This is a genomic window from Brumimicrobium sp. (assembly GCF_048268645.1).
Lineage (GTDB): Bacteria > Bacteroidota > Bacteroidia > Flavobacteriales_D > Crocinitomicaceae > Brumimicrobium > Brumimicrobium ulvae.
Genome location: NZ_JBLWVE010000001.1, coordinates 692,058 through 745,312 on the forward strand (window position 1 = coordinate 692,058; position 53,255 = coordinate 745,312).

Here is a 53,255-nt window from a genome sequence, read left to right on the forward strand (position 1 = left end):
CCACTGAAACAGCAATTTGAGGATCTTCTTCCTTGATATCATTACAAAATCTGTCTAATAAATCTTGGGCTTTTGGTTCGTAATTATCAATGACACGTAAAAGATTTCCTCCAAATTCTGGATAATTTTTGTTAAACCGTTCTTCTATGAATACAGCATGATTATGATTTTTAGCAAATATGATTGTTTTTCCAATTTTATCACCTCCTTCTACTTTAATGCCGTTAGACATCAAATGATCTAGCACTTTGTCAACCGTATTGGTGTTGAATAGCCATTTATATAGGGCGTCACTCCCTATTTCATCGATTTGACTGTCTGTAGGGTCTCCAAACTTCTCTTCGTATTCCTTTTGCTCAGCAGGTGTTAAATCTTTATATTTAATTCCTTCACGCATAAACTTCAACGGCACAGATGCTGCTTTTGGTGGCACCAGATATTTATCATTAACCGCTTGATTCAATTCATAAGCGAAAGTTGGATTATCGTCTTCAATGTCAAATAATTCATACGTATTATGATCAACATCTTTTTTCGGTGTAGCCGTTAAACCCACAACCATGGCATCGAAATAATCGAAAATAGCTTTGTATTTTTGATAAACGGAACGGTGAGCCTCATCGATAAAAATCACGTCAAAATGACCAACTCCGTAAAATCGTTCATCATCCGATTTTACGCTATCAATTTTGTTCATTATGGTCGGATAAGTAGAAAACACCATACGTGTTCCGTTGTCTTCTTTTTCCTTGGTGAGATCAATGCTTGATAAATGCGGTAAATTGGTACTGATCGATTTCTTTGCTTGGGTAACCAATGCATTTCGGTCGGCTAAAAACAAAATACGCTTGGCCCAATTGCATTTGGTTAACATATCTATGATTGAAGCCGCAGTTCTTGTTTTTCCCGAACCTGTGGCCATAACCAACAATCCTCTTCTGTAACGGCCTTTTATTGTTCCGTTTACTTCTCCACAAAAACGCTCTGCAATTCTCTGAACGGCTTCAATTTGATAAGGTCTTCCGGCAATATCTGGATCAATTTGAAACTGACGCAAATCTTTTCGTGAAGAACGGCGGTCTATCATCAATTGTAATTCGTCTTTGGTGTAAAAACCATCAATTGAGCGTGGTGTCCAAAAAGCATCGTCCCATAAATAGGATTCAAAACCATTGGTGTAAAATATTACCGGTCGTTGTCCATGCATTTGTTCCAAACAATCAGCATATAAAACCGCCTGTTGACGACCTTTATCTGCTCCAATCATGGTTTTCTTCGCTTCAACAACAGCAAGAGGCAAACCGTCATCGCCCCACAAGACATAATCTACGTAGCCTAAACCACTTCGATTAATGTTCTTGGGCATGCCTGTTACTTCGTATTCTAGTTCGTAACCTTCACGCAAATTATCCCAACCCGCTTCTTTGAGCAGTATATCGATATACACTTTGCGTGTAACACTTTCTGGAATGTTCGCTGGAATCGCTTTGTTGAGTTCTAAATTCTTCTGACGTTCCTCACGGCGTTGTGTTGGTTTTTGCTGTGCTGCTTTTAGCTTTTCCTTTTCCTCCTCAGAATCATTGATTTTCTCTTTCAATGCACGCTGTTCCTTGCGGAAGGCGTCTTCTTGGGCTTCTAGTTGTTTTTGTAAAAGCTCTAATTGTTGTTTAAGTAACTTTTCTTCGCTTTCCTGTTTGAGTAGAGACTCATCAAATAAATCAATGGTATGGATTTCTTCTCCATAATATTGAGAAAGATAAGCAGCGAAAGAATGCAAGGCTTTTATGGCAATTGTTGCGCTATAAGGACTTACTTTTTTACCATGTGCGCCCGAGTTTCCAATCTTGCGAATAAGATTAATTTGACGAAATAAGGCATCTCCTATATTTGCCGAAAACTCATATTCATGAATTAGCGAACTGAGCTTTGTATCATAAGGTAATTCAAGATTACTATCGTTTTCATAAATCCAATGCACCATCTTCTCCAACGCACTACGACAAAGGATTGCCGAGAAACGTGGTTGCTTATACACATGCGCTTCCGCATTTGTGCATTCCTGTTGTATCTCAGGCCATTCTTGGAGAAAGTGGAAATTGGTCATTCACGTAGTTGTAAAAAACAAGGCTTTCCCTGAGCGCGCTGTTCTGTGGGAAGCGGGGAAAGCATATTGATACAAATATAGTAAAATTATAATTATGATTGGAGAGGATGGGTTGAGGATATCGTCAAATTGTGGGATCATTTACACCCTCTAAATTTTTGATGCTTGATAATGCTCTCCGCGATTAGTTTTTAAATAGATTCTATTGATGTGGGATTTATCCCACATTCAATGGAATCAAATCCTGGAAGATTAGCCGTTTCAACGGCTTTATAGTTAGGTAGTAATTTTAAATTCTAATAAAAGGTTAATATATTAAAGTGGATGAAACCACTTTTGGAGAATTGACAGATCTAATTAGTGATGAATGACCTCCTCTTCAATTGGAGGAAGGCCTTTTTTCCGGTAGGTGATAATTCTTTCGGCTACATCTATAGAAATGGAATCAAAAGGACTATTCAAAAGCTTCTTTTCCATAAATGTACTTTCTAAACAAAGTTTTAAAGACCTCACCATTCACTTCTACATCAATGGTAACTGGTGAAGAGTATTGAACTAAGTTATTGTTGTATCTGCTCAGATACGAAATGTAGGATTCAGAAACAGCAGATAGCTTTTCTTGTTTTTCATTGGAAAAATCACCCTCTTCTTGAGGTCTGCGATTAATCTGCTCTGCCATTCCTTGTATAGCAGATAAAGCTAACTTTTTTCCATTCTTGGAAAGTAACTTCGCAATAATGTTAAACTTCACTTCAGAAAAATGAAAGAAAGTATTCTCTGGAGTAACGCAAAGCAATCCAATGTTGGATTTTTCATTCAATATTGAATTTGTTGCAATGGACACTATGGAATAATACGTTTTCATTTTAGACTTGATTTTATATGCGATAGAAAATGTGATTTCTAAATCAGTCAAATAATAATTCCTAAAGTTGAATTTTTCCTTCAGTGAATAGTTTTGCTGGACTAATTACAGGAAGTAAAATACCTCGAATTGTACTTTGTTCTGTTGTATTGAGTATTATACCTCTAGCTGTTGAATAGGCTATGCCAGCTAAAGTTAATGATAGTTCTCCTGAAACTGTGATTGCCCCATCATCCTCTACTTTAGCTAATTCATCTAGGTTTTTTACTTCAAATAAAAACTGCAGCACAAATTCAGCTTGTGCTTTTGCGTCTTTAATTGAATTAGGGAACTCAATTAAAACTTTAAGTGTAAAAGCTACTTTTTTTTCATCGAGATTTAAACCAGATTCTTGGCCAAGTGATAGATGATATTCTTGACCTTCTTTTTTAATAAAATTAGAACCTACCTCAATGTTCGACTTTAGAGTCTTTACAAAGAGTAAATTTATTTTCTTAGCATCAACTTTTGCTTTCATCAAGCTATTTTTTGTTTAAAATTATTCATCTTCTCCATTTGAAAATGATTATTAGTAGCAGGAATTTCATTATTTGAAACCGTCTGAACTTGTTTAAAACAAATCATGTAATTTGTTTTCTCAAATTTTTCTTTTGCCTTAGATGCCGTCATAATGATATCTGTTCCCAGCGCAACTTCCAAATTCGTAATCGAACGCAAGGTCATATTTTGAACACCTGTTAAAAGTTTACTCACTTCTGACTCTTTTTTCCCTAGCAATTTAGCCAGTTCTTTTTGAGAGTTGACTCCATGTTGTTCCATTAAGGCATAAATCTCCTCTACTATATCTGTGTTTTTCTCTATAAACTTTTCGTTTCTAGGATCAATCTCATTAAATGCATTTGTGATTAAATCGCTCATTCTTCAAAGTATTAATTCGTAATCTTCTTCTATTTCTATTTTTTTTCCATGAAAGCTTAGTTCTTTGTCTTTCATCGCTTCCTCAATGCATGAAGCAAGTTTGTTTGCCATTCTAAAGTATTGACGAACTACCTTACATTCTTCTGCTGTGATTCTACCTGATGTTTTTACCCCACCATTAAACAAAAACACAACTTCATCGCTTATGCGCATACAATACAAACGAAGGTTGTGATGATATTTGACATGTAGTTTTCTTTCATGTGATTTTAGTTTATTCCATTCTGGAGGAAGTGCTTCTGCTTTTCGTTCTTTTCTTGAAAAATAACGCTCAAGTGCTCCAATTTCATTTCCTAATCTTTTAATTAGTGACATTAAATCATTGTACTCATTGTGAACTTCTTTTAAACTCTTATGCTTAATAATAAACTTCTCAAATTCAGAATAATCCTCGTTTTCGAATTTTACCGTATAATAAGTTACCTTATTAAACGATTTAGCGGTTATGATGGTTGCAAATGTATTCACTTTTAAGTTAATTCCAAGAAAATTCACTTATAAGTTAATCTTCTTTGTGTTTATTTAACGATTGTACTTATATAAATATAACGAAAAAACTTAACATAAATTTGACTAACAATATTTTATCTCTATTAGTTACTCCCCTCCATCACCAAAATACTCAATTTCCCTATTTACAATAAAGTACTCACCTTTGTAAGTATGCACTATCTTTTTAATCCAGTTGTTCTGTGCATCAAATTCATAATCGTATTTCCAAGTAATCTGAGTTTGGTCTTCCATATCATATTCATTAATCTCAACTTCAACACCATTCTTATATTCATAGGTTATTTTGCCTTCTAATTCTCCTTCAAAATAGTTTTCCCAAAGTGTAAACACAAGTTCATTATCGGAATATTGATGAATTTCATTTTCAATTAATCCATCCACATTGTCCATCCATTTTTTATTGATGATCCTACCATTTGTGTCATATTCATACCAATACCATTCTTTATAATCATCTATTGTTGTTTCCTCTTTTTGGAGAAGGCCTTTTTTATTGTAAGTATAACTTGTTTTCGAACTATGTCCATCCTTCATGTTGTTCGCAATGCGATACTTTAAATTTCCATGCTCATCATATTCATACTTCACTAAAATCTTTTCTTTCTTGGCTAATTCATTAATATTCGTTGATTTTATCTCTTCTGGTGCTCTATCAAATATCTTAGCCTTGATCACCCTGTCTAAACTATCATAAACATAGGTTGATTTATGGTATTTTGTGGCCGATTGAATCAGATTACTGTCTTTGTAAATGTATTCATGTTCTCTTTCTAATTTTGCAGCTTTATCGTAGAATGAAATCTTAATGATCTTCCCATTTTTATTGAATTCAATAAATTTGTCCGCTTTCTCTACATCTTCCCAACCTTTTTCAATGATTTCATACCCTTCTGTTGTTTTCTCAGCCAAATACGAATCATACCGAACGGACTTTACATTTCCATTCAATTTATAGATTTCCTCAATTGTGTTTTCTTGACTGAAAATTAAGGTGATGTTGAGAATGAATAAGAGGGAGGTTTTGAGGTGTGTTTTCATGGTGTTTTTAGTTGTGTGGTATGCTAACTCAAAGTTTTAGAGCAATATCAAGTAAATAATTTTCCGTTGCTCTTGGTTTTACTAGTTTCGAGACATGGTATCTTGGTAATTTAAATTCACCAATTGCTTTTCCGTTTAAAGCGAAAATCTCTTTTCCAATTTTAATCAAACAATATCTCCCGTTCTTGTAATTCATTACTTTCACATTATCTACCAAGAAAGGCCAAGATTCATGTTCTGAAGAATTTATAATTTTTGATTTAGCGAGAAGTTTAATCTTGAAATATTTCATTTCGTTACTTCGCCAAGGCGTATATTCTTTTTGAGGGTTTATTTTAGGGATTAGATATTTTTTTACACCCAAATCTTCATCTTTTAACAATATAAATTTTGCGAAATCTCCAAAGTGTCTCTGACCTTCTTGTCCAAGACCGTGTGTAAAAAAGCGCGAAATAGCTCTAACGCCTTTTTCAATAGTTATTATTGTAGAATTAATTACAAACCTATCTTCTTCGTCATATGTTAATTTTGAGACATCAATATCATCAGAATAGGAAAAGATTAAAGATTTGAATTTTTCAAAAGAGTTATTTTCTTGTTTCTCTTTTTTTACAATTGTATCGATATAGTAATAGCGCTGAAATTTTGAGAAATCAGTAATTACTTCAAGAAATGTATTAAAACGGGTATCATTTTTTAGATAATCTAAATCTTCAAGTACCATTGGTGTTTTATTCATTACCTCAACTCCTTCTGAATAAGAAACAAGATTTTCTACCATTTTCTTAATCCCATGACCATTATCAAATTGACCGAAATAATTCTTTTTTCCTTCTGTTTGTGGAAACTCCCCTGTAAGATGTTTCTCTTTGAGTAGAAGTAATATTTTGACTAATCTTTCGAAGCCAGAAGACAACAATTGTAAAGAGACATGGTTACTTGAAGTAGGAGAAGTTTGATTGTCAAGTGTCTTTATACCTTCTTTAATAAATTTAAAGGAAGCTTCTATCTCCTCTCCAATAGCTGCAATTTTTTCTATTTCTAGGATGTCTTTAGACTTCATATTAATCAATATTTACTAAACTTTCAACTCCCCTTTAAATGCCCTTCCCAACAAACTATTAAACAATTCCTCCGCTTTTTCTAAACTCTCTTGGGCTTGTGCTTTTTGTTTAATTATTACTTTTAAACTGACCTCAAATTTGTTTTGTAACTCTATAGGTGGAAGAATTATATTGAAACTTTTCATAATCGAAGAATTTAAATTAGGCTGAGTTCCATCTGGAGCTGTTTCTCTAAAATATCTCGTAATTGAGTTTAGTGCCTTTAATAAAAAAAGCTCATTTAATACAGTGTCATCTAATTCAGAAAATGCTAACCAACCATCATGGATGCATCCTTCAAATTGTATAATTCTAGCAAATCCTAAACTTACACCACAATTTGCAAAAATTAAACTTCCTTTAGGTAACAAGCGAGTCTTTTTTAAGCCTTCTTCAATTATATGCTGTTTAGTTTTCTCTAAATATATGTCATCACCTTTAGTCGCATCACCAATTTTAATCCATGGATATTTACCTCCTAAGAATTTGTCAATAGGTCTTGGTGAGCCACCACGAACAATTTTCATCAATTCTCCCATCGGCTTCTTCTCCCATCCCTTCTCATTCACCACAGGATCCCCAAACATATCCAAAAACAAACTTTGCGTTAATTCATCGTATTTCTCAATGAGTGCCTTTGTTTTTTGACGGTAAGCATCTGCGGCATCAAGTATTGCGGCAATCTTTTTTTGTGTGGGGAGAGGAGGGAGAGGGATTTTTAATTCAGAAAGTTTTCCTTTGCTTATTATGGGTAATGTAGTTGAATGACTTTTACTTATTAAGGTTTCTTTAAGAGTTGTACAGTAATAATATCCATATTCTGGATCCACTTTATTCTTATCAAAAACTATACTATTGATTTGCTGATTTGTAGTTAGATCAGTCCCTGCAATTCCTACCTTGCCAATTGTTGCACCGATACAGCAGAGTAATGTCGCATTTTTAGGTATCACCCTTGATACTTCAAAACCAGATTGAGACAAATGTTTTTTGCTTTTATTAATCCACTTATTAGAGCCAAGATCTGCTGGTGAAACAAAAAGGTACATACCGTCATAGAAGTTTGAATTTTTCGTAGAGGGTGTTGAACCAGTTATTATCTCTGCTATTTCTTTAAATTTCACAACTTCCATCATCCCAACAAATTTTCTAATTCTTTCAATGCCTCAGTTCTTTCCTTATCCAATTGCTTGATGTCTGCAATGATTTCTGCAGGTGGTGCGTATTCAATTTCTTCGTACACAATTTCCTTGTAACGGTTGATGGATAAATCCCAATCGTTGGCCTTTATTTCGTCGAAAGGAACGAGGAAGGATTTGTCGGTGCGGCTACGCTTTTGTTCAGTTCCTCCCCCTTTATCCCCCTCCGAAGGGGGAAGTGCTCTGAAACGAGCTATAATGTCAGGAATATCGTTGTTCTTTATTTCTGCTCTTTTATCGTCTAAACTGTAGCCATCGGCTTCCATGTCGTAAAACCAAACATTGTCTGTTCCTCCAGAATTGGTTTTGGTAAAGAAAAGTACTGCGGTGCTTACTCCTGCATACGGTTTAAATACTCCACTAGGCATGGAAATTACTGCGTCTAATTTGTGTTGTTCAATTATTTCCTGACGAATGGCTTTGTGGGCCTTTGAACTTCCAAATAACACTCCATCTGGAACGATAACCGCTGCTCTTCCACCTGTTTTCAGCATTCTTAGCATTAAACTCAAAAAGAGCAATTCTGTCTTTTTGGTTTTGGCTACGCTCAATAATGAAGGTTCTACACCGTCGTAGTCTAAACTGCCTTTAAAAGGAGGATTGGCTAGAATCAAAGAATACTTTTCGGTGATTTTATTGGCTTCGCTGAGTGCATCAACGCCAATCAATTCAGGATTTTCAATTCCGTGCAATTGTAAGTTCATCGCACCAATTCGCAACATGGTATTGTCGAATTCTAATCCGTTAAACATTTTATTATTGAAATGGTCACGAAAATTTTGGTCCATAAACCAATCATCATGATTTTCATACAAATATTCTCCCGTAGAAACCAAGAATCCAGCAGTTCCACAAGAAGGATCACAAATTACATCGTCTTTTTTGGGTTGTACCATATCTACCATCATACGAATGACATGACGAGGTGTACGAAATTGTCCGTTTGTTCCTGCAGAAGCAATTTTAGAAAGTAAATATTCGTATAAATCTCCTTTGGTATCGCGGTCATCCATTTTGATTTTATCAATCATTTGCACCACTTGGTCCAACAGTTTTGGTGTTGGAATCATAAAAGTTGCCCCTTTCATGTACTGCGCAAACACACCTGCTTTTGCACCGAGTTCTTTCATGTGATCAAAAACGGTAAGCGGTCTATCTTCTGTCGTTTTAGTGAAAAGATTGAACATGGTTTCAGATTCCAAATTCTTGAAATAATTCCAACGCAGTTCACGCTGTTCTTTCGTAAAAAAAGCGTTTTTAACTTCACCGCCAATCATGTTGGCTTTCTTTTCCTCTAGCAATTGTCTTTCATCCAATCGACGAATAAAGAGCAAGTAAGTAAACTGCTCAATAACAGTCATCGGATTGGAAACTCCTCCAGTCCAGAAAGCTTCCCATATTTTATCAACTTGTGATTTTAATTCTCCTGTGATCATAATTTATGCTAATGTATTATTGAGGTAAAGTGGGTTTGTTTCATCAAAATGTAGGTAGTTGTGAAAGTTAGCTCTCAAATATAAGGATTTATCTCGATAAAAGTAATGGCCTAAAACATTATTGTAGTTGAACCAAATTATTAACTTCGTTGAGCTCGCAAGCTCGGTTCCCGTAATTTTACAAACTAATTATGCGTTTACTTCAATATCTAATATACAGCAACATTTTAATCAGTATTTCAGCTGGATCTTTGGCCTATGCTTGCGCTGTAAAATTGGGAAATCCGCATGATGTTGGAATTGGCTTTACCGTGTTTTTTGCTACCCTTTTCATTTATAACATTCAACGCATTCTTCGTTTGGGAGAAATAAAAATTAAATCTTCTGAACGGCATGTTTGGTTAGAAAATCACACTTTTTTGATTAAAATGCTAGCTTTAATTGGAATTATTGGATCGGTGGCGATCTATTTCGCAGTTTTAGGTTGGAATATCGACTTTTGGTTTCTCGCTTTTAGTGCTGTGATAGGTGTGCTTTACGCCATGAAAATTCATCCGAAGTCTATGGCACTGCGCGATATTCCTTATGCTAAGATTTATCTAATTGCAGTACAATGGGTGCTTGTTTCTGTTTATTGGCCGTATATGCGAATTGCAGAAACGACGGATTTCCCAATGGGTTTAGGATTGTCCATCTTCTTCTTTATTCTCGCAGCAACAGTTCCTTTTGATATCCGGGATTTGGTCTATGATGGAAAACACAAATCCACCATTCCGCAAATTTTAGGTGTGAAAGGAGCGAAGATTATTGCACTATTATTTTTGATTTTAAGTGCCTTGAGTTTGTACTGTTCCTTCCCAACGGTGATTAGTTTTTGGTGGTTTTATCTTTGTTATTTGGTTTTAGCAATCCTAATTATTGGTAGTCGAACCGAACGCCACGAAATGTATTATTCTGGAATCATTGATGGTTGGATCATCGTTTATGCTTTGCTTGTTTATGTTTTGTAATGATGCTTTATAAGGAGGATTGGATTTAATCACCGCACGGTTCTCGATACACCTTCACTTTGTTACGGCACTCGAACTGACGTGCTGATGAACCTTCGTTGACTTCGACTATCGCTTAGTCACCGCAGGCACTCGAAAAGACGTAATTACTTTTCTCAAAATCTTTTTTAGCTAAATTCGGTAGATCCTCTATCCGACCATCAATTAAAGCCTCTTTTTTGCCTTTCGACCAACTTTTTATTTGCTTTTCTCGGTTAATGGTATCGTAGATATTGGTAAAAGAGGTGTAATACATCAACTCTATTGGTCGTTTGTAAAAAGTTTAAGATTTAGGATTTAAACCTGAATTATGCTCATAACGTCTACGATTTAAATTATTTGTCATTCCTGTGTAATAGCTTCCATCACAACATCTCAATATGTATAAAAATGATTCTTGCATATACTGAAGTTAATGAAAAGTTTGTATCGTTCCCGTCAGTTCGAGTGATTTTATGTAGAGAAACGAAATAAAATTGTATTGTTCCCGTCAGTTCAAGTGATTTTATGTAGAGAAACGAAATAAAATTGTATCGAGAACAGACAAAGAGAGGTAAAACACGAAGTGCTTTTCAAACTCCGCACGGTTCTCGATACACCTCCGCTGCGCTTCGGTACTCGAACTGACGTGCTGATACACCTCCGCTGACTTCGACTGTCGCTCAGTCACCGAAGGCACTCGAACTGACGTGCTGAAACAAGGTTAGGGCAGAACTGACGTGCTGATACCTCTGGTACAAAATAAAACTAGTTTTTTATCACCGTCAAATACCCATAAATCGCTAAATGGTCTGAATAACCGCCAAGATATCTTGGTCCACCATAGGTCTTGTTGGGTGTTTTGTCGCCGCTATCAAAGAAGTGCATGAACTTATCGTCATTTACAATATGAGCCTTACCGCCTTTAATTTGTAAACCTTTTCCTGGGTTGACTAAACTCGGTGAAACAATAAATTGATCTAACATTCCCCAATCACCACGGTAGTTATAAGTTCCAAGGCCTTGCTCATGTAGTGGCAAAGTTAAGTTGACAAAATGATCTTCTTTTTCAGAATGACCAGCACCCAAAACTTCACGAATGGATTTATTATTTGGATAATCGTTAAAATCACCCATAATAATGATTTTAGCGTTTGGGTTTACATTGCGAATTGAATCTGTTTTATACAGCAGTGTCTTTGCGGCGTTTATTCTTTTGTATTCACTTTCTTTCGCTCCTTTTCTTCGAGACGACCAGTGATTTACAAATAAGTGTAAGTCAACACTGTCCTTAATCAATCCCTTCACATATAAAATATCACGTGTTTTGTAATTTGGTTCCTCAGGAATTGACAAATCAATGGCTTCTTCATATTGAACCATGAATCTGTCGTGGTCATAGGCCAAAGCAACGTCAATTCCTCTAACATCTGGAGCGTCATGATGGACAACACGGTATTTCGTTTCCGCCAAACGTCCAGTTTTCATTAAGTCCAATACCACAAAACGATTTTCTATTTCTGCAAATCCAACAAACAAGGGATTGTTTTTAGAAGGATGAGTTAAGACAGCGGCCAGTTTTTCTAGTTTGTCAGTGTATCTTTTCTGTGTCCATTGTTTTTCGCTATCAGGAAGAAAGGCGTCATCCAAGGTTTCAGGATCATTAATCGTATCAAAAAGATTTTCGACATTGTAAAACATAAAAGGCCTGTCCTCGAAGGATTCCAAAAGTTCATGAGGATAGCGTAAATCATCATTTTCAATGTTAACGACTTCCTTGTTCTCGTTTCTTTTTTCACCATTAGCACATGAAGAGAAAAGTGCCAAAGCAAGTAATGAGAAAATCGTATATGTTTTTGTAATTGTCATCTTTTTATTGAGTTACAGTAATCATTTTTACTTCCTCCATTAACTGTCGAATGAATTAAGAGGGGGAGAAGTTAGCTTGAAAAACATTATTAATGTGATAAATCTGATTTTATAAATTTACGACCTATTTCTTTAAACTTTTCATCAACTTCTTTGGAAGTGCGTCCTTATGAAGGTAAACGTTGATTGTTTTTAATTTGAAGTAATTTTCAGAAACATAAAGGTATCCTTGAGGGTAGTTTCCTGTTCCCCAAGAGTTTTTCACTAAGAAATAACGTGTTCCGTTTGCTTCTTCGTATAAACCTGTGATGTGCATTCCGTGATCATCTGTAGTTGTTTTATTTTCGTATCCTTCTTGACGCATTTCTGGAGTAACCGTAATTTCTTTAACAGGAGTTAAGAAAGCATCAGATTCTTTGTCTGCTCCAGCATCGGAGAAATTAGAATTGTCACGACCTTTAACTTTAATCGTGCTTTCATCTTCAGGAACGATAGCTAAACCTTTCCCAAAGTTAAATCCTTTTTCAGAAACGTCAGACGCCCATGCAACAGTATATCCATTTTCTAGGGCATGAACAGTAGCTTCGAGTAATTCATCCATTGAAACGTTATGGCTTTTTCCCCATGCCCAGTTGTCTTGAATCATCAATTGAACTTCTTCGTGCATTGGGAAGTGAGTAAATGACGTTAAAGAAATGTACTCATCCATATTCAACTTTGTAGACTCAGCAAATGATCTTGGAGTATATTCTTTTCCTTCATAGGTGAATTTTGTTGGGTCTTCACCAAAATAAGCATCAAGAATTCCGTTAAGACCTAACTTCCAAGCGCTTGATAGTGGAGCGCTTCCTTTTCCTTGAACATAGTCTAAAACTCCACCCATGTACCCATTTAAACTTTTAAACACTTGTTGATGGTTGTGGCGATCGGTACCGTAATTTAATCCTTGGTAGACTTCGTTAGGTACTATTCCGTATCTTTCAAAAACATAAGGAATGTCATGAAAAGCCCCTCCTTCTGAAAAGTTGGCTTTACCATCCATTCTAATGTAATTTTCCGCTTTTCCTTCATAAGCTTTACGTGCAACATACATTTGAGATAAAATAGGCGGGTTTTTTATTCCTTTTCTAATCATTTCAGATTCAAAAAACGACAATGCAGAGAAGCTCCAACAAGTTCCTGTATATCCTTGAGACAATACAGGGGTAGCGTCTAAATGTGCAATTTTCGTGAAGGAATATGAGGATCCTTCGATGTTAGTTGTGTTTTGTCCATAGCTGAAAAGCCCTGCAGAAATAGCTACAAAGGCAATGATTATTTTTTTCATAAAAGTTTAATTTTGAGTATTATGTTATTTTTTAAGAACCCAAGAAGATAGGTTGGCATCGTTCAGTTGTTGACGCAAAGAGTTCATTTCGTTTCTTTTGTTTGTACCTCCTGCGGCAATTCGGTGCAATCCTCCTTTAACATCTACTTGATAAGCATCAAATCCTTGCGCTTTTAATTCCGCAATAAGTTCGCTTGCATTTTCTGCATTGCTGAAACATCCCACGATAGCGTGGTACTTGTTTTTGTTAGAAACAGCAGCCGTTTTGTGTTTAGAAACTTCCACATTTGAAAGTACTGCAGTTTCATCCGCAACCACTTTTCTTTTTACATGAACAAATAAATCATCGTCTAAAGGGTAAGCAAAAACAGGAGTTGTCGAGCTTAGGTTTTCAACGATTGAAGAAAGTGTATTTAAAGGTTGAACAGAATCTATGGTTAAAGGAGTTGGATTTACTTCTGGCGTGTATTTAAAGTTTTCATTCTTGTTGAAAGGATTGAAATCCTCTAAATAAACAACACCGGATTGTAGCACATCTGTTTTCATAGGAATCCAGTAACTATAAAACAATACTGGAACTAACGCTGCGACAGCAGTGTATTTGATTATTTTACTGATGAGTTTTCTTGAACTCTTCTCTGCTGTTGCAGGGTGTTGAATTTCTTTTACCTCCTCTTTTGCTTCAGTTTCTTCAGTAAGGGTTTGACCAATTACTTTTTCTACTGGCGAAGGTGTTTCAATGCTTGTTTTCTGTTCCGTTGATTTAGGCTCAGAAGTTACCACTGCAGATTTTGTTGTTTTTCTTTCTTCTTGCTCTGTTATAAATTGAACCGCACCTAAACCGTATGAGGATAAAAGTAAGTTGAAGAAACGGTCTTGCTCGAAAGCGATTTTACCTGCACTGTTGATGTACAAAAATCCAACATTGTGGAAATGTACCCTTTTTTCTTCCTTAAGACTCGCTTTGATTTGCTGAACCTCCAAAGCAATAAGCTGCTGAGCTTCATCAAAAGAAATATGCTTTTCCTTGGCCAAGTGATGAACAATTAAACCATCATTATTGCTCAAGTTTTTATTGAAACTTAGGGCTTTGGTTGGTGGAGTAATTAATCCATTTTTAACGTCAACTTTAGCAGATACATTATTTGCTACAAACCCTCCAAAGGAAGGGATGATCACGCAGTTGTTGCGTAAAAGTAAAGTACCGAGTATAGCATCCAAATGAGTCATAATAACAAATATACGGATTTTAAATTTTAAAGTTTCGCTTCGACGATGAAAAATGAAAGGATTCTGGTTTCAAAATTATAAATGATTGATAGCTTGTTTTTTGAAAGCGCTTAAAATACAATTTTTCTAGTGAAAGATAGCCGGTGAAATCAATTTTAACCTTTTGTTTATTGCTTACAGGGCTCTCAATTGCTTTAAAACGATCTCAACATCTTCTGGAGTGTCAATATTAGGCGTTTCGATTGGAGTTTCAATCACACGGATTTTATACCCATAGTACATCCATCTTAGTTGTTCTAAACTTTCAGTTTTCTCAAGATGAGTAGGTGCAAGGTGAACCAATTTGCTTAAGGTTTTTGTGCGAAAACCATAAAGGCCAATGTGCTTTAAGAAAGGGTAGTTTTCTTTGTTTCGTTCGAAAGGAATCGGACTTCTGGAAAAATATAAAGCATCAGATTGATGATCAACTACAACCTTAATTCTGTTCGCATCTTGAATGTCCAAGGAGGTTATTTTAGGAGAACCAAGCGTAGCAATTTCAACAGCCGAATCTTCGAATGCTTTTAATAACACACGCAATTGTTCAGCATCTACCAAGGGTTCATCACCTTGAATGTTGACTACAATATCAAAATCGGTGAAGCTTTCGATAACCTCTCCACATCGGTCCGTTCCACTTTCATGAGATGCTTTTGTAATGATGGCTTTACCGCCAATGGTTTTTACATGACTTGCAATGCGTTCATCATCTGTTGCCACCACAACTTCATCAAATTGATTGGAATTAAGAACACCTTCAAACACACGCTGAATCATTGACTTTCCATCGAGGTCAATTAAAGGTTTCCCTGGGAATCTTGAGGAAGCGTATCTTGCTGGAATTATGGCGAGCTTTTTCATGATGAAATTTTTTGTGTATTCTAATTGTGAATCAACATTGAGTTTGAAGCTACAACTTCACTATCTTGAATTCGCGGTTAAAGATATTATTTAAAATAAAAGTAGACTGAATCATTTGAGAAAAGAAAAGTCGCATTGTGTTTCATTTTAAGAATAAATTACTTTAACTTAGAATAACCTAAATGTAAAATAAAAATTTTGAAAAACAACCGCCTTAATCACCAAGTGGCACTCACCCTCATGGAGGGCATTGGTGTCAAAAACGCTAAAGTCCTATTGGCTTATCTCGGAAGTGTCGAGAATATATTCGATGCTACTATAAACTTGCGCACTGAAATTCCAGGTTTTGCAAAAGAACGTTTCAGAGAACTCAATAGAGATATCGCATTAGAGAAAGCAGTTTCAATTGTTGATTTTGTTCATAAGAATGGGATCGATACTACATTCTTTACGGATCAACATTATCCCCGACGACTCAAAGAGTGTGGAGATAGTCCTGTCTTGATGTATCACCGTGGAAATTTTGATTTTAATCCGAGGAAGTCAATTGCCATAGTTGGAACCCGGAACATGACCAGTTATGGGAAACAATTGATCAATGAGTTACTTGCTACCATTGCACCGTATAATGTTCAGGTGGTATCTGGCTTGGCCTATGGTGTTGACGGATATGCGCATACAAAGTGCCTAGAACTTGGCATTCCTACTATTGGAGTTTTAGGACATGGTTTAGATCGAATCTACCCTGTTCAGCATAAAAAACTTGCTAAAAAGATGGTGGAAACAGAAGGTTGTGGTGTGCTCACAGAGTTTCCACAAAACACCAAACCTGATAGGGAAAACTTCCCACAACGCAATCGAATAGTAGCGGGTATGACTGATGCAACCATTGTTGTAGAAAGTGGTGAAAGAGGGGGGTCGTTAATTACTGCTCTTTTAGCCAATGATTACAATAGAGATGTATATGCTTTTCCAGGAAATGTTGAGCGTCCTTTCTCTATGGGTTGTAACCATCTTATTGCCAGCGATAAAGCGCATTTGATCACCAGTGGAAAAGATTTAGTTCGTTTAATGGAGTGGGAAAAAGAATCCAATGAGAAAAGTGTTCAAACCAATTTATTTGAAGGACTTGAGGGAGATGAGAAAACCATAGTGACGACCATTAAAGAGTTTGAGAAAATTTCACTTGATGTGCTTTCTGTTCGATTAAAGAAGCCCGTACACCTATTGAGTAGTTTATTGTTGGGCTTAGAATTGAAAGGAATTGTAATGAGCTTGCCTGGGAAGAAGTATGCTTTGAGTCGATTGTAAGATCTATATCGCTAATTACACTTGTATATTTATTTAAAGAACTATTGATGAGTGCGTTATATTCCGAAAAGTGTTTTGTAACTTGCCTTTAAAAATAATAACACTATGAGAATTATAAAAATTACAATACTACTTTTAGTCGTTCAATGGTTTTACAGTTGGACTTCCTTATTTGCACAAAACACCTACAGATTAAAGGCTGTTCATGGCGAGGTTTCTGATGAAGCGGGTGCTTATGTCCCCTTGATTCGCTACGCTATTTATGGTCTTATGGAGAAGGTACAGGCTCAACAGATCACCATGAATATAGATTTTTATTTTTTGGGGCACATTATGATTATATAAAACCTGTGGCTGACTATGTAGAAAAAAAATTGTATTTAAGTGATGTAAAAACCAATAGTGTCAAATATAGATGGAATGAACTGGGGTATTATTTTAAAGAAATAGAAAAAACGTTTTATGAATTAGGTTTAAATGGTGAAGTGTTGAAGCGGGAATCATTATTCCTTAATTATCTAAATGAATGGAAACCAAATAAAAAATATGAATTTGAATATGCTGCGAATGGTGATCTTAATTCGGTTGAGTATTTTTTTTATACATTAGATGATGTATGGAAGCCCATTGTTAAATTAGAAATGGAGTACGATAACAACTCTAATATGATTGATGCAGTTCATTATGAGGGTATAGCAAATCAACAATGGCGACCTAAACTAAAAGATTCATTTATTTATAACGGTCTTGTTTTAGAAGAACGCTTGACGCAGGGATGGGATAGTATATCAAGTGAGTGGAATGCCCAACTAATGGACAGTACAGTGTATCACTATAATATTGAAGGTTTTTGTGACACGGTCTATAAGTATCAAAACTTGGATGGGAATGGGTTAGAATTACACTTTAAGAAAGTTTATTCGTATGATGTAAATGGTAACATTGTTGAATTTTACTTAAATCAGAAGGACGATTTAAACCAATCAATAGAACCTAGTTATCTTGCTGAGATAGCCTATGTTGATAATGTACCTACAGCGCTTGTAAGTTCAACTTGGGACGCTACAACAGAAGCGTTTAAGCGATACAGAAAAACTAATTTTATCTATAATGATCAATTATTGACCAGTGTATATTCAAATGAATGGGATGAATTAAGTAATTCCTGGGTTTTTGACAATTCTGAAGGTGGTCAGAGATTTACTTTCTATTATGAAGACATTTATACAACAAGCGGTGTCAATACTATAGAATCAGCAGCAGAATTTAAAATATTTCCAAATCCTAGTTCGGAAAAAATAAACATTGAGTTAGATGAAGGAAATATTGAGAATATTGAAATAATAAATCAAGCGGGTGAAGTTGTCTTTAGTAATCAAGATCCAATTCAAGCGAAAATATTGACGGTACCTGTGGGGTATTTGGAGTCAGGAGTTTACTTTGTAAATATTCACTCAGGAAATCAATTAGGTACAAAGAAAATCATTGTCAAATAGTATCTCTTTCAAACAGTTTTTGGAACTTCTACTTATCATAGACTTCCATTAAATTCGTGGTAAAACCAATTTATTAGAAACAAAAAGAGGTGACTCACATGAATCACCTCTTTTTGTATGTGTGCTTAAAGTTAACTAAGCGAATTCTTTATAAGCTTCTTGAAGATTGTCAGAAATCATTTGAGCAGTAACACCCTCAATGTGGTGACGCTCTAGGAAGTGAACTAATTTACCATCTTTAAATACTGCTACTGAAGGCGAAGACGGAGGGTAAGGCAAAAAGTATTTTCTTGCTTGGTTTGTAGCTTCACCATCAACACCTGCAAAAACAGTTGCCAAAGCATCTGGTTTTACCTCTCCTTTTAGAGATTCTTTTACTCCAGGACGCATATTGCCTGCAGCACAACCGCATACGCTGTTGACTACCATTAATAAAGTTCCTTTTGTGTTTTTTATGATGTTATCTACTTGTTCTGGTGTTGTTAAATCTTCAAAGCCCACTGAAGTTAAATCTTCTTTCATTGGAGCTACTAATTCTGCTGGATACATAATTTTAAATTTTATGATTCATATTTCTATACAAAGGTAACAAGCAAAGTTTGAAAATGTTGGAAATTTGATTTAATTTTTAATTCCTGAGTAAACTCATTTTTTATAATGCTTCTTGTAAAACCTTTGAATATTAACTTCTCTATCAAGTTCCCCTTGGCCAACGATGAAATTGATGAATTCAATGGCAAAGTAAGGAGCAATCATATAACCTTTTGCGCCCATTCCATTGAAAATGTAAAGCCCTTTTAGTTCGGGATGTTCTCCAATCATTGGACGCCGGTCTGCTGCAGCTGGACGAATGCCTGCTTCATGATCAATAATTTTGATTGAAACATCGCTTAATCCTTTATAGGTTTCTAAAAGCTCATCTTTTGCTTCTTGAGTGATAGAAGGGTCTTTAGTGTTCCATTTGTAGGTAGACCCCAATTTAAAATTATCATATTGTGTAGGTAAAAGAAAACACTTTCGATTCAATATTTCATCTTTTTGAAAAATATCCGATTCGATGGTGAGCACTTCTCCTTTCGCATTCTTAAAAGGAAGATAATTGAAGAAAGGATTGTCTTCCCCGCGATAACCTTCAGCAAAGATGAGGTGTGTAAATGTTTTACCTTGATAGGTTTTGGATTTTATGTCTAATTCATCAAAATTAAAGGAAGCGTATTCGAGTTTCTTATTTTGAAGAAAGTATTCGTGGTTGTGCTGCATAAATTTTTTAGCGTCAACATATCCTGGCGTGTTGATGAATGCATTTCCAAAAGTGTCGTGAAAATAATCAGGAGTGTCCTCCACAGACTCAACAGGATTTACATAGGCCGAATATTCCGCTTCAGCTAGCCGTTGAATCCAAAGTTCTCTTTCATGTGCCGAGGCAAAAGCGCGTCTCAATTTTATGGGAAAGAAGAATCGATGACCGATTTTGTTTTCAATCTTCGGATAAAATGACTTTAGAGTTGGAATTAGTTCATCGCCTTTCCAGGTTTTAATCATACGCCGGAAAGTCATTGGGTTAATCATTCCTGCGGCTACTTTTGAACTGTAGTTGACGTTCTCGTCTATGATTCTAAAATCTATTTTATGATTCTCTAATTCATGCGCTAGGCAAATTCCGGATAAACCACCACCTACAATTATTACTTTCACGCGTATTGAATTAAATTATGCTTCAGGCGCTGTTTCAGCGCTCTGCTTTAATTTTGTGATTTCAGACTCTAATCTTTCTTTTAGCGGCGAAATATGTTCTAAATACAAAGGTTTGACCTCCTCTTTCATCGGTTCTGACTTAGGGAATTTCTCAGCACGATGATTGATTTGTTTTCCGTTTTTCCAGAATCGATAACAAACATGTGGACCTGTTGCTGCTCCTGTTGAACCAACATATCCTATAACATCACCTTGCTTTACACGTACACCTTCTCTAATGCCATCGGCAATTTTACTCATGTGTAAATATTGTGTGTCGTAAGTTTTGTTGTGGCGAATCTTTACATAAATTCCATTTCCACGACTACGAGAAGCCCTTGAGATTGTTCCATCAGCAGTAGCCAAGATGGGGGTCCCTGTTGGAGCTGCATAATCTGTCCCTAAATGGGGTCTTCTTGTTTTGTAAATTGGGTGAAGTCTGTTCATGTTAAACGAAGAACTGATTCTAGAAAACTTGAGGGGTGACATTAAGAAAGGTCGTTTCATTTCATTTCCTAGTTGATCATAAAACCCAGAAACTTCACCTGTAGAATCGGTATAGTTAAAAGCATATAGACCTTGGTCTGCATGTTCAAACCATACATAATTAATTTTGTCAACTGCATAAGGTTTTCCATCAACGCTTTTCTCATCATAAACCACAACGAATTTATCACCAACCTGAAGTTTAAAGAAGTCAACACTCCAAGCATAAATCCCTTCGATAGCATCAGTGAGTGAAGCGGTCATCATATAGGATTCAAAATTCTTACCCATTTCAACAGAGAGGTTCGAGTTTTTCTGGATGACACCACTCACCATCTTTTCCTTAATTTCTACAGGTCGAAACTCTTTTTTAACTTGTACAGAATCTGTACTAAAATCAAATGAGATGTAAGAAAAAGCATCCGGTTCATAAACCAAGTAGGTTGGTGTGTCCTTGTTTCCTTTTTTCGCTTTAAAAGTTGTGAACGGCTTTCCAGCTACGATATATTTTAATCCAATTAAGCTGTCTTTTAAATTTTCAGCGGTTGTATTGATGGTGTGCTGGTCGATTTCAAAATTAGCAAATAAATTGTTCCAAGTCCAACCTTTTTTTACCGTATCAAAATGCACTTCGTATTCCGCTAGGTCAAATCCAAAAAGTAAGTTTTTTTCAACCTGAACTGTGTCCTGATTTTCTATTCGGGTTAATTCATTTTTAGCTTGCTTACGTTGACCGCAAGAAGTGAAAAAGAGTAAGCTAAAAAGGATAAAAGTAAATGTGCACAAACTTTTCATTACAAGATTTTTTTCTGGTTCTCAACACTACGGTTAAAATGACGATTTATTTCATATTTAACTATAGTTATAGCAGTTGAAAACTATGAATTTGCGAACAAATTTAATGACTTTATACTGTTTATCGTATTATAATTGTGAAAAGTTACAAAGTTATTGAGTTCTATACTCTCGAAATATTAACTTTGCAGCTCAAAATAGATAGCAATGAGAATATTACTTTTAGGTTCAGGAGGAAGAGAGCATGCTTTAGCATGGAAATTATCAAGAAGCAGTGCTTTAGATTCTCTTTTTATTGCGCCAGGTAATGCTGGAACGCGAGCCTTCGGCGACAACATATCAATTGATCCTTGTGATTTTGAGGCAGTGAAAAAAACGGTGCTTGAAAAAAACATTAACATGGTTGTAGTGGGACCAGAAGCTCCACTTGTAGCCGGGATTGCTGATTTTTTTAAAGCAGATGAAGCGCTTTCTAAAGTGGCAGTAATTGGCCCAAATAAAGAAGCTTCTCAATTGGAGGGGAGTAAAGATTTCGCTAAAGATTTTATGAATCGCCACAACATTCCAACGGCAAAACATAAAACATTTACCAAAGCTACAATTAAAGAAGGTTTTGCCTTTTTGGACGCTTTAAAACCACCTTATGTATTAAAAGCGGATGGCTTAGCAGCAGGAAAAGGAGTGTTGATTCTTGAAGATTTACACGAAGCGAAGAAAGAGTTTTCATCCATGTTATTGGACAATAAGTTTGGTGGAGCTGGAGCGAAAGTAGTGATTGAAGAATTTTTAAAAGGAGTAGAGATGTCTTCTTTCGTTTTGACTGATGGAGATGGTTTTAAAGTCCTTCCAGAAGCAAAAGATTATAAACGAATTGGAGAAGGAGATACAGGACTTAACACAGGAGGGATGGGTGCAGTTTCTCCAGTCCCATTTGCAGAAGGGAAGTTCTCAGATAAAGTATATAACCAAATAATTGTACCAACCATTAAGGGGTTAAAAGCTGATGGAATTGAGTACAACGGATTCATTTTTATTGGAATTATTAATGTTGGTGGAGAACCTTATGTAATAGAATACAATTGCCGCTTGGGAGATCCTGAAACAGAAGTTATTTTACCCAGATTGAAATCAGACTTAGTGGACTTATTTGAAGGTGTTGCTAGCAAAACGCTTTCAGAGCGTGATGTTGAATTGGACCCACGTTCTGCAGTTACTGTGATGATGGTTTCTGGTGGTTATCCTGAGAAATATCAAAAAGGAAAAACAATCTACGGTTTAAATGCGGCTACTGAAAGTTTAGTATTTCATGCGGGAACAGCGGCGGATGGTCCAGCGGTAACAACAGCAGGAGGCCGTGTCTTGGCTGTAACTTCTTTCGGGAAAGACATTGAATCAGCAATTGAGACTACGTATAGCAGTATAAAAAATATTGAGTTCGAAGGAGCGTACTATCGAAAAGATATTGGGCAAGACTTATTATAGCCCATTATTTTTTTTAAATTTAGTACCTTAATATTAAATATGGACCCCGCGAGTATAATTATCATCATTATCGCCATCACCGCTTCAGCCTTTTTTTCTGGTATGGAGATCGCTTTCTTGAGCGCCAATCGTTTAAAAATTGAATTGGACAATAAGAAAGGTTCCTTTTCAGGGAAAATCCTGTCAAACTTCGTGAAGAATGATAGTCGATTTATTGCGACTATGCTTTTGGGGAATAACATTGCATTGGTAGTGTATGGGATTTGGATGGCACAATTGATGGAGCCATGGATTGCACCAATGGTTGGGCAGAGCGAAGTCGCTACTTTGTTGGTTCAAACTGTATTGTCAACACTTCTAATACTTGTAACGGCAGAGTTTTTGCCTAAAGCAACATTCCAAATTAACCCCAATAGAGTGTTGCAATTACTTTCATTTCCATTGATGGTAATTTACGCCCTTTTATATCCATTAACCATTTTTACAATGACCATCAGTAATGGTGTTTTGCGTTTATTCGGCATGGATACCTCAAATGGAGAGGTCGCCTTTTCCAAAATAGACCTTGATCACTATGTGCGAGATCTTAACGAAAGAATGGAAGAAGAGGGAGAGTTAGACAATGAGATGCAAATTCTCCAAAATGCAATAGGGTTTTCTGAGGTTAAGGCCAGGGACTGTATGATCCCAAGAACAGATATTATTGCTTTAGATATTGAAAGCTCAATCGAAGAATTAAAAAATATATTTATAGATACAGGTTTGTCTAAGGTGTTGATCTATAGAGATACCATCGATAATATAATTGGTTACGTTCATAGTTTTGAACTTTTTAAGAAGCCCAAACGCATTAAAGAAATTCTAATTCCGATTGCCTTTGTACCAGAAGCTGTTTTGGCCAAAGATTTATTGGAATTATTCGCTAAACAACATGGGAATATCGCTATTGTTGTTGATGAATATGGAGGAACATCTGGTTTAATTACAATTGAAGACGTTGTAGAAGAGATTTTTGGTGATATTGAAGATGAACATGATGTCGACGAATTGCTTGAACAACAGGTCGATGAAACGACTTACTTATTCTCTGCCCGTCAAGATATTGACCATCTGAATGAAGCTTATGGCTTAGACCTTGAAGAGTCTAGTGAATATGAGACCTTGGGGGGCTTGGTGCTACATTATTTAGAGTCTATTCCTGAAGAAGGAACCATCCTAGAACTGGAGAAATACAGCATGAGAATAGAAGCTGTTACCGACCGAAGAATTGAAGTTATTCGTCTTAAGATTCTTACAAATCAGTAAGAATGAATTTTTATGCTGCTTTATCCTTTCATATTTTGATACATAATATTATATTCGCAACCTTAAATTAAACTGAAGAAATGGCATTAATTGGAAAAATACGCGAGAAATCGTGGCTTTTGATTGCAGTAATAGGTATTGCAATGCTTGCATTTATTATAGGTGACTTAGGCTCCATGGGGGGAGGACCTCAAGAGGATGTCTATGGTATTGGAACCGTTAACGGTGAAAAGGTTGACGAACAAGAATACAATCTTTTCCTTAACAACGCGCGTAATAACATTATGCAAGATAAGCAACAGAAAAATCCTACAGTTCAACCAACATATACTGAAGCGGATGAGCAATCTGCTGTGCAACAAGCATGGAGTACTGCTGTGGTTGAGGGATTGATGGAGAAAGAATATGAGAAAATCGGATTGATTGTTGACGAGATAGAGATTGAAAACATTCTTTATGGCGAAAACGGTTATACTCCTTCAAGTATTTCAATGCAGTTTACTGATTCTGTTACCGGCGAATTTGCCCCAGATCAATTGAGGAATGCTTTAGAAGGTCTTTTAGATTCTAACGATCCAGACAACATTCAACAGTACAACGATATTATGGATTATATCCGTCAAGTACGTTTGAATGAGAAGTACAATACTCTTTTATCGGCTGGTGTTCATTCAACAACTTTAGAAGGTAAACACGAGTACAATGCAAAGAATACTGTAAAAACTGTTTCTTACGTTTTCCAAAACTTTACGCAAGTTCCAAACGACGCAATTTCGGAACCAACAGACGAAGAGGTTGAGAAATACTTCAATGAACACAAAAACGATAAAAAATACAATCAAAAAGCAAGTCGTAAGATTTCTTACTTTGCTCTTCCTATTGAACCAAGCTCTTCGGATACGCTTAATGCAATTGATTATTTATCGAAATTGAAACCTAAGTTTCAAGAAGCAAAAAATGATTCTTTATTTGTGTTGAGATTCAGTACGGTAAAAAGATTTGCGAATGACTCTACTTCAATGGCTCGTCCAGCTGGATCAGCGCAACAAGGACCAACTTATCCACTTTCAGTTGCCGCAGAGATGGAAGCCGCAAAAGTAGGTGATGTAGTAGGGCCATACATCGGACAAAATGGTGCTACAATTTCTAAAGTTTTAGGTTTTGGAGATGAAAAAACAGCAACTGTACGTCACATTTTGTTGAATGCAGGAACACCAGAAGAGTTTGATGCAGCACAAGCAAAAGCCGATAGTATCTTAAGAGTAATCAAAGCGAAGAAGAATTTTGAGGAAATGGTTGTTGAATTTAGTCAAGATCCAGGATCAAAGAACAATGGAGGTAAATATGAGAAGTTTGCACCAGGAACAATGGTTGCTCCTTTTAATGACTTTTCATTCAATAAACCAATCGGTTCTTTAGGTACGGTTAAAACAAGTTACGGTATTCATATCGTTGAAGTGTTAGATCGTGAAGCTACAAAACGACCTATTCTTGCCGAAGTTGTAAAAGCGGTTGAAGCCACAAAAACTACTGCAGATCAAGTAAACAGTATCGCATCAAATTACATTTACGATTTAGATGATATGTTCAGCGGTAAATCGCTTGAAGAAAAAGCAAATATCTTTGATACTTTCGTTGTTAACAATGGATACAATGTTCGTTTTGCAACGATTCAAGATGAGAACCCAAGTGTTGCAGGATTCAATGAAATTGCTGAAGGTAGATTATTGCGTTTAGCTTATGAAGACGGAGTTAAGGCTGGGGACATTAGTTCATCACCTATCCGTGACCAAAACCGTATTATTGTAGCCTTTGTTTCTGATATCGTAAAAGAAGGTGTTCCTACCTTAAACTTGGTGAAAGACCAAATGCGTGCAGAACTAAGAAAAGAAAAGCAAGCACAATACCTTATTGATAAAATGTTAGGTAACGATGATCTTCAAGCATTGGCTAAAGATTTAGGAGTGAAAGTAAACAATGAAGGACTTACTTTCTCTGCAAGTAACGTTGCTGTAGGACGTGAGCCTCAAATTATTGGAACTGCATTCTCTGGATTAGTAGATGGAGAAATGTCAGTACCTGTTAAAGGTTCGAACGGTGTGTTTGTTTTAAGAGTAGATCAAACAACACCAGCAGGAGAAACAACTGATTACTCAGCAGAAATTGAGCAGTTGAAGTCTCAGTACAGAACTACACTTCAGAGTCAACACCGTGCGTCTATTATCAAGTCAGCGGATGTAATTGACAACAGAAAACTAAGAAGATACGGAATTAGATAGTTCAGTTCTACCAAGTATTTATTGGAAGTCTATATAAGTAGAAGTTCCAAAAACTGTTTGAAAGAGATTCCTCGGCCTTTTTATTCTATGGAAGAATGAAAACGCCGAGGAATTTCTACTTTATTAAGGATAGACCTAATAATACATAAGAGAGATTATGTAGACACTTATTAAAATAAGGATAGAAACCATATCTCCAATTTAGAATACTAAAAAGCCGTCTTGAGAAATGAAGACGGCTTTTTTATGGGACCAAAAATAATTTGTTTTTATTGTAGTTCCGGTATTTTCTTTACAGCGTGTATTCTGTTAGTTCACCTACCAAAGAGGATTGCATTAGGCGATTGATGTCTTCCGTTTGGGTGTAATTCCCCAACAAGTACATAATCTTTGTTATTGCTGCTTCAGTGGTTAAATCTTCACCACTTAAAACACCTATTTCTTTTAGCATGGTGCTGTTGGCATACTTTCCTAAAGAAACGCTTCCTGAAGAACATTGCGTAATGTTGATCACAATTCCCCCAGCTTCGATATAATCCTTTATCATTTTAAAGAATTCGGTGTTGTTTGGTACGTTTCCAGCGCCAAAAGATTCAATCACCACCGCTTTTACCTTTTCTATGTCAAACATACTTTTGTAGACATGAGTAGAAAATCCAGGGAATATCTTCATTAAAGCTACCCTGTCATCCATTTTAAATTTATAATCTAATTCGGGAAGAGTTGTTTTATAAAATGCGGATGAATTGTATTTAATGTCAACACCAGCAACTGCCAATTCTAAATAATTTGGAGAAACAAAAGCTTCAAACGCGTGTGCTGAAACTTTAGAAGTTCTATTGCCTCGGTATAAAGAGTACTCAAAATAAATTGCAACTTCTTGAATTATGCTCTCATCGTTTTTGTCTTTTGATGCTGCAATTTCTATCGAGGTAATCAAATTTTCTTTACCATCTGTACGAATTGTACCGATAGGCAGTTGAGATCCGGTAAGAATAACGGGTTTTTTAATTCCTTGTAACATATAACTTAATGCACTCGCAGTAAAGGCCATTGTGTCTGAACCATGCAGAACAACAAATCCATCAAATAATTCATATTGATCAACAACTTGTTGTGCAATGTCTTGCCAAATCATCGGGTTCATGTCTGATGAGTCAATAGGCATTCCCATCGAAACGACTTTTAATTCTGCATTGATGCGTGAAAGTTCAGGGATTTGGTCGCTTAAATGATCAAAATCAAATGCCGTAAGTGCACCTGTTTCAGGATCCTCTATCATTCCAATGGTTCCACCTGTATAGATCAATAAAACTTTTGATTGCTTCATGATTATGCTTTTATATTAAATACGGTTAAAGCATTTTGCGTTGTAATTCTTCCTACTTCTTCTTCGCTTATGCCGTGAATGTCAGAAAGTTTTTTTGCAATATATGGAATATAAGCACTTTCATTTCTTTTCCCTCTAAATGGCGATGGAGCAAGATAAGGTGCGTCGGTTTCTAATACGATGTGTTTTAAATCAATGTTCTTTATCGCTCTATCGACACCACTATTTTTAAAGGTCACCACCCCGCCAATGCCCAGTTTAAAACCGCCATAATTCAATAGGCGTTGAGCTTGCTCTTCGTTGCCAGTAAAACAGTGGAACACACCGTAAAGGCGCTCGTCATTTTCTTGGTCAAGTACTTCAAATATTTCATCGAATGCCTCACGACAATGGATAACTATCGGAAGTCCTTCCTCTTTTGCCCAATTGATTTGCGCACGAAATGAAGCCGTTTGTTCGGCCTGTAAACTTTTGTCCCAATACAGATCAATGCCGATTTCTCCAATTGCGATATGGTGACCTTTTTTGTAATGTGTTTTTACCTCCTCAAATTGAGTTTTCCAATCTTTTTGAACGTCGCAAGGATGTATGCCCATCATGGAATAACAAACATCGGGATAGTCAAGCACCATTTGCTCCATTTTTTTGATGGAAGAAAGGTCAATATTTGGAAGAAATAATTTTCGCACACCATTGTCTAGAGCACGTTGAATCATAGCATCCCTATCTTCATCGAATTGATCAACATAAAGGTGTGCGTGAGTATCAATATATGTCATTTTACTTATTTCTGTAACGTTTGTAAATTTTTATTCCAATCATTAGTGCAACTGCTGTGGCAAAGAAACCGACTGTGCCATAGATCCAGTTTAAACTGTTTTTCATTATGACCAAAAAAACAATAGCGACCAAGGCAAGTGTAGCAACCTCATTCCACAATCTCAGTTGATTTGAACTCCATGAAAACTCATTTCGTTCGAGTTTTTTCATGAGTTTTTGACAAATAAAATGATAGGACAGCAAAAGCACAATGAAAGTTAATTTAATGTGCATCCAACCCACTTTTAAGAGTGCCGGGTTTTTGATTAACATCCACGTTCCAAAAACTACAGTTAAAATCATTGCTGGTGTGGTGATGATCCACCATAACTTGCGCTCCATGATTTTAAACTGAGCAGATAAAATGGTTCTTTCTTGCTCGTTTTTTTCTTGTGCTTCTGTATGGTAAATAAACAAACGTACGATGTAGAATAGTCCAGCAAACCAGCTGACCATAAAAATAATGTGTAATGCTTTTAATACGGTGTAACTCATAACAAGCAAAGTTAAAGGATTCTTTAATATTTTAGTGAATCAAGACAAGTTTAACCAAGAAATATAGATTGAATGGTCAATTCACAACATTTCACAATGAGATGAAAATATCTTTGCAAGAATTAGTCGTATGTCTTTTGCTTGTATTAGTTTTGTGAAAAATATTTCAAATGAAAGCAAAAACACCTTCAGAATCTAAAACGGTAACTACAAAAATAGTATTACCAAACGATACTAATCCACATGGGAATTTATTTGGAGGTGCGCTACTTGGATGGATGGATGTTACAGCTGCAATTTGTGCACAAAGACATAGCCGGAGAGTGGTGGTAACAGCATCTGTAAATAATGTTTCTTTTGGATCGGCAATTAAAGAGTCAGATGTGGTAACCGTAGAAGCCAGTATCTCTCGCGCTTTTAATAGTTCAATGGAGATTTTTATTGATGTTTATGTTGAAAACCAGGTTTCTGGTGAACGCATCAAACACAGTGAGGCTATTTATACTTTTGTGGCAGTAGATCAAAACGGTGGAGCGATAAGTGTTCCAGAGCTTATTCCAGAAACTGATGAGGAAAAAGAACGCTTTGCGGGTGCACTTCGTCGTAAGCAATTAAGTTTAATTCTTGCAGGAAAAATGAATCCCCAAGATGCAACTGAATTGAAAAAGTTGTTTCTTGGAGATGCATAATTTGAGATAACCCCTTATTGTTTAATAAATTTTATTGTAGAAGCTCCGTTTTGAGTATAAAAATGGATGTAATAAACTGCCGGTGAGAAATTACTCATGTCGATTTCTGATTGTATTTCTCCACTAAGAATTTCTTTTCCTGCTAAATCTACAATTCTGAAGTCACCTTCAATAGTTCCATCTATATGAAGTGTGTTCACTACAGGATTAGGGAATACAGTGAGTTGACCTAAGGCTTCTTGATCAGTAGCTACGCTACAACCCGATATACAATCTGTAACGCCAGGTGCAATTGTACCTGTATTTAGGTCGAAATATCCCATTCCAGTATTGTCACAGATGTCTAAAGTACCAAGCACAGAACCCGTGTTTGTACTGAGGTTACTCATGCAGAACACGCCAGAACCTTCCAGAATTGCCGTGTTAAGAAAATCGTTTGAAACTTGAACCATCCCATCGTTGGTTACTGTTGAACCAGAACCTGAATTGATGTTTGCGAAATCATTGCCTATATACAAATCTCTCCCCATAGTTAGGGTCAACTGGCCATCATTGTATGCATCATTGGTGATGTGCATGAATGAAGTTCCACTGAGTTCAAAGTCCGCATTGTTACCGAAGGCAAAGGCTTTTATATTTCCAGCACTTGAGGTGAAAGTTCCTCTATTGGCTAAAGAGTCGGCTAACACATACCCAGTATTTGTAAATGTCCCATCATTCAATAAATCACCTTCTTTAAGTGTGCCGTTATTGATAAATGTTCCTTGATTATAAGTGCTGTCTAAATCAATAGTACTTCCGTGATTGGTATATGTTGAGCCTGTTCCGACCCATAAAGCTGTATCTAGACTGATGATGTGATGGTTTGTAACTTCTGCTCCGCTGGTTACTGCAAAACTGGTCATTTCAGTGGTTCCATGGTTTACAAAATTAGAACCATTTCCATCAATTAGAATAGAAAAGCTTTGGGTGTCTTGTGTTAATCTTCCTCCCGAATTAACAGTGACCGAACCACCATTGTTAATGAGCCAGTCAGTAGTCATCACAATGTCGTGATTTACAATTACGTTGTCAAAAGTATTTGGAAAGCAAGAGCAATCCCAAACAAGTGGGTTGGTGGCTACTCCATTCGAGACAGAGGTAATGGTTTGCTGAGATAAGATTGAAAGGGGGAGTAGCCCCAAAAGTGTAAATAAGATAGTTTTCATATTAGCGTTTTTTAATGTACTGATAAAAGTATAATAAAAAAGTAATAAAAACTATAAATGGAGGAGCTAAGTGATTGGACTATATTTATTTACCAAAAGGATGGGAGGCTTGATTTTTTAGGAATAGTAGGATTGTTTAAGGTGAACTCTAATTGAACAAGCTCTTTTGAGACGCTTTTTATTTTTAGGTTTCCTTCTGCAATGTTGTGATTAGAATTAAGGTAAAGAATGTACGCACTAGAAGACGAAACATAATTGCTGGGTTTTGAAGCCGCCTTAATTGCTTTTTGATCAAGTTGAACATTGAGCGGTGGGAACAATGCAAGTTGAAGTTGTTTTTCATGTAGCTTAACATTTGGCATCTTCAAGAGTAAGTCCATTGACTTTTTCGGATCTTGGGTTTCCCAATAAAAACCGAGGTCAGGGAGGCTGTCAATTTTAACAATCTTTTTTTCTATTTGATTAAAATCATCATCAAACTCTGTGACGAATTCAATGGTTTTACGGGTTGTTTTACCACCTATTTGAAGAGAAGCTATGCCATTCCACAAGGCTAAAAAATCTTGGGTAGCTTGAGACTGATTTTTTAGAAATACAAGGCCTTTTTCCTTGAGATATGGATTCAAATTTTGATGAAACTTGTGTAAATCTATGTTTGTATATGCTACTATATTATCTTTCACCGACGAATAGGTAGGAAGAGTACTTTCTTTTGGTTGTAAAGGGTGCCCCGATTTAACTTTCCATTCAACGTTGAGGTGGTAGTGCTCATTGTATTCATAAGAAAACACTGCATAGTCATTGGAGTCTAATTGAGGTGTTCCAGTAGTGTTGATTACGCCAATCCCAGGGTTTTTTAATAACTCTTTAATCAAAGGACTAGCATTTGTGACTTTTTTTGGAGTTAAATTCCCCGCATTTTTGCCAAAGTTGACCTTGATGTACTTTTGGTGTTTTTCTATACTTACGCTTGCATTGGGGGAAGAATAAAAGAAAGGTACCTCAGCGGATTTTAGATCAAACATTTTGGTGAGCCTCTGAAAAGTTTTTTGGAACATTTCATGGTCGCGAATTTCAGCATAAAAAGAAAATGATTCGCTTTGAACAGGGTTAAACGTAACAAACACTTTGTTGATGTTCAGACCAGATTTAAGGAACTCATATTTCACCTGATTGTAAATAATTCTTTCTCCTAAATTTAGGTCAGAGACTTTACTATAGGTATCTAAATCTTGAAATACTTCAGAAAGATCGGCATGAAGAGCTATACCACTTTCTTCAATTTTATCTATCAGAAGAAACTGTTTTGGCTTTTTCTGTATGGTGAAGTAATCCATCAAAACCACAACTCCAAAAAGAAGAGAGAAGAATGCAATAGCGATTTTTATGTAAAACTTCATCTTGTCTAGGGCTTATTTATTTACCCATGTTATGGATTTCATTGAGTAGGTCAAACAGAAAATGAGCACCATTTTTATATTTTTCATTGGTCTTCATTTTCATGCTGAAGTTCATTTGGTCTTTACTTGATGAAGTCATTTCAAAATCTATCTTCGCTGTTTTGTCCTCAAAACGCGTCAGTAATTCGTCACCTCTTCCAAAGACATTAATAAGATCCTTATTGAGTTGTGTTAGGTCTAAGTGAGCATAAAACATTTTAGACTTCTTGGCTTTCTTGTAAATCGATTTATGAAAAGCTTTTTTTGAATATCCATCTAAATGATCGATCACTGTTTCTTCATCGTTGGTAATTAGAATGATGTCCTCGATTATTGCTATATAATAAGGGAAACCAATATTCATCGGGTCTTCGTGTATGGTGTAATAATTTCCATTATCAACAATTAAGTCCTCTTCAAACTTCATGATTGCATTGAAGTACTTTTTCAATAGATAAGCACGTTCGTTTGCTATTACGAAATTAACCATTGGAATATGCTCAATATAAGTAGTGTCTACTTCTGTATATTGAAAAGTTTCTTCGTCATAATCATAAGTAACTTTAGGCAATTCTACTTCTTTCAAACCTGCATATGAAAAAAGAATTTCTGGAGGATACACAGAGCTTATCGCCTCCATATTGATGAATTCATCAATGGTCGACCAAACTGCTCCTGCTAAAACATCTCTTCCATCGTCAGAAGCATCTAAAATAGGCAAGTATGTTTCTTTTAATTGCTCATACGCACCGAATGTATTTACATTGTAAACTCCAAAACCTTGTGCATTATCAGGAATATATTTTAATAGGTCTTTATTGAGTTTTCCAGATGCCGCTTTATTATACACTTTTCCGAGTTTTTCCGAGCTTTTTAATTTCCAATCAATTTGAATCCCTTCAGTATTGAAGTTGAGGAAGGCAAATTGTCTAAGCTCATCAAATTCTGGAATCAATATTCTTCTAAAAGGCATGAATTCAAAACCATTCGTGGTTTCTGGATTTAAGAAAGGATTCAAAAATATTTTAGCGTCTGAAACTTGTGAACTTACATCCTTAAAGATAGGATCATTCGCAAGTAGGTTATTCTTAGGGTTTTTTAAAAATGTCAGGTGCTCATTAATGACTAACTCTTCTTCGCTTGTTTTGATTGAATCTAAAACTTCGCGAAGTCTTTCTTTTAACTCTTCTTGATACTTTAGATCTTCTTCATCAACAATGTAGGCGTCTTCTTCATAATTGTAATCTTCTTCTTCAAAGTAATCTTCTTCAATGCTTTCAGTCTCCTCAGCATCAACTGCATCCTCAATTTCATAAACTTCTTCTTCATAGTAGATTTCCTCATCATAGTATTCCTCATCTTCAAAGTCGATAAAATCATAACCATAAATAAAATAATAATCTTCCGGTAGTTCCCAGCCTTTTTCAGTGTAGAGGTCTTCTGTTAAAGAAGAAAAATAATAATTCTTCCAATCCAATTGAGTAATGACACATGTATTTCCGACCATTGAAATGATTAAGTCCTCTTTTATCAAAAGCTTTTCCTTTTTCAAAGTCAACTGATCAAAATCATCAAAGGTTTGAATGAATTTATTCATGTCTTTTATTGGGATAATGACCGTTGTGTTGGAATGATTGTCCTTTTCAGCAAGGTAAGCGATAAGTTTAGAATTAAAGTCAACACCTAAATCTGAAAGTTGAATGTCATTTTCTGGAGTATTGTTCAATTCACTCAAGATGCTTTTCGTAACTTCCAACTTGTCGATTTCTTCAAGAGAAATAGATTTGACAACCTTTCCTAGGTCTACCTCCATTACGAAATAAACTGAGTCGGGAACATATTGAATTTGGGCATTTGAAATACCCAGGCTAAATGTAAAAAGCAGCAGTGATAATATTCTTTTCATTGTATTGAATTTGAGAGCGAAATTAATTAATAGTAATCGTTTATCGATTAGTTAATGAACAGTTTTTATTGAATAATCTATTTTTTGTGGATTGTTAACGATTTCAAGTGGTGAAAGTTGAAGCATAACTGCTTTTTTACTCTTTGAAATGCGGGCGTTTGTAGAACTCACTTCAGAAACTTCTTGGTCAAATCGTTGTATAAAAATACATTTCCCTTCTTTGAGGCGTGAAAAATCCTCGTCCGATTTGACTTCTTTCTTCCATTTTTCAGGAATAAAAGCGCCCAGTTCCCTTTGGTAAACTCCATTGACATAACTTAACTTTAGTTGGTTCACTTCTTCTGAAGTTTCGTGTTGATTAATGTCTTTACTTAAATCAATCAACCCAGCTTTTAAATGCGCTAAAGAGGCAAAGTTTAAATCGAGCTTGATGATCCAATTCTCCGTGTTTAAAGAGCCTTCAGCATATGAAATCCCTTCTTTTGAGTTAAGCATAGAAATGTATTCTTGCATTTTAGTTTTCAATTCTTGACGAGAAGGAACTTTTTTTCCATCAATGGTGTCCATGGCCATGATTGAGTTTATTCTTGTTGTACTCGAGCTGAGGTTTAATGTCAGTTTATAGGATCCACTCCCATCTGCATGAAGCGTTGTGTCTTCAATTAATTCAAAACAAGACGAGAGACTCATCGTCAGAACAATCAACAGTAGATATTTTGATAATTTAATCATATGAAATATAAATGTACAAATTCTATAGTTATAATTCACTATGCTATTTTTCTGCTTTTTGATTTCATCACGATTTTAAAATACAAAGGCTACGGTTTTTATGTTGAGGGATATTTACGTGACAATTTTGAAAGTTTTGACTTATTCGACTTAAAATTAGATAAATATACACTGATAAAATTATTCAATATTGGAAAGCTAAATGAGAAATTATGAGGTGTTTGTCTGTTTCGTTTTTGGTTTAGTCTTATGAATTAACGATTAAATTTGTAATAAATTCGATAAGTAGACCAAAATGTCCGATGAACACACCTCCTTTTAAATTGAATTTTTGAATTCAATTTTTTCTTGTCATCCTACCCATTTTAAATTTCTTTTAAAAATCATTTCTGTTCCCTAAAAAAGTTGTATCTTTGCTGAAGTAGTAGTAGGTTAGGTTGATTAGTGTGATAAGAGCTTAGAACGCCAGTTCTAGGCTCTTATTCTTTTTAAGAACAATCTGTTTGTGTATTTTTGAACCCAGATTTAAAATAAACGCAGTGCTGCAAAGTAATCCAACAATAAACTCCATTTTTGATATCAAATCAGAAGCTGACTTTAACCGGGCAGCATTAAATGTTTTCGAATATCAATATAAAAACCTTCCTATTTATCGAAGTTTTTGTGATGCTTTAGGACGAACACAACCTAAACATTATACAGAAATACCCTTTCTTCCTATATCGTTTTTTAAAACTCATAAAATTTTATCAGAAGAATTTTTAGGAGAAGACTTATTGTTATTTAAAAGCTCGGGAACAACGATAGGAACACGAAGTCAACATTTTGTGGCCTTTCCAGAAATCTATGAGCGTTCATTTCTTCATACCTTTAAGGAGCAAATGTCGGACCCTAAAGATTCAATTATTATGGCTTTATTGCCCAATTATGTGCAACAAGGAGAATCGTCTTTGGTCTACATGGTCGATCAGCTCATAAAAGAATCGAACCATCCATTGTCTGGTTTTTATTTGTCGGATCCAGATTCACTTATTCAGGCCATTGCAAAAGCCAAGCAAGAAGAAAAACAAATTATTTTGTTTGGAGTGTCTTATGCATTGTTGGATTTTGCAGAAAAGAAGGTCGATCTTTCTGGAGCTAAAATTCTTGAAACTGGCGGAATGAAGGGGAGGCGCAAGGAAATGATTAAAGAAGAACTTCATCAAATTTTAAAGGAAGGACTAAATGTCTCAGAAATCTATTCAGAATATGGAATGACAGAATTGTTGTCCCAAGCCTACACAGATGGAAGTGAGTATTTTAAAATGCCACAATGGATGAGGATTTTAATACGTGATGTTAATGATCCTTTTCACTTATTGCCCGATGGAAGAACGGGTGGAGTTAATATTATTGACCTTGCAAATTATTACAGTTGCTCTTTTATCGCTACCGATGATCTGGGCGTAAAAGATGTTAATAAATTTAAAATACTCGGTAGATTCGACCAAAGTGACATGAGGGGATGTAATTTATTGGTCAATTAGTTGTTTTGGAACATAATTTGTTCTTATTTTCGTACTCTTTAAACGAATAAATTAAAATACACTTATAATGAAAGTTTTAATCGCATTATTTACAATCGTTTTACTTGGAAGCTGTGCCACAAAAGTGCCATATACTACCAAAATTAAAGCTGATTTTGACTTGTCAGAAGATAAAATGAAGAAAGTTCAATTTTATACTTCAGAGACAATTATATTAGAGCGTAGTGACAAACAACAATCAGTGGCTACAACTGGAAGTTCAGGAGAATTAGTTACTTCCGAGCGATCAACTTCTGAACGTATTGTTATTCCTGCAAATAGACCTTGTGTTTTTGAGCAAATGGAAGAAGATGGAACAGTTCAAATTCGATTTGAATTAGGTGGCGGACGTGTTCTGAGATTTGCAGAACGTCAAAACATTGCCAATGGTAGGTTCTATCTTGTTGCTCAGTGGGCGAATGGAAAAGGAGAGTTGGATTACGGAGGTTCGGTTTATTACGCCGTACGTGGAAGTGCCTCGGCATACCTTATGGTAAAACTTAAAAACTGGAAGAAAAACCAACGTAAGGATAGAGTTGTTAAAGGAATGAAAGTGAAATAAACAATCTTTATTATACATTGAAAGCGGGTGAACATTGTTGTTCATCCGTTTTTTTTTGGCTTCAAATTTTCGTTTCTTTCTTGTTACGAATGATTTGTCAATAATTTTTTACTACCTTTGTGAGTGACCATTCACAAACAAATGAATATTACAGAAAGACAATTTGAAATTATCACAGCAGCGGGAAAGATTTTAACCCGTTCAGGCATCCATGGATTAACGATAAAAAATCTAGCCAAAGAAATGAAATTCTCTGAAAGTGCTGTTTATCGTCACTTTTCTAGTAAAGAAGAAATTATTGTTGGTATGCTGAATTACTTGGCTGAGAATATGGAACAAAGATTCAAAGTAGCTGCTAATGAAAACAATTCGCCTGAAGACAATTTTAAAGCGCTGTTTGAAAGCCAACTAAGTTTTTTCAATCAGTATCCACATTTTTCAGTTGCAGTGTTTTCTGATGGTCAGTTTGAAGAGAGTAAGAAGATTAACCAATCAATTGCTAAAATCATGCAAGTGAAAATGAAGTACCTCATGCCTGTTGTGTTACAGGGGCAAAAAGAAGGTGATTTCACACAATCTGTCACCACTGAAGATCTAATTCATGTAGTGATGGGGTCGATAAGGTTGTTGATGTATAAATGGCGAAGTTCTAATTTTGAATTTGATATCATCAGATATGGTAAGAACATGATTGAAACTAATTTAACTTTAATAAAAAACAAATAGTATGAAACACGTAATTTTAACACTAGGTATTTTTAGTCTTGGCTTTTTAACAAGCTGTGACAATACAACAGAAACCTCAGAAGCTGAAGAGGTTCAAACGGAGCAAGTTGAAAAAACTGAAGGTGAAGAACATCCTGAGGCTGAAGATCATGCTCATTCACATGATGATGGCGAAGCAATTGCACTCAACAACGGTGAGAAATGGCTTGTCAATGAAGAGATGAAGCCCTTTGTACACGAAGGTGAAACTTTCGTTAAGGCCTATGTAGAAAGTGGAGATGAAGATTATTTAAGTTTAGCTGAAAATGTAGCAGAACAAAATAATCAGCTTATTTCTAGTTGTACTATGCAAGGTGTTAGTCATGATGAACTACACAAATGGTTACATCCACATTTAGAGTTGACAAATGCTTTAAGCGAGGCGAAAAATGTGGAGGAGGCAAACCACATTGTTGAAGAGCTAGAAGCGTCTTATGCAATGTACCATGAGTACTTTCAATAAGTACAGTTTAATTACTGTAGAGCAACTTTAATTATTACCAATCCTAAGTTATAAACTTTATTCGAAGTGCATTTAATTGTGCTTCGGGTAAAGTTTTTTTGTTTAGTGTAGTTATCAGCTTATAACTGAAGAGAGAGGGATGTGATGCATCACTTCATTTTTTAGATTCTGTACAAGCGCATTCCATATTAAGTAATATCTTTTTTTGTAAAATATTTGCTAATTAAAACATTTGCGTTACATTTGTGAGTGAATACTAACTAACAGCGTTTTAATAATTGACTAATATGGAGTTTACAGCAAGACAGATTGAAATTATGGAAGCGGCAACGCAACGTATTGATAAGCATGGGATTCAGAACCTAACGATCAAGACCTTAGCTGCGGATATTAATTTGTCAGAGCCAGCACTTTACCGACATTTTGCTGGGAAAAATGAAATTCTTTTGGGTTTATTGGTCTATTTTAAAAATGAAATGGAAGAAAGAATCAGTCAACTATCTTTTGAAAAAGATGAAAAGGCTGGGGATCGTTTGAGAAAGATATTTAATTCACAGTTGGTTACTTTTGAACAAAAACCAGCAATTGTTAGTGTGATTTTTGCTGAAAGTATATTCCATTTTGATAATTCTTTGAGTAATAAAGTGTCAGAAATTATTGACTCCATGCATAAAGTGGTTCACGAAAACATCAAAACAGGACAAAGCAAAAATCAATACAGCACATTGATAAAGCCTGGAACAATGACCACAATTATTACAGGTGGAATGAGAATGGCAGTAATGAAATGGAAGCTTTCTGGAAATAAATCGAGTGTTGAAAAAGATGGAATGAAAGTCCTCAATGGAATTTTAAAAATGATTGAAAAAAAATAGGTATGGAATCAAAACAAAAATTCACTCCACTCCACAGGTTTTTACACTGGACAATTGCTGTAGCGATGACTATGCTACTTATCACTGGCTTTCTACGGTTGTTCTGGATGAATAAACACCACATGGCTTCTATTATTGGTAGTAAAACTCAAGTGCTCGGAGAAGAGGAAATGATTGTTATTGCTAAAGCAATCCGTGAACCAATGTGGGAGTGGCACATCATTTTTGCCTATGTAATGATTTTTGCTTTTCTAGTACGTATTATTTATATGGTATTTAAAGGAATTAAATTTCCCAACCCATTCAATAAAAATTTGTCTGTAAAAGAGCGATTACAAGGAAGTACTTATGTGTTCTTTTATGTTTTTGCTTTTATTTCTATTGTTACTGGAGTCTCCTTAAAACAAGGTTTCTTCCCTGAGTTAAAAGATCCCATTGAAACAGTTCATAAACTCGGAATATATTGGTTTCCACTATTTATTTTGCTTCATTTTGTAGGGATAGTAATAGCAGAATACACCAATAAAAAAGGAATTTCTTCTGAAATGATCAGTGGAAAATAATACTGTATAAACTAAAAAAATTTGCACAATGAAGTTAGTTAGCGCTCACAAGCTTTTGTTTTCAATGCTCTTTGTTTTGAATTTAAGTTTTCTTCAAGCACAAGAAGTGTGGACCTTAGAACAGTGTATTGATTCAGCAGAAGTGCACAACAAGCGATTAAGAATTAACGCTTTGGAGATGGAGTCGAGCCTCCAGCAAGAAAATGTTGTGAAAGGATATCGAATGCCAAAATTAAATCTGAATGCAGATTATAAATACTTTACCGATTTGCCTTATCAACTAATGCCAATGAGTGTTTTTGGTGGTCCCGATGGTCAATTCAAAGAGGCTCAGTTTGGTGTTCCCCATCATTTAAATGCTGATTTAACATTGGCTATTCCGATTTATAATCCAGAATTATATGGAAACATTAAAACCACGAAGGCAGCGACAGAACTCACACGCATTCAAAACCTGAAGTCAAAAGAAGAAGTGTTTTTTGAAGTTTCATCGGTGTACTATAACGCTCAAATTATTGCCCGAAGTTTAGACTTTATTGATTCCAATATTGTTAATGCGAAACAATTGCTCAAGAATGTTGAATTACTTCAAACACAGGAGTTATTAACTGGGACAGATGTGAAAAGGGCGCGATTAAAACTGCTTCAACTGGAAAAAGAACGAGAAACAAGTTCTGTGAAGTACGAACGTGTATTGAATGTGCTCAAGTTTTTAATGGGCAGACCTTTATCAGAAAGTATTGATATCGACCAATCAATTGCTTTTAAAAAGATTGAAAATTATGAAGCTACGAGTTCGCTTTCAGTTCAACTAGCAGAGGCAAGGGCAGAATTATTATATACCCAAATCAACACCTTAAACAAATCACGTTACTTACCTTCTTTAAATGCTTTTGCAACTTATGGAACAACAGGATACGGCTACGATCAAGAACCGAATCGATTTCTTAATTTTTATCCCAAAGGTTTAGCAGGAATTCAACTTTCTATGCCACTCTTTAATGGGATGGTCACCAAACGAAAAATTCAGCACAAACAATTAGAGATTGACGCTACTTCAATACAATTGGAATTGATGCAAGATCAGGCTGAAGTCAATATTGAAAATGCCATAAAGGAAAAGAACAATGCAAATACTGCTATGGAAATGGTAGAAGAGCAGTTGAAATTAGCAGAGTCTATTTATGATCAAACGATTCTGCAACACCGTGAAGGACTAGTTTCTTTAACCGATGTTATCATGGCAGAAAACGAAGTAAACAAAGCTCAAATGGAATATTTAGCGACTATAATAGAATACCTTAAAGCAGATTTAAAGTTGAAAAAAGAGTCTGGAAACTTATTGATTAAATAACACGAATAAAGAAATCATGAAAAATATAATTACGATTGTTGTACTTGTCGGGCTTATCGGGTTAACCGTATTTCAGCTGACGAAAAATAAAGCAAAAACAGAAGCTATTGTTTTTCATTACGATAAAAATAAAACCATTAAAGTTGAAGCAATTACTGCAGAAGTTTCTAATATGGATACCCGCCAAACCATTGATGGGAACTTTATGGCGAATCGTGAAGTGAAATTAAACGCAGATATTCAAGGAAAGATTGATGCAGTTAGAGTTGACTTAGGAAGTGAAGTGAAAAAAGGACAAATCCTCATTGAATTGGATAATTCTCTTTTGAAATTACAATTAGAGAGTGTGAAAATTCAAGTTCAAGACTTAGAAAAGGATTTTGAACGCTACACAATTTTGACCGAAGCAGATGCGATACAAAAAGCGAAATTGGATAAAATTCAATTGCAATTGCAGTCTGCGATAATTCAGCGAAGAACCATTGAGGAACAGATTAATAAAACAACAATTCGTGCACCATTTGACGGGACAATCACTCAGAAGTTTGTAGAAATTGGAGCTTTTGCTGCACCTGGAGTTCCATTGCTTCAGCTAAGTCAAATGAATATTTTACGTTTTACAGCTTATGTTGCAGAAGGTGAAGTGAATCAGTTGGGTTTAAATGATGAGGTGATTTTAAAAGCCGATCAATATCCACATGTCGATTTCACAGGGAAAGTTGTTGCTATTGGAAGTAAAGCCAATCCTGCAGCGCGTTATCCTGTAGAAATTGAAGTTAAAAACGAAAAAGAAACTCCAATTCGAGCAGGAATGTTCGGACAAGTAGTTCTAGAGAAGAAAACTGAAAAAAGTGGAATTGTGCTGCCACTTTCTGTAATTCAAGGTCAACTCGATGATGCAAAAGTTTATGTCGTAAAAAACAACAAAGCTGTTCTGGTTCCTGTACAAATACTATCCACTGAAGGGGCCTCTGTTTTAGTAGGAGAAGGACTTTCGGCAGGAGACAAAATCGTGAGTAGAGGATTTGTGAATTTGTTCGACGGAATAAATGTGAATTACGAATAGTTCAATTACGAATTACGAATTCAAGATGTACTTCGCCAATTCGTAATTCGTAATTCATAATTTTTAATTGAAAAAAGATGAATATTACAGAAATTTCCATAAAACGACCTTCGCTCATCATTGTTATGTTTGGTGTTTTTACCCTTTTGGGATGGATAGGCTTTAAAAACTTGAGCTATGAGTTAATGCCTGATTTTAATCAACCTGTTGTGGTGATTAAAACTGGATATCCAGGAGCAGATCCTGAAGAAGTTGAAACATCAGTCAGTGAGAAAATCGAAGATGCACTTTCAAATCTTGAAGGTATAGATTACTTAGTTACGAAGTCTTTGCCCAATGCATCGGTAATCATCGTCAACCTAAAATATGGTGTTAATCTTGACAATACCATGCAGGATGCGCAGCGGTATATTGATAACATTCGAAAAGATTTACCCGCCGATATTTTAAGTCCTGAAATGAGTAAAGTTTCTCCAAATGACTTACCGATTATGTCGATCAGTGCAACGAGTGATATGCCGGCTACTGAGTTTTATCAAAAAATGAAAAATGATTTTCTCCCTCAGATTCAACAAATTCAAGGAGTGGCAGAGCTGACATTACTAGGAGGAAGAGAACGAGAAGTTCAAGTGAATATTCAACCTCATTTATTGAAGCAACATAAAGTTTCAATTCTTCAAGTTGTCCAAGCAATTAATCAATCCGGTGTAGATATTCCAGCAGGAAACATTCGAACTGAAGAATTTGATAACACACTGCGGTTAAAAGGAAAGTTTAACACACTTGAAGAAATAGAAAATGTTCAAGTGGCTATGCCGATGCCTGGAAATCCGATTTATGTAAAAGATATTGCCAAAGTAGAAGATAAAACGGTTGAAATTACTTCTGTGAGTCGCTACAACGGAAAAGAAGGAATAGGAATTCTATTGAAAAAACAAGGAGATGCCAATGCCGTGGATGTATCGCGAAATGTGCGAGAACGATTCGATAAAATTGCAGCAACTTATGACGAAGAAAATGTCCAATTCGTTATTGCAGATGACAGTACAGATAACACAATTGAAGCGGTGAATTCAGTTGTATTTGACTTAATATTGGCAGTAATTCTAGTGTCTTTAGTGATGCTTTTATTCCTTCGAAGCTTTAGAAATTCACTCATTGTTTTAATTGCCATTCCAACGTCTTTGGTAACTGCTTTTGCCATGATGTGGATTTTAGGATATACATTAAATCTCATGACTTTATTAGCCATGTCTCTAATTATTGGAGTTTTGGTGGATGATGCTACAGTCGTTTTAGAAAATATTCAAGTTCATCTTGATCGTGGAAAAGAAAAACGCAAAGCAGCAATGGATGGACGAATGGAAATTGGGTTTTCCGCTTTATCAATTACACTTGTGGATATCGTGGTTTTCGTTCCAATTCTCTTCCTTCAAGTTTTCGTTGCAGATATGTTAAAACAATTTTCTGTTGTGATTATCACCTCCACTTTAACGAGTTTATTGGTCGGGTTTACATTGACACCTTGGCTGGCTTCGAGAGTTGGAAAGAAAGAGGATTTACAAGCGACCAATTTCTTCAATAAATTCTTATTGTGGTTTGAAGTTCAGCTGGATAGATTACAAGAAATGTACGGCCGTCAATTGAAATGGGTACTTAACCATAAATTGATATTTGTAGGATTTGTGCTGGCTTTATTTGCATTAACGGGTGTAATAATGAAACAAGGAATTATCGGAAAAGAGTTAATTGCCACAGGAGATCAAGGAAAGTTTTTACTGGGCTTAGAATTTGATAAAAACACCTCCATCCATGCCAACAATAACGTTTCTGCGGAAATAGAAGATTTTATATTGCAACAAGATGCCGTTGAAAGTTTATTCAGTAACGTGGGAGGTCCAAGCACAGGAATCGGAAGCCTTGGTGTAGGATCCGCTTACCGAACAGAAATGACCATTCAACTCAACGATAAGAAAGGAGATGTTTCCACAGAGTCTTATATGCGCCAATTGAGAACAGAATTAGAAGATCGTTTTACTGGAATCAAATATTCAATTATTGCTATGGGATTAGTTCCCAGAACAGCACCTATTGAAATTACCTTAAGTGGAGCTGATTTAGATTTGGTAATGGAAACTGCAGATCATTTGCATGGAGTCTTGGAGAACATTCCAGGAACAGATAATATTTTGCTTTCAGTTGAAGAAGGAAGTCCTGAATACCGTGTGATACCCGACAAAAACTTAATGCAACGCTTCGGATTGACCACGGCTTATGTTGGAATGAGTTTGCGTACCTCTTTCAATGGAAACGATGACGCCTCTATTACTGAAGACGGAAATGAATATCCTGTGCGTGTTCAACTGGCCAGTTTTAATCGTGAAAATGCAAAAGATGTTTCGAATTTACCGATTATTAATCCGAAAGGAATGCCAATAGAGGTAAAGCAATTTGCCAAAGTAGAAAAGAACAGTTCACCTTCTTTATTGGAACGAAAAGACAGACAACCAGCGGTTACAATTACAGCAAATGCATTGGGGAAACCTTCTGGAACTGTAGCTGATGAGGTTGTAGCTTATGTCAAAGAGCATCCCTTACCAGCAGGAATTGAAATGACATGGGGAAGTGATGTGAAAAGACAAAATGATAGTTTTGGAGCTTTAGCGAATGTATTGCTGATCTCTTTTCTGTTAATCTACCTCATTCTTGTTGCACTATACGACAGTTATGTTTATCCATTTGTGGTTTTATTCTCCATTCCAGTGGCATTAATCGGCGCTTTCTTGGCACTGAACTTATCTCTGAGTCACCTGAGTTTATTTGCCTTACTAGGACTAATTATGTTGATGGGACTCGTGACGAAAAACGGAATTTTAATCGTCGATTTTGCCAACCAGATAAAAGCCACTGGAAAAGATTACAAAACAGCTTTGATTGAATCTGGAAAAGGACGGTTAAGACCGATTCTAATGACCACATTATCAATGGTTATTGGGATGCTGCCTATTGCATTAGCAACTGGTTCAGGAAGTGAATGGAAAAATGGTTTAGCTTGGGTTATTATTGGTGGACTATTGTCATCATTGATTTTAACAGTGTATTTAGTTCCTGTAGTTTACGCTTTTGTTGACGGAGTGAAATTGAGGTTTCAAAAAGAAAAGAAATGAGAGAAATACTAACTATCGTAATGTTTTCAGTGCTTTCGTTTTCTGTATTGAGTCAGAATAATGACTATTACGATTTAAAAGTGATTGTCAAAGAGCTTAGAAATAACACTGGAATCGTTCAGTTTTCACTGTACAATGAAAAAGGAAGTATTCCCGATGAAAAATTCGAGAAGCTATATAAATCTGGAAAAGTCAAGATTAAGAATAAAACTGCAGAGTTTACTTTTCGCGTGTTAAAAGGAGGAACTTATGCTGTAAACATTCTACATGATGAAAATTCTAACGGCGTAATAGACAAGGGGTGGGTTTTACCGGTTGAAGGAGTAGGGTTTTCAAATTATAAAAGTATAGGTTTAACGAATCGACCCAATTTTGAAAAAGCATCTTTTCTTTTAAATAAAGATAAAGAAATTGAAGTAAAGGTGATTTATATGTAAGTTTAATGATGAGTACTTGTCTAAATCATGAATCCATTTGAATTATGTTTACATTTATCATTTAAGATTAAAATCAACTAAAAGAACATGAAGAGAACTGCAACTCTACTTGGCGCAACAGGATTAATTGGCGGACATATACTCGAGTTATTACAAAATGATTCTTATTTCGAAGAAGTTAGGGTTATCGTTAGGCGTCCACTAGAAATAGCTCATCCAAAAGTGAAGGTAGTAGTGATTGACTTTGCAGACGAGTTTCAATTTAAAGCTGCAATGGAAGGAAGTGACCTGGTCTTCTGTGCTATTGGAACAACGCAAAAGAAGGTGAAAGGAGATAAAAAACTGTATCGCTCAATTGATTTTGATATTCCAATAAACGCAGCAAAGCACAGTATAAAATATGGGTGTAAACAATTTCTTATCGTTTCTTCATTAGGTGCAGACAGTTCAAAAAGAGGATTTTATTTGAAGTTAAAAGGTGAAGTAGAAGAAGCACTCATCGCCAAGATGCATCCCACTGTAGGTTTTCATTCATTGTCTATTTTTAGACCTTCCCTTTTGCTAGGAGACCGCAAAGAAAAGAGACTGGCCGAAGACATTGGTCAATTCTTTGGGAAAGTTTTGAAATTCCTTATGCCTGGAAAGTCGAAGCCCATTGAAGGAGAGAATGTCGCCAAAGCAATGGTTGCTGCAGCAAAATTGAACAAAAAAGGCGTGGAAATTTATCATTATAAAGAGATGAAGGAGTTGGTGGGGTAGGTTTTTAAAAGAAATCTTTTACTTACAAGGCACAAAGTTTTGGGTTTTAAGATCCTCCCCCTTTATCCCCCTTATGTATTTGTTTTTTAACGGTATAACTCCAAAGGAGGAATTGCTCGGGACTATGCTTTGTTTTTTAAGAGAAAACTTTCTCTTCCAAATCATCATCAAAACCCATAAAAGTGAGTCTCTACGTCTTCTCCGTCAGCTGACGGCGCCAAGGGGGGAGGATTACACTTCGAATCACACCCACAAAAAAGAAGCTCAATTGCTTGAACTCCTTTAAATGAGTAACGAAAAAAACTTATTCAACGATGATCAAATAATTATTCTTCTTTCCTTTTCCTAAAAGGATAAATTTATCACTAATTAATTGTTCTTCTGTTAACGTAAAATCCTCCTTTACTTTAGATTTATTCACGCTGATTGCATTTCCTTTCAATTCTCTTCTGGCTTGACCATTCGACTCTAGGAAACCTGTTTTAGCTGAAAGTGCATCGATAATTCCAACCCCTTCTTTCAATTCATCTTTTGATAAAGTTGCTTGTGGAATTCCTTCAAATACAGCAAGGAAATCCTTTACTGAGAGTGATCTTAAGTCCTCTTCTGTCGATTTTCCAAATAAAATATTTGAAGCAGCAATAGCTGTTTTTAAATCTTCTTCAGAGTGAACCGTAATGGTAATGATTTCAGCCAACTTCTTTTGCAATTGACGCAAGTGAGGAGCTTCGTTATGAGCAGCAACAAGCGTGTCAATTTCTTCTTTTGAAAGGAAGGTAAATATCTTTATATAACGCTCAGCATCTTCATCAGTTGTATTTACCCAGTATTGGTAAAATTCATAAGGAGAAGTACGTTCAGGATCTAGCCAGATGTTACCACCTTCTGTTTTTCCAAACTTAGTACCGTCTGCCTTTGTAATCAATGGACAAGTTAAAGCAAAAGCTTTTCCACCCGAAACACGGCGAATCAATTCAGTACCAGTGGTAATGTTACCCCATTGGTCTGAACCACCCATTTGCATGGTTACCTCCTTGTTATTATATAAATGTAAGAAATCATAACCTTGTACCAATTGATATGAGAATTCAGTGAAAGACATTCCTTCAGCATTTTCACCTGTCAATCTTTTCTTAACAGAATCTTTTGCCATCATGTAGTTCACCGTAAGGTGTTTTCCTACATCTCGAATAAATTCAAGGAATGAAAAATCCTTCATCCAATCATAATTATTCACTAATACTGCAGCATTTTCATCCTCAGTATCAAAGTTTAGAAATTTACTCAATTGGTTTTTGATTGCATTTTGATTGTGTTTCAATTCTTCCTCATTGAGCAAGTTACGCTCTTGAGATTTCATTGATGGATCTCCAATCATTCCTGTTGCTCCACCTAAAAGTGCTACCGGTTTGTGACCAGCACGTTGAAAGTGACGTAACATCATAATGCTCACCAAATGGCCAATGTGTAATGAGTCCGCTGTTGGGTCAATCCCCACATAAGCAGCCCTCATTTTCTCTAGTAAATGCTCTTCTGCACCAGGCATGCTATCGTGAATCATGCCTCTCCATGTCAATTCCTCTATGAAGTTCTTCGCCATTTTTATAAATTTTCCTCAAAAATACTATGGATATCTCAATTTGACGTGATTTTGTAGGTTATTTTAACTTGATTTAGGAGTTTGGTTGATTTACAACAGAAGAATAAGCAATCGTGATAGTTTAATCATTAGAAAGTGTTTTTAAGAAGTTCATTTACATTGTTTTAGGTTAATGTTGTATTTTCACAGCAAACTACTTGCTTTTTATTACTAATTATATTTAAAACTATTACGTATGAAAAAATTAAATCTATGTTTATTAACCTTGTCACTTTCTGTTTTTCATCTTTTAAACGGACAACAAAATCAGACTGTGCTTAATGGAAATAGTGTCGCAGCCACAATTGAAGATGATGGAACACTATTTCATAAAAAAGGTTCCTCATCATCCGGCTACGAAGTTGCTGCAGGAAGTGGAAATCATCTCCTTTATTACGGTGGGTTTTGGTTTGGAGGAACGAATCAGAATGGGGAATTGAAACTAGCGGCAAACCTGTTTGATAGTGATTTCTACAGAGGTCCATACTCTTCAACGAACGCTTATTATGATACTGCATATGTTTATGCATATGAAAGTGGGATATGGAAAGTGAAAAAATCAGAAATTATTTATCACATAGATAATTATAATCAACCCGGTTATGTTGCCCCAGCTGGAATCGCTGAATGGCCTGGAAATGGCAACCCTTCAATAGGAGTTGCTGCACAGTTAGCCCCTTTTGTAGACCTCAATAACAATGGTGTTTATGAACCTTATGAAGGGGATTACCCATGTATTAAAGGAGACGAAGCTGTTTACCAAATAATACATGAAGATAAACCTCACAACAATTCAGGAGGCGATAAAGTAGGGGCCGAAGTACATATAATGTTATATCATATTGCTTCAAATGACTTTGTTGATTCTACTACTTTTATTGATATGAAAGTGTATAACAGAGGACAAAATTCATTTAATGATTTTAAAGTTGCTTTTTACCTCGATCCTGATATTGGTTCTTTTGAAGATGACTACATTGGGTCGGCTCCTGCAAAAAATATGATTTATGCATACAACGGTCCTAATTTTGACTCGGGTCAACAGGATGCGCCAGGATACCAAAGCAACCCGCCTGCTATAGGAATTGTGAGTTTAAATAGAGGCACACAATATTCAGGTTATTTTAATAGGTCAGATTTAGGTACTCCTGCCAATGATGATCCTAGTACGCCAGCGGATTACTGGAATTACATGAATGGAAAATGGAAAAATGGTGCTGATTGGGTAAATGGGGGTACTGGATTTCCTGGTTCTTCAGGTTCTACTTTAACTCCTACACAACATATCTATGATGGTAATCCTTATTTAGGAACAGGATGGACAGAACATGATATTGATGGAAGTGGAACTTCAAATACACCTGGCGATAGAAGGTTTTTTATGACTACTGATGATGAGGTTTTTCAACCAGGTGACGTGTTGACCTACAGTTATGCTGTGATAGTTAATCGCCAAGGAAATCAATTGGAAAATGTGCAAGGAATACTTGATTATGCTGACTTAGTACAGAACTACTACGACAATACAGTTTATTCTTGTAATCAGGTGGGAACTGGAATATCAGATGATTTTGATTTAACTCAAGAGAATGCTAGATTGAGTTTTGAAATAACACGTCTAGACGGAGAAGGAAATATGTCTCGTGCCGTGAAAATAAATGCTCAAACAGAACAAAATATTTTGGACAGTACTGCCGTGAAAAGAGTAGGATATCAAAGAGGAGAAGGACCAATTGAAGCCTATTTAACAGATACGATTACCCATGCGACAGGTCATTTCATTTTGAAATTTAATAATTATGTTGATATAGATACTGCCCATTGGACGGTTTATCACTATGATACTGCAGGTGGAGTTTTAATCGACTCTGTAAACTCAAATTCAGCCATTAATGTTGGCAATGAGCTTGATATACCACAGTGGGGAATGGCCATAAGAATTAAGCAAATGGATTATTTTTGTTCAACTGGAGATCAGTTTTGTGCAGAAAGAGATAAGGCCGCAAAACCATTAGAAGCAAAACTATCATTTGAAGATGAAAATAACAGCTGGTTAACAGGAGTAAAAAATGCGAATGGTATGTCTCCTGTGAACTGGATTATGTCTGGAAGCTTTGATGGTTCGAATAACGCAATTCCAGGAGATAGCATTCATAACCCTGCATGTTATTCTTCAAACTATAAGGATCCGAATAATTTATTCACGAAACTTGCGGGTGGAATTGTTTCTCCAAGTAACTTGGCGCGATTCGGTGAGTGTGATTTAACACCTGTAGCTTTAGCAAGTTCGGTTGGTAGTTACAGCTTACTGTCATCTATAGTACATCTTGATTTACCTACAGTTTATCAACCCAGTATCGATATCGTTTTTACTAATGATAAAAGTAAATGGACAAGAAGTCCAGTGGTAGAACTGAATAAAGATGAATTGAACTCTGTAAATGGAGCAAAGGCAGGTTTCTTGCGTCAAAGTCCATCTGTAGATAAGGAAGGAAACCCTGATGGCACCGGTACAGGAATGGGTTGGTTTCCAGGCTATGCTATTGATGTTGAAACAGGACGAAGATTGAATATCGTTTTTGGAGAAAACTCAACCATGACTGATGATAATGGAGCAGATATGATTTGGAATCCTTCTGATCGATTAATGGACAATGATGGTAATTATGTTTTAGGTGGTCAACATGTAATTTACGTTTATGGCGGTCAAAATGATGGCATGCCTAATTATGACGAAGGTGCATTCATTCATCAACAGCTGTCCTTAGAAACAATTCTTGGATACAGAAATGTATACTCTAACCTATCATGGGTAGTTCAACCTTTGCTTAAGCAGGGAGAACAATTATTGTCTTCGGATGCAAGGTTAGCTGTTAGAATTAACAAAGAATTCAAAACGAATGTTTTATCAAATCAAAATGAAGGGAAACCAATGTTTAGTTGGGATGTTATTCCTTACGATGAAGTCCTTTCGGTAGGTGATGTGGAGATAAAGCAAAGTGATGTAAAAATCTATCCAAACCCTGCTACAAATCAATTAAATATTGTTTGGGATGAAATAGACGTTAAGGAAATAAAAATCACTTCTTTTCAAGGTAAAACTGTTAAAAGTCTAGCCGCCAATGGTGTAAAAGGAGATTTGAAAATCGATATAAATGACCTTTCTCCAGGGATTTACTTTGTAAATGTTGGAAATACAGTTCATAAGTTGATTGTGAAATAAGTGTTGAAAGCTTAAGCTTTAGAAATGCGAGGTAGAAATACTTCGCATTTTTTTTATGTCCGTATTTTATAATTCAGAACATTCATTAACTTCATGTGTTTTATTCCAACACATAACTTTTAACGAGAATTACTTCATAATTTAAAACGATGAGATATCTACTTTTTTCCCTTAGTGTATTGCTTTTTGTAGCTTGTAATAATGAAAAAGTGTCTACTTTCACACTGGAAGGTCAAATTGAAAACCCTGAACGAAATTTCCTCTTGCTTCAACAAGAAAGTAATATTGAGAAAAAGGAAACAACATTTATTGATACGATTTTTCTTGATGCAGCAGGAAAGTTTAAGGTAAGTTTTAATGAAGAACCACATTTTTACCGTCTCATTGTAAACGAAAAGTTAAGTGTACCCTTAGTTTTGGGTCAAGGCCAAAGTGTAAAAATTAATATCGACGCCACAGGAACTGAAGTTACAGGTTCAAAAGACACGGATTTACTTTTAGAATATGAGACCTTTCGTGCAGCATCTTTAGAGCGTTTGGTTCGGACAATAAGAAGAGAAATTACCGCCGAGAGCAAAAATGAAAATCCTGATCCATTAAAAATTGATTCCTTAGGAAAGTTAGAAATCAGCAATTATGATCTACACCTTGAAGAGCTGAATACTTTCATAAAAGATAAAATGGGGACAAGCCTTGCACTTTATCCAACTTCCATTCGCTGGAAAGGCGAAGAAAACATTGAGTTTTATAATGAATTAGTCACCGCTTTTGAAACAAAACACCTAGACTTATCAATTTCTCATGTTTTGCGTGAAAAAGTAACACGACTCCAACAAACTTCTATTGGGGGAACTGTTTCAGACATTGCGTTAAAAACCCCGAAAGGAGATGAGGTAAAACTTTCTGATGTCAGTAAAAAACTTACTCTAGTTGAATTCTGGGCAAGCTGGTGTGGTCCATGTCGAAGAGAGGGCCCCGTCCTTAAACGATTATACAACAAATACAACAATCAAGGATTTGAGATCTACAGCATTTCTTTAGATACCAACGAAAAGCATTGGCTTGGCGCTCTAGAAAAAGACAGTCGAACATGGACAAACGTTTCGTCTTTAGAAGGGTTTACTACTCCTGCAGCTTATGCATATTCTGTTACCGCCTTACCCATGAATTACTTGATTGATGAGGAAGGAGTGATTATCGCTAAAGGGATACACGGAGATGATTTAGAACAATTGGTGGAGGAGTTGATGATTCAATAATTTTCGCATCAATAAACTATACTTTTAATATTGGGGATGCTATGAATCCCTTCAGAATTGATATATTTTATAGCGTAAAAGTATTGGTTGTTAATAGAAATTTCAATATCGAAGAAGGAGTTTACGGAAGGGTCTTCAATGATTTTTATTAACTTTGAAGAAAGAATTGAACCTAAAAAATAAATGGGTGAATTTCAGCGTAAACACAAAATTTTGGAAAGTCTCACCACGAGATGAAATCTCGCGGTATCCCTTAGTTTGTATTGTTATTTATTTAGAGCTTTTAGAATATGTTTATCTTGAGCTTAATAATAATGAATGACAACCAACCGATAAGAGTGAATTATTCGCGGCGCAAGGTATTCGAGGCCTATCCCCTGATTAAATCTCTTATCGGTTATTTCTGAACAGGTATCAAATGGAAATTAAGGTTTTTAGACCTATTATCAGGGTTTCGATAGC

At 35.7% G+C, this 53,255-nt stretch carries 46 protein-coding genes (1 of these 46 only partly in view); 21 read left to right on the forward strand and 25 right to left on the reverse strand.

Features of this window, described 5'->3' with window-relative positions:
- The 9 genes from ACN0U3_RS02875 to ACN0U3_RS02915 form a co-directional block, all read right to left on the reverse strand.
- Positions 1-2,104, reverse strand: the 5' portion of a protein-coding gene (locus ACN0U3_RS02875) for a DEAD/DEAH box helicase family protein (RefSeq protein ID WP_417265062.1). It extends 1,331 nt beyond the left edge of the window; the window shows 2,104 of its 3,435 coding nt (coding positions 1-2,104); its start codon is at positions 2,102-2,104; its stop codon lies off the left edge, out of view.
- Positions 2,105-2,558: 454 nt separating this feature from the next.
- Positions 2,559-2,969, reverse strand: coding sequence for a hypothetical protein (locus tag ACN0U3_RS02880; protein WP_417265063.1), 411 nt, complete (start codon positions 2,967-2,969; stop codon positions 2,559-2,561).
- A gap of 61 nt (positions 2,970-3,030) precedes the next feature.
- Positions 3,031-3,486 (reverse strand): hypothetical protein, encoded by a 456-nt coding sequence (locus ACN0U3_RS02885; RefSeq protein WP_417265064.1) that lies wholly within the window; start codon positions 3,484-3,486, stop codon positions 3,031-3,033.
- Positions 3,486-3,887 carry a helix-turn-helix domain-containing protein gene (locus ACN0U3_RS02890; protein WP_417265065.1) on the reverse strand — a complete coding sequence of 134 codons (402 nt, stop codon included), beginning with the start codon at positions 3,885-3,887 and terminating at the stop codon, positions 3,486-3,488. Before ACN0U3_RS02890 ends, ACN0U3_RS02885 begins: the two co-directional genes overlap by 1 nt.
- A gap of 3 nt (positions 3,888-3,890) precedes the next feature.
- The gene (locus ACN0U3_RS02895; RefSeq protein WP_417265066.1) at positions 3,891-4,415 is read right to left on the reverse strand and encodes a hypothetical protein; all 525 of its coding nucleotides are present in this window, start codon (positions 4,413-4,415) and stop codon (positions 3,891-3,893) included.
- Positions 4,416-4,544: 129 nt separating this feature from the next.
- The gene (locus ACN0U3_RS02900) at positions 4,545-5,498 is read right to left on the reverse strand and encodes a hypothetical protein (protein ID WP_417265067.1); all 954 of its coding nucleotides are present in this window, start codon (positions 5,496-5,498) and stop codon (positions 4,545-4,547) included.
- A gap of 28 nt (positions 5,499-5,526) precedes the next feature.
- Entirely contained in the window at positions 5,527-6,561 is a 1,035-nt protein-coding gene (locus ACN0U3_RS02905; protein WP_417265068.1) for a hypothetical protein, read from the reverse strand.
- 15 nt (positions 6,562-6,576) lie between these two features.
- Positions 6,577-7,737: a restriction endonuclease subunit S gene (locus ACN0U3_RS02910; protein ID WP_417265069.1), complete on the reverse strand. Its 1,161-nt coding sequence runs from the start codon at positions 7,735-7,737 to the stop codon at positions 6,577-6,579.
- The gene (locus tag ACN0U3_RS02915) at positions 7,734-9,236 is read right to left on the reverse strand and encodes a type I restriction-modification system subunit M (RefSeq protein WP_417265070.1); all 1,503 of its coding nucleotides are present in this window, start codon (positions 9,234-9,236) and stop codon (positions 7,734-7,736) included. The genes ACN0U3_RS02910 and ACN0U3_RS02915 overlap by 4 nt, the downstream gene beginning before the upstream one ends.
- A 191-nt stretch (positions 9,237-9,427) precedes the next feature.
- Here ACN0U3_RS02915 and ACN0U3_RS02920 point away from each other — a divergent pair, with 191 nt between their 5' ends.
- Entirely contained in the window at positions 9,428-10,246 is an 819-nt protein-coding gene (locus tag ACN0U3_RS02920) for a hypothetical protein (RefSeq protein ID WP_417265071.1), read from the forward strand.
- 322 nt (positions 10,247-10,568) lie between these two features.
- On the opposite strand, the gene ACN0U3_RS02925 is transcribed toward ACN0U3_RS02920, so the two are convergent.
- The 5 genes from ACN0U3_RS02925 to kdsB all read right to left on the reverse strand — a co-directional run bounded on the left by ACN0U3_RS02925 (position 10,569) and on the right by kdsB (position 15,590).
- Positions 10,569-10,688, reverse strand: coding sequence for a GIY-YIG nuclease family protein (locus ACN0U3_RS02925; RefSeq protein WP_417265072.1), 120 nt, complete (start codon positions 10,686-10,688; stop codon positions 10,569-10,571).
- Positions 10,689-11,032: 344 nt separating this feature from the next.
- Positions 11,033-12,133: an endonuclease gene (locus ACN0U3_RS02930; RefSeq protein ID WP_417265073.1), complete on the reverse strand. Its 1,101-nt coding sequence runs from the start codon at positions 12,131-12,133 to the stop codon at positions 11,033-11,035.
- A gap of 124 nt (positions 12,134-12,257) precedes the next feature.
- Positions 12,258-13,460: an aminopeptidase C gene (locus ACN0U3_RS02935; RefSeq protein WP_299206404.1), complete on the reverse strand. Its 1,203-nt coding sequence runs from the start codon at positions 13,458-13,460 to the stop codon at positions 12,258-12,260.
- 24 nt (positions 13,461-13,484) lie between these two features.
- Positions 13,485-14,690 (reverse strand): SPOR domain-containing protein, encoded by a 1,206-nt coding sequence (locus tag ACN0U3_RS02940; protein WP_299206406.1) that lies wholly within the window; start codon positions 14,688-14,690, stop codon positions 13,485-13,487.
- Between the two features lie 174 nt (positions 14,691-14,864).
- Positions 14,865-15,590, reverse strand: coding sequence for a 3-deoxy-manno-octulosonate cytidylyltransferase (kdsB, locus tag ACN0U3_RS02945; protein WP_299206408.1), 726 nt, complete (start codon positions 15,588-15,590; stop codon positions 14,865-14,867).
- A 198-nt stretch (positions 15,591-15,788) separates the two neighbouring features.
- On the opposite strand from kdsB, the gene dprA reads away from it, so the two are divergent.
- From dprA to ACN0U3_RS02960, 3 genes are all read left to right on the forward strand, one after another.
- Complete coding sequence (gene dprA / locus ACN0U3_RS02950) at positions 15,789-16,901, forward strand: DNA-processing protein DprA (protein ID WP_417265074.1); 1,113 nt, start codon at positions 15,789-15,791, stop codon at positions 16,899-16,901.
- Between the two features lie 105 nt (positions 16,902-17,006).
- Positions 17,007-17,246, forward strand: coding sequence for a hypothetical protein (locus ACN0U3_RS02955; protein ID WP_417265075.1), 240 nt, complete (start codon positions 17,007-17,009; stop codon positions 17,244-17,246).
- Positions 17,247-17,251: 5 nt separating this feature from the next.
- Positions 17,252-18,397 carry a T9SS type A sorting domain-containing protein gene (locus tag ACN0U3_RS02960; protein WP_417265076.1) on the forward strand — a complete coding sequence of 382 codons (1,146 nt, stop codon included), beginning with the start codon at positions 17,252-17,254 and terminating at the stop codon, positions 18,395-18,397.
- 135 nt (positions 18,398-18,532) lie between these two features.
- Here ACN0U3_RS02960 and ACN0U3_RS02965 read toward each other — a convergent pair whose 3' ends face one another.
- The 3 genes from ACN0U3_RS02965 to ACN0U3_RS02975 all read right to left on the reverse strand — a co-directional run bounded on the left by ACN0U3_RS02965 (position 18,533) and on the right by ACN0U3_RS02975 (position 21,412).
- Positions 18,533-18,946 carry a BrxA/BrxB family bacilliredoxin gene (locus ACN0U3_RS02965; protein WP_299206412.1) on the reverse strand — a complete coding sequence of 138 codons (414 nt, stop codon included), beginning with the start codon at positions 18,944-18,946 and terminating at the stop codon, positions 18,533-18,535.
- A gap of 96 nt (positions 18,947-19,042) precedes the next feature.
- Positions 19,043-20,092, reverse strand: a complete 1,050-nt coding sequence (locus ACN0U3_RS02970) for an NAD(P)/FAD-dependent oxidoreductase (RefSeq protein ID WP_417265077.1) — start codon at positions 20,090-20,092, stop codon at positions 19,043-19,045.
- Between the two features lie 15 nt (positions 20,093-20,107).
- On the reverse strand, positions 20,108-21,412 hold the full coding sequence (locus ACN0U3_RS02975; protein WP_417265078.1) for a peptidoglycan DD-metalloendopeptidase family protein: 1,305 nt from the start codon (positions 21,410-21,412) through the stop codon (positions 20,108-20,110).
- Between the two features lie 207 nt (positions 21,413-21,619).
- On the opposite strand from ACN0U3_RS02975, the gene purD reads away from it, so the two are divergent.
- From purD to ACN0U3_RS02990, 3 genes are all read left to right on the forward strand, one after another.
- Positions 21,620-22,894 (forward strand): phosphoribosylamine--glycine ligase, encoded by a 1,275-nt coding sequence (gene purD / locus ACN0U3_RS02980; RefSeq protein WP_299206418.1) that lies wholly within the window; start codon positions 21,620-21,622, stop codon positions 22,892-22,894.
- 39 nt (positions 22,895-22,933) lie between these two features.
- Positions 22,934-24,199 (forward strand): hemolysin family protein, encoded by a 1,266-nt coding sequence (locus ACN0U3_RS02985; protein ID WP_417265079.1) that lies wholly within the window; start codon positions 22,934-22,936, stop codon positions 24,197-24,199.
- An 80-nt stretch (positions 24,200-24,279) separates the two neighbouring features.
- Positions 24,280-26,478, forward strand: a complete 2,199-nt coding sequence (locus ACN0U3_RS02990; protein ID WP_417265080.1) for a peptidylprolyl isomerase — start codon at positions 24,280-24,282, stop codon at positions 26,476-26,478.
- A gap of 292 nt (positions 26,479-26,770) precedes the next feature.
- Here the strand turns inward: ACN0U3_RS02990 and ACN0U3_RS02995 are convergent, their stop codons facing one another.
- From ACN0U3_RS02995 to hemJ, 3 genes are read right to left on the reverse strand one after another with little or no spacing between them, the layout of a single operon-like run.
- Positions 26,771-27,808 (reverse strand): asparaginase, encoded by a 1,038-nt coding sequence (locus tag ACN0U3_RS02995; protein ID WP_417265081.1) that lies wholly within the window; start codon positions 27,806-27,808, stop codon positions 26,771-26,773.
- 2 nt (positions 27,809-27,810) lie between these two features.
- A complete protein-coding gene (locus ACN0U3_RS03000) occupies positions 27,811-28,587 on the reverse strand; it encodes a TatD family hydrolase (protein WP_417265082.1) in 777 nt (258 codons plus the stop codon).
- Position 28,588: 1 nt separating this feature from the next.
- Entirely contained in the window at positions 28,589-29,122 is a 534-nt protein-coding gene (gene hemJ / locus ACN0U3_RS03005; protein WP_417265083.1) for a protoporphyrinogen oxidase HemJ, read from the reverse strand.
- Positions 29,123-29,292: 170 nt separating this feature from the next.
- Between hemJ and ACN0U3_RS03010 the strand changes: the two genes are divergently transcribed.
- The gene (locus tag ACN0U3_RS03010; protein WP_299206430.1) at positions 29,293-29,811 is read left to right on the forward strand and encodes an acyl-CoA thioesterase; all 519 of its coding nucleotides are present in this window, start codon (positions 29,293-29,295) and stop codon (positions 29,809-29,811) included.
- A gap of 14 nt (positions 29,812-29,825) precedes the next feature.
- On the opposite strand, the gene ACN0U3_RS03015 is transcribed toward ACN0U3_RS03010, so the two are convergent.
- The 4 genes from ACN0U3_RS03015 to ACN0U3_RS03030 form a co-directional block, all read right to left on the reverse strand.
- Complete coding sequence (locus ACN0U3_RS03015) at positions 29,826-31,019, reverse strand: T9SS type A sorting domain-containing protein (RefSeq protein ID WP_417265084.1); 1,194 nt, start codon at positions 31,017-31,019, stop codon at positions 29,826-29,828.
- An 89-nt stretch (positions 31,020-31,108) separates the two neighbouring features.
- Positions 31,109-32,419 carry a hypothetical protein gene (locus ACN0U3_RS03020; protein ID WP_417265085.1) on the reverse strand — a complete coding sequence of 437 codons (1,311 nt, stop codon included), beginning with the start codon at positions 32,417-32,419 and terminating at the stop codon, positions 31,109-31,111.
- Positions 32,420-32,435: 16 nt separating this feature from the next.
- Positions 32,436-34,364 (reverse strand): hypothetical protein, encoded by a 1,929-nt coding sequence (locus ACN0U3_RS03025; protein ID WP_417265086.1) that lies wholly within the window; start codon positions 34,362-34,364, stop codon positions 32,436-32,438.
- A 51-nt stretch (positions 34,365-34,415) separates the two neighbouring features.
- Complete coding sequence (locus tag ACN0U3_RS03030) at positions 34,416-35,096, reverse strand: hypothetical protein (RefSeq protein WP_417265087.1); 681 nt, start codon at positions 35,094-35,096, stop codon at positions 34,416-34,418.
- A gap of 539 nt (positions 35,097-35,635) precedes the next feature.
- Between ACN0U3_RS03030 and ACN0U3_RS03035 the strand changes: the two genes are divergently transcribed.
- The 11 genes from ACN0U3_RS03035 to ACN0U3_RS03085 all read left to right on the forward strand — a co-directional run bounded on the left by ACN0U3_RS03035 (position 35,636) and on the right by ACN0U3_RS03085 (position 46,672).
- On the forward strand, positions 35,636-36,622 hold the full coding sequence (locus ACN0U3_RS03035; protein WP_417265088.1) for an acyl transferase: 987 nt from the start codon (positions 35,636-35,638) through the stop codon (positions 36,620-36,622).
- A gap of 67 nt (positions 36,623-36,689) precedes the next feature.
- A complete protein-coding gene (locus tag ACN0U3_RS03040; RefSeq protein WP_299206440.1) occupies positions 36,690-37,223 on the forward strand; it encodes a hypothetical protein in 534 nt (177 codons plus the stop codon).
- A gap of 141 nt (positions 37,224-37,364) precedes the next feature.
- Positions 37,365-37,949, forward strand: coding sequence for a TetR/AcrR family transcriptional regulator (locus ACN0U3_RS03045; protein WP_417265089.1), 585 nt, complete (start codon positions 37,365-37,367; stop codon positions 37,947-37,949).
- 1 nt (position 37,950) lies between these two features.
- Positions 37,951-38,451, forward strand: a complete 501-nt coding sequence (locus ACN0U3_RS03050; protein ID WP_417265090.1) for a hypothetical protein — start codon at positions 37,951-37,953, stop codon at positions 38,449-38,451.
- 287 nt (positions 38,452-38,738) lie between these two features.
- Positions 38,739-39,326 (forward strand): TetR/AcrR family transcriptional regulator, encoded by a 588-nt coding sequence (locus ACN0U3_RS03055; protein WP_417265091.1) that lies wholly within the window; start codon positions 38,739-38,741, stop codon positions 39,324-39,326.
- Positions 39,327-39,328: 2 nt separating this feature from the next.
- Positions 39,329-39,889, forward strand: a complete 561-nt coding sequence (locus ACN0U3_RS03060; protein ID WP_417265092.1) for a cytochrome b/b6 domain-containing protein — start codon at positions 39,329-39,331, stop codon at positions 39,887-39,889.
- 28 nt (positions 39,890-39,917) lie between these two features.
- Positions 39,918-41,243, forward strand: coding sequence for a TolC family protein (locus ACN0U3_RS03065; protein WP_417265093.1), 1,326 nt, complete (start codon positions 39,918-39,920; stop codon positions 41,241-41,243).
- 16 nt (positions 41,244-41,259) lie between these two features.
- Positions 41,260-42,309: an efflux RND transporter periplasmic adaptor subunit gene (locus ACN0U3_RS03070; RefSeq protein WP_417265094.1), complete on the forward strand. Its 1,050-nt coding sequence runs from the start codon at positions 41,260-41,262 to the stop codon at positions 42,307-42,309.
- A gap of 77 nt (positions 42,310-42,386) precedes the next feature.
- On the forward strand, positions 42,387-45,476 hold the full coding sequence (locus ACN0U3_RS03075) for an efflux RND transporter permease subunit (RefSeq protein ID WP_417265095.1): 3,090 nt from the start codon (positions 42,387-42,389) through the stop codon (positions 45,474-45,476).
- On the forward strand, positions 45,473-45,913 hold the full coding sequence (locus ACN0U3_RS03080) for a DUF2141 domain-containing protein (protein WP_417265096.1): 441 nt from the start codon (positions 45,473-45,475) through the stop codon (positions 45,911-45,913). The genes ACN0U3_RS03075 and ACN0U3_RS03080 overlap by 4 nt, the downstream gene beginning before the upstream one ends.
- Before the next feature lie 87 nt (positions 45,914-46,000).
- The gene (locus ACN0U3_RS03085) at positions 46,001-46,672 is read left to right on the forward strand and encodes an NAD(P)H-binding protein (protein WP_417265097.1); all 672 of its coding nucleotides are present in this window, start codon (positions 46,001-46,003) and stop codon (positions 46,670-46,672) included.
- A 304-nt stretch (positions 46,673-46,976) separates the two neighbouring features.
- On the opposite strand, the gene tyrS is transcribed toward ACN0U3_RS03085, so the two are convergent.
- Positions 46,977-48,272, reverse strand: coding sequence for a tyrosine--tRNA ligase (gene tyrS / locus ACN0U3_RS03090; RefSeq protein WP_299206456.1), 1,296 nt, complete (start codon positions 48,270-48,272; stop codon positions 46,977-46,979).
- A 235-nt stretch (positions 48,273-48,507) separates the two neighbouring features.
- On the opposite strand from tyrS, the gene ACN0U3_RS03095 reads away from it, so the two are divergent.
- Both ACN0U3_RS03095 and ACN0U3_RS03100 read left to right on the forward strand, forming a co-directional pair.
- A complete protein-coding gene (locus ACN0U3_RS03095; protein WP_417265098.1) occupies positions 48,508-51,534 on the forward strand; it encodes a T9SS type A sorting domain-containing protein in 3,027 nt (1,008 codons plus the stop codon).
- A 149-nt stretch (positions 51,535-51,683) separates the two neighbouring features.
- Positions 51,684-52,793, forward strand: coding sequence for a redoxin domain-containing protein (locus tag ACN0U3_RS03100; RefSeq protein WP_417265099.1), 1,110 nt, complete (start codon positions 51,684-51,686; stop codon positions 52,791-52,793).
- Positions 52,794-53,255: the final 462 nt, after the last annotated feature.

Coding starts and splice junctions, on each gene's coding strand:
- ACN0U3_RS02880 (WP_417265063.1), bottom strand. CDS start 2,969: ATGAAAACGTATTATTCCATAGTGTCCATTGCAACAAATTCAATATTG.
- ACN0U3_RS02885 (WP_417265064.1), bottom strand. CDS start 3,486: ATGAAAGCAAAAGTTGATGCTAAGAAAATAAATTTACTCTTTGTAAAG.
- ACN0U3_RS02890 (WP_417265065.1), bottom strand. CDS start 3,887: ATGAGCGATTTAATCACAAATGCATTTAATGAGATTGATCCTAGAAAC.
- ACN0U3_RS02900 (WP_417265067.1), bottom strand. CDS start 5,498: ATGAAAACACACCTCAAAACCTCCCTCTTATTCATTCTCAACATCACC.
- ACN0U3_RS02905 (WP_417265068.1), bottom strand. CDS start 6,561: ATGAAGTCTAAAGACATCCTAGAAATAGAAAAAATTGCAGCTATTGGA.
- ACN0U3_RS02910 (WP_417265069.1), bottom strand. CDS start 7,737: ATGATGGAAGTTGTGAAATTTAAAGAAATAGCAGAGATAATAACTGGT.
- ACN0U3_RS02915 (WP_417265070.1), bottom strand. CDS start 9,236: ATGATCACAGGAGAATTAAAATCACAAGTTGATAAAATATGGGAAGCT.
- ACN0U3_RS02920 (WP_417265071.1), top strand. CDS start 9,428: ATGCGTTTACTTCAATATCTAATATACAGCAACATTTTAATCAGTATT.
- ACN0U3_RS02925 (WP_417265072.1), bottom strand. CDS start 10,688: ATGCAAGAATCATTTTTATACATATTGAGATGTTGTGATGGAAGCTAT.
- ACN0U3_RS02930 (WP_417265073.1), bottom strand. CDS start 12,133: ATGACAATTACAAAAACATATACGATTTTCTCATTACTTGCTTTGGCA.
- ACN0U3_RS02935 (WP_299206404.1), bottom strand. CDS start 13,460: ATGAAAAAAATAATCATTGCCTTTGTAGCTATTTCTGCAGGGCTTTTC.
- ACN0U3_RS02940 (WP_299206406.1), bottom strand. CDS start 14,690: ATGACTCATTTGGATGCTATACTCGGTACTTTACTTTTACGCAACAAC.
- kdsB (WP_299206408.1), bottom strand. CDS start 15,590: ATGAAAAAGCTCGCCATAATTCCAGCAAGATACGCTTCCTCAAGATTC.
- ACN0U3_RS02955 (WP_417265075.1), top strand. CDS start 17,007: ATGAGAATTATAAAAATTACAATACTACTTTTAGTCGTTCAATGGTTT.
- ACN0U3_RS02965 (WP_299206412.1), bottom strand. CDS start 18,946: ATGTATCCAGCAGAATTAGTAGCTCCAATGAAAGAAGATTTAACTTCA.
- ACN0U3_RS02975 (WP_417265078.1), bottom strand. CDS start 21,412: ATGAAAAGTTTGTGCACATTTACTTTTATCCTTTTTAGCTTACTCTTT.
- purD (WP_299206418.1), top strand. CDS start 21,620: ATGAGAATATTACTTTTAGGTTCAGGAGGAAGAGAGCATGCTTTAGCA.
- ACN0U3_RS02985 (WP_417265079.1), top strand. CDS start 22,934: ATGGACCCCGCGAGTATAATTATCATCATTATCGCCATCACCGCTTCA.
- ACN0U3_RS02990 (WP_417265080.1), top strand. CDS start 24,280: ATGGCATTAATTGGAAAAATACGCGAGAAATCGTGGCTTTTGATTGCA.
- ACN0U3_RS02995 (WP_417265081.1), bottom strand. CDS start 27,808: ATGAAGCAATCAAAAGTTTTATTGATCTATACAGGTGGAACCATTGGA.
- ACN0U3_RS03000 (WP_417265082.1), bottom strand. CDS start 28,587: ATGACATATATTGATACTCACGCACACCTTTATGTTGATCAATTCGAT.
- hemJ (WP_417265083.1), bottom strand. CDS start 29,122: ATGAGTTACACCGTATTAAAAGCATTACACATTATTTTTATGGTCAGC.
- ACN0U3_RS03010 (WP_299206430.1), top strand. CDS start 29,293: ATGAAAGCAAAAACACCTTCAGAATCTAAAACGGTAACTACAAAAATA.
- ACN0U3_RS03015 (WP_417265084.1), bottom strand. CDS start 31,019: ATGAAAACTATCTTATTTACACTTTTGGGGCTACTCCCCCTTTCAATC.
- ACN0U3_RS03020 (WP_417265085.1), bottom strand. CDS start 32,419: ATGAAGTTTTACATAAAAATCGCTATTGCATTCTTCTCTCTTCTTTTT.
- ACN0U3_RS03025 (WP_417265086.1), bottom strand. CDS start 34,364: ATGAAAAGAATATTATCACTGCTGCTTTTTACATTTAGCCTGGGTATT.
- ACN0U3_RS03030 (WP_417265087.1), bottom strand. CDS start 35,096: ATGATTAAATTATCAAAATATCTACTGTTGATTGTTCTGACGATGAGT.
- ACN0U3_RS03040 (WP_299206440.1), top strand. CDS start 36,690: ATGAAAGTTTTAATCGCATTATTTACAATCGTTTTACTTGGAAGCTGT.
- ACN0U3_RS03045 (WP_417265089.1), top strand. CDS start 37,365: ATGAATATTACAGAAAGACAATTTGAAATTATCACAGCAGCGGGAAAG.
- ACN0U3_RS03050 (WP_417265090.1), top strand. CDS start 37,951: ATGAAACACGTAATTTTAACACTAGGTATTTTTAGTCTTGGCTTTTTA.
- ACN0U3_RS03055 (WP_417265091.1), top strand. CDS start 38,739: ATGGAGTTTACAGCAAGACAGATTGAAATTATGGAAGCGGCAACGCAA.
- ACN0U3_RS03060 (WP_417265092.1), top strand. CDS start 39,329: ATGGAATCAAAACAAAAATTCACTCCACTCCACAGGTTTTTACACTGG.
- ACN0U3_RS03065 (WP_417265093.1), top strand. CDS start 39,918: ATGAAGTTAGTTAGCGCTCACAAGCTTTTGTTTTCAATGCTCTTTGTT.
- ACN0U3_RS03070 (WP_417265094.1), top strand. CDS start 41,260: ATGAAAAATATAATTACGATTGTTGTACTTGTCGGGCTTATCGGGTTA.
- ACN0U3_RS03075 (WP_417265095.1), top strand. CDS start 42,387: ATGAATATTACAGAAATTTCCATAAAACGACCTTCGCTCATCATTGTT.
- ACN0U3_RS03080 (WP_417265096.1), top strand. CDS start 45,473: ATGAGAGAAATACTAACTATCGTAATGTTTTCAGTGCTTTCGTTTTCT.
- ACN0U3_RS03085 (WP_417265097.1), top strand. CDS start 46,001: ATGAAGAGAACTGCAACTCTACTTGGCGCAACAGGATTAATTGGCGGA.
- tyrS (WP_299206456.1), bottom strand. CDS start 48,272: ATGGCGAAGAACTTCATAGAGGAATTGACATGGAGAGGCATGATTCAC.
- ACN0U3_RS03095 (WP_417265098.1), top strand. CDS start 48,508: ATGAAAAAATTAAATCTATGTTTATTAACCTTGTCACTTTCTGTTTTT.
- ACN0U3_RS03100 (WP_417265099.1), top strand. CDS start 51,684: ATGAGATATCTACTTTTTTCCCTTAGTGTATTGCTTTTTGTAGCTTGT.